Consider the following 57671-nt stretch of genomic DNA (forward strand, 5'->3'; position numbering starts at 1 on the left):
AGAGAGAACGAATTTAACTCAGCGTACTCGAGTAAAAAGACTGAATAGAAAAACTATCAGTTATTCAAAATCCGAAGAAATGCACGATAAGGTGATAGGAACTTTTATTGAGCGTGAGTACTATTTTTGATATTCAATCTAACTATTTAATACATGACCGTAATCTTGGTTACCAATGCGGTAACTGTTTTAATTGCTCAGGTTTATCTAGTACCCTTACTAACCAATACACCTCTTGATAAACGCATCACTTTTGGTGCAATTATCTTTACCGTTTCGCAGATTTTGTTCTGGTGTAATGATACTACCAGTGGTCTATGGTGGGGACTGGTTACAATAGTGTTCAGTATTGCAGAAGCCATCTTGTTACCTAATCTAAGTATCCTACTCGATCGCTTGGCACCAGAGCGCTATCGTGGTGCGTATTTGGGTGCTTCAACACTAGCAGTACTCGGTTTGTCATTAGGACCGTTTGTCGGTGGAGCGTTGTTAGAATGGAGGGGGAAAGGGGTTTTTATTGTGATGGCACTGCTTTGCTTGGGTATTGCCGTTTTGATGTTGATAAATAAATTTAAAATAAATTTACGACTGGATAAATAACATATGAAAAATAAAATCACCCTTATCACCGGTGGTGATCGCGGCATTGGTCGAGCTACAGCACTATATTTGGCAGACAAAGGTCATAAGCTCTGCATTGGTTATCATACACGCGAAACCTGTGCTCAAGAGGTTATTGATAGAATCCATCATATCGGTGGGAAAGCCATCGCTGTGCAGGTTGATATTGCGCAGGAAGAACAGGTCGTAGATTTATTCCAGCAAATAGATAAAAAGCTTGGCCCTGTTTCTGGATTAGTGAATAACGCAGGGATACTAATGCCTCAGGCTTCAATAGAGCAATTGAATGCCCAGCGCTTGGCTACTATATTCACTACGAACGTCAGCGGAAGCTTTATTTGCGCACGTGAAGCTGTTAAACGTATGGCGCTGCGTCATGGTGGTCAAGGTGGAGCCATTGTTAATGTCTCGTCCGCAGCATCTCGACTCGGTTCACCTCATGAATATATTGATTATGCTGCTTCAAAAGGCGCTATTGACACTTTCACTATTGGTTTATCGCTGGAAGTTGCCGCTCAAGGTATTCGTGTTAATGCCGTTCGGCCTGGCTTTATTTATACCGAAATGCATGCTGACGGTGGTGAGGCAACACGAGTTGACCGAGTAAAAGATAGTTTACCTATGAAACGTGGCGGCCAACCTGAAGAAGTAGCTCAAGCTATAGCATGGTTATTGTCTGATGAAGCTTCATATGTTACTGGAAACTTTATAGATCTAGCAGGAGGAAAATAGGCACGTACCGGAAAAGTGTACTCCGAGTCCATATATGATCAAGAAAAATTGACTAGTGGCATATCCCGCATTTGATGTCCTTTTACGTCCACTTGAATAACATAAAGTTTTATGGTTCATTAGCACACCATTTAAATGACCATCGAGCTTATCTTTTATGTGGACAGCTCCGGCAGTAAACTTAAACGCTCAGCAAAAACGTGCGCTGGAACATATCGTCAAGTCTCGCACCAGTCGCAGTGATCACCGTCAACGCGCACAGTTGATTCTGCTCTTTGCATCAGGTCTCTCTAGTACTACAGCCGTAGATATTGTGTAATAATGCGCCAGGTTCTCACATCAACATAGCGAAAGATTCGATGCAAACAACACCGTTGACCCTGTGGACACAAGAGCTGCATACATTACACGCCCGTTTAGCTCCCCTGTTCAAGCGCTCCGAACCCCGACAGCGCAGTCTGGCTTACGGGACTCCTCAGCAACGTCGAACGCAAGAACGGCTGGCAACGGGCTGAGTGGATGGGGGAAGCCACGCCTGACGAAAACGTTGGCTGGACAATCAAGACCGACTGAACGCCATCGAATCTGCGAAAGGAATGAAGCCAAGTGACCTGTTAAAAGCCCTTGAGGAGCTGTTCAGCGATTTGTACCGTAGCGGATGCAAACCCAAATTCAGTGCTGAGCAAATTGCCCAAATATTGACGGTGGCATGTGAAGACCCGCAGACCAGTCAGCAGCCGCGGAGTCACTGGACCATCTCGTCCTTACGGCAGGAGGTGATTAATCGGGGTATTATTGATGAGATATCAAGAAGCTGATTGCCCATTTTTTTAAAATCAAAGGGCATTGAAACCGTATAAAGTTGAAGCGTGGCTTCACACACGTAAAGACCAGCCCGATTATGAGCAACAAGTCGGGAAAATTTGTGAGCTTTACCGACAAGCGCCAGCACTGCATGTTCAACGTATTCATGTGAATCGGGTATCAGCTAAACCTTTCAAATGGCTCTATCGTGGAAATGGAAAATAGGGCCTTTAATTGAAGGATGATCCACTAGTTGTTAGAGTCTTCTTAGAGCCACACTGCATTCTAGAACTATTTTATCTACTCACAAATATAACGCGATGCTCGACTTTCGAGGTGAGTTGAAATGACATAGCCGCTCCTTTATAACTTTAAGTCGCCAAACTGAGAGAAATAAAGGAACAAGGGCTATGTCACAGCAAGATTTTATCATTTGGGTGTTTTGTTGGGTAGACGATAATTTAACAACGTTACAGCAAGGCATACGATTGAGGAGCCGGGGGATCCCACCTAAGTTGAGTGATGCGGAAGTCATCGCGATGGAAGTGATTGGTGAATTCTTAGGATTTTCAACAGATAAAGGCATTTGGACGTATTTTTGTGACCACTGGCGCGCATGGTTTCCGGGGTTAGGTTCACGCGCTAACTTTGCCAAACAAGCCTCTAATCTTTGGGTTGTCAAACAAAAACTGCAAGAAAAGCTGGCGAGATTATTGGGCGCGTTCGACAAGCCGGTCCATATTATCGACGGATTTCCGCTGTCCGTCTGTGGATTCAAAAGAGCAAAAGGCAGTGCCAACTTTAAAGGACAAGCCGATTATGGGTACTGCGCCGCCAAAAACGACACTGACTACGGCTTTAAAGGGCATCTGATGATAGATGAAACCGGCGTGGTAACGGGGTTTACGCTGACACCCGCCAATGTCAGTGAGCGTGAAGCAACCTGGGATGTAATCGGCCCGCTAAAAGGCTATTTGCTTGGCGATAAAGGGTATTTAGGTACTGAATTTAAACAAGAAATGAAAAAAGAAGGCATTGAAATGATCACCCCGGTGCGTGCCAATATGGATGACCCTGTCCCCAGAGAGACGAGAAAGCGCATTAATGCCAAACGGCGTTTAATTGAAACCGTCATTGGCCAACTCGCCGGACAATTTGCTATTGAGAAGTGCTGGGCGCGGGATTTGTGGCATTTGAGTAATCGAATAGCCAGAAAACTGCTTTCTCATACGTTGGGTATTTTGGCCAATTTTAAACAAGGTAAAAGTCAACGCGACTGGCTTCAACAAGCTAAAGTCATAGGATGTTAAAGTTGAGCATCGCGTAAATATAGATAATAAATACCTCGTAACTACTCCCACCCTGTCTTTCCTAAATAATTAAACGCCGGAGGGACTGATAGCACTCAGTGTTTTAGAACTGTGTAGTGCCATAGGTCAGTTAACGGAAGAGATGATAAAGGCCTATCTGGCGCATCATTTTGAACTCAACCCGAATGATAACTTCAGGCTGGATAATTGACGCATCGTTCAGCCGATGCGTATCCGGACTTTCAGTCCGTTAATCACTAACCCACCGACTTTAGTCGGTGGTTGTTGAGTAAACGACACCACCGATCACAGTGGAAAAGTGTTTACTCTGTGGGCGGCTATACTTACAAAGGTATTCCCGCTGCCGGAGAATCGGATTTAGTCGAATGTTCTAAATGCGAAGGTGTTTTTCCTGTTGTTGAGGGCAGTGAGAATTTAAAAAATAATGGAAAATCTATCGCCGTGGAAGGTATGCACACAGCATGTGGTGCAAAACTGATTGCCAGCCAGAAAGAATTTCTAGCTTAATTAAGATGATACTCATTTTGGGTATGTAGAATAACACGACACTGACGCGCTGCGCTTGTCTTCTCCTCACTTTTTATTTTCCTCACTGCAAAAACAGGTGAGGAATTAAGATTTTTTTATCCTTAAAAATCAATATGTTTTATGCTCCTCACTTTTTCCATATATATGCGAAAAAAGTGAGGAATTTGGTGAAGCACAAATTTCCTTTCCTCACCGCTCCTCACTTTTTAATCTTCATTTCTCTGGTTAATGATGGTAAGTTCCTGCCCGTTGCGGGTAATCATTCCGTCATGCTCTAATTTGGTTAACCAGCGGCTGAAATTCTTCACATTCACACCCATCGCTTTTAAATCATCACGGACAAGGGCAATGCTGCAATGCTCTTTTAAGGCGGTACGAGACCGGATGCACTGCCACAATACTGTATGATTATCGGTCTTATTGGAAACATGATCGATTTCTTCCTCTTCAACCGGATCACGCGGACTGTCAACCAGAACCAGTGATGTAATATCCTCACCGTCTTTATCGGTAAAAAGTTCAACTACGCGCATGTCATAAGCTTTGGTTTCCGGTTCTTCGGCATCTTTCATTTTGGTGCAGGTGATAACCAGCGCACCGCCCTTTTTCCCTTCCCGGTTGATCCGATATTCAACATCTAGCGCCGCACGAAAGGCACTGGAACCTCTTGCGCCTTTGCTTTCATCTTTGCCGGAATGGTGAACCACGAGAATGCTTGCGCCTGTTTTAGCTTTCAGCTCGTCACAACCCCGGATAAACGCGCCCATATCTTTTGAATCATTTTCATCAGCGCCGCCAAAACAGCGGGCGAGAGTATCCAGAATAATAAGGCGTACCGATTCGCCTGTTTCAGACTCAACTTGTTGGGCGGCAATCACCAGTTCATGCACTTCGGCAGACGAGGCCGGAAAGACTGGCGTATTGATCAGATACATATTTTTAACCGTCTGACCATTAACGATTTCCCATGCTTTGATGCGCCGGGGCACACCAATTCCGCCTTCGCCGACAACGTACAGCACAGAACCCTGAGCAACTTTTTTTCCTGCCCATGGCTTACCCGTGGCAATATGACAACCCCATGCGCCTGCCAGAAAACTTTTATATGACCCGCTAGCTCCGTAAATGCTGCATAAGGAGTGTGCTGGGATGATGCCTTTAACAACATAGTCCAACTGAACGTCAAATCCCTCTGAGCCAACGGATAGGGGTAATTTTGTCTTACGTTTTGGATAAAGCATTTCTACATTGTGATAATTGTGGTTTTCTGTTGCGTGACTGTTCATTGATTTCCCCACTTGATACAAACATTTACTGAATGTCTGCTTTGCTGCCTCAATACCATGATACTGACGATAATCGTCCCAATCGGCTTTAACAGCATCCGGTGGTAACGTGACCCAACCATTCACCGCAAGTGCAGCTTTTTCTGCTGAGATCTTGCCGACATTCACTTTGGGTTTACCGTTCTTATCCAGCTCGTCGGGGCGATGCCAGTCATTATCTGCGGCAATAATGATTTTGGTGTCCGGCCAGCGTTCCCGAATGGCTTTGGCAACAGAAGATAAATTGCCTGCATCCAGCGCCGCCAGAACGTTGCCTTTATAGAGTTGGTTAACCGTCAGAGCTGTGGCGTAACCTTCGGTAATAATTACCGTCTCCAGATGCTCTTCCAGCGCTGTCAAGGGAATAAACGCCCCTTTTTTCTGGCTACCGGGGAAGAATTTTTTCTCGCCATTGGGTTTAATGATCTGCGCACCGGTGACTTTTTTATCCAGTGCTGTCAGTACCAGCACTGTCGAATTATCAAACAGTAGCCGCTGATCAAGATGTTGCAGACCCTTTGCAGTTAGATAGGGCGATTGCCCGGCGACAGTTTGCGCCATCAGTGCCGCCACTCTTTCAGCAATCGGTAGTGTTGGATAATGGGTTTCTTTGGCTGGCTTGGGGGCTGGCAAAGGTAGCGCCAGTACATTAGCGACAACTTTTGCCGCCTCAGTAACAGAGATCCCTTTGATTCTTGCCACTAAATCCAGTCCATCACCATAGTTTGGGGCGTCACACTGACGGCAATGCCAGTTGCCATGATGGTGATCATCGATAAAGTGAAAACGGTCAGTACCACCGCAGATGGGACAAGCGCCATGTTTACCTTTTGCGGGAATATCAATACCACAGGCAGGTAGCAGATTTTGCCAGGAATACATAGCCGAGGTTTTGACGGTTTGGATCAGATCAAGCGGTTTTTGGCTGCCTGATGTTTTTTGAACTGTAAATTTGGGACGAGTTTGGGTATGCTGTGTATCAGCCATAATTTTTTACCTTACGAATGGTTATTGGTGAAACGCCTCGCAGTGTTGGTAGCACTTCGGGGCGTTGTATTTTTATGTTACGTGTCTTATGTCATCTTCTTTTCTGTATTATGCCGTTCGCGATTCAGCGATACGCTGGGCGATCCAGTCATCAATTTCTGCTTCAATAAAGGCCACTGAACGCGGACCAATCTTGACCTGTTTCGGGAATTCTCCATCGCTAATCAGCTTGTAGATCCACGCTTTGCTGTAACCCGTCCTGCGTTGTACTTCCGGCAAACGAATCAGGCTTGTTTTCAATGCAGCCACTGTCATGTCACTTCTCCTGTTACCCAGTCCCTGAAATATCATCGTGGACGTTGTTTGATGACAGGCGGATTATTTAAAAAGCAAGACTTAATGAACAGCGTTAATTGTTTTTCTCCCGATGAAAATTAACGGGTTGCAAATTGTACTAGCGGTTTTTCCTGTCACGCAGTGGTTTGGCGAAGTCATACGGTGTTATGGGTTTTTCCCGGTTCGCATCCAGATAATCCGCCCACCACTGCACCATCAGCCGCCGTTCGTCCAGATGTTTGGATGTATGAATATATGCCGCCCGGACGTTGTTTCGTTCGATATGGCTGAGCTGGCGTTCAATGGCGTCATCGCTCCACAGACCGGATTCACCCATTGCACCGCGTGCCATTGTACGGAAACCGTGCCCGCAGACATCGGTTTGGGTGTCGTAACCCATCGCCCGTAATGCCTTGTTAACCGTGTTTTCGCTCATGACTTTCGCGGAATTATGATCGCAGGGGAACATCACATCGCAATTGCCGCTTAGTTCGCGTAGCGTGTTGATAAGCCGGACAGCCTGACGGCTCAGTGGTACAAGGTGATCGGTTTTCATTTTCATGCCACGCTCAGAAAAGCGAACGCCTTTGATGGGTTGCCTTGTGGCGGGAATTTTCCATACCGCGTTTTCAAGGTCGATTTCCTGCCAGCGGGCGAATCTCAACTCACTGGAACGGACAAACGTCAGCAGCGCCAGCTCGACCGCGATCTTGGTCAGTAAGCGCCCGCGATAAGCAGACAATCGGTTCAGAAAATCAGGTAAACATTCATGAGGCAGGGCGGGATGGTGACGGGATTTTACGGTGGAAAGCGCCCCCGCCATATCACTGGCAGGACTGGATTCGAGGATATCATTCTGGACAGCATAACGCATGATAGCTGTAACACGTTGTTGCAATCGTTGGGCGATGTTGTGTTTACCCGCATCATCAATGGCTTTGATGGGAGCTAAAAGCTGGCTGGTTCTTAATGTGGTGATATCGAGCCTGCCAATCTGTGGGAAAATAGACTGCTCAAGGCTGCGCAGCACTGTTTGGCTATGTCTGTCACTCCAGCGTTTGTTGCTGGCATGCCATGCGCGGGCGATGTGTTCAAATGTATGTGTGATTTTCGATGGCGAGGCAGTGCCTTTTTTCTCGGCTTTGGGATCGATGCCCTGTGCCATCAGCTTTTTGGCTTCATCCCGTTTAGCGCGGGCATCGGCTAACGACACCGCCGGATAAACACCGAACGCCAGACGGTCTTCTTTCTTATCGGTCGGGCGGTAATACTTCATGCGCCAGTATTTCGAACCACGTGACGAGACTTCTAAATAGAGACCACCGCCATCGGCGAGTTTGTAGGTTTTTTCTTTGGGCTTTGCAGTTTCGATTTGCCGGGCGTTTAGTTTCATTATTAAGGGCATCCTTGTAATCGAACGGTAAGTGCCCCGAATTATGCCCTTCGCTGTATCTTGATTGCAACAGACGAAACTAGACATAGAAATAGGAAATAGTATTGATTTTGCAGGACTTGCTAAGAATTGTTTTACTGGGCTGGATTTCACTGGAAGTTGAAGTGGTGCCCGGACTCGGAATCGAACCAAGGACACGGGGATTTTCAATCCCCTGCTCTACCGACTGAGCTATCCGGGCTAACGGGGCGCATTAAACCGTATTAATATAAATCCGTCAACGAATTTCTGCATAATTTCATCTGTGTGCTTTCAAATTATCCAACAAGCTATAAATCCAAACAAAATGGAGAGACAATAGCCTCTCCATCCATGATTATTTGATATCAACTATCTGCGATAATTTTTTTGGGTATTGTTCACTTTCATCAAATAACGGCGTGATTCGGCTGATGGGTGTTTATTTGTCAGTGTTTCATAAACATTGCCAGGTTCCATTGTATTGATGATTTGAGCCGCTTTTTTCTTATCGCTGGAGAATACACGTAATACACTACCTGCACCGCCATTATAGGCAGTAATAACGGCGTATCGGCGTGAAGTGGCATTTTTGATTTCGCCTAAATAGATATTCTGCAATATTGATAGATAGGCTGTGCCGGCATCAATGTTGTTTTCAGGATCGAAAAGGTAATTGCGGCTGGGTTGACCAGACTTCCCTTGCATCTTGAAGACATCGCGTCCGGCCGTGTGTTGCATGACTTGCATAAGCCCCAATGCATCAGAACGACTGACGGCATAAGGGTTAAAGCTGGATTCATTTTGCATGATGGCAAGGATCAGGGATTCATCAACACCATATTTGATAGAGGCTTTACGAATGATAGGCAGATATTTATGCGCTCGTTTATCTAAATGGTTAGGCACTAATTTAATAGTGATTGACCAAATGACATGCAGGCCTGATTGACGCTTTTGTAATTTGTTCTCAATCAGATAATTGGCAAAATGGCGTGCGCGCCATTCCCAACGAATGGGCTCACCATTGTTATCCAGAACTTGTCCATAAAGGAATGGCTCTTTGCTGATCTGAATATTATTAGCGTCAGAATAAAGATCGACTGACCCCGGATCATCACCCATAAGTAAGGTCGTAATGATTGCTTTGCGTAAATGTTCGGTAGGTTCAATCGGAGAGATGGTTTCAATCGTGATGTTTCCCGCCTCAAAATTGATATGGCTGCGGGTTTTGTATTGATCTGTATATTTCACGTAATCTTTTGGACCCGCGATTAAAACTTCTTGCAAACCCCAAATATTTTCAATGTTGTGGGCGAATTGCCCCATCAAGATATCAAAGCCATTTGTATCTTTTATGTAAGCTTCATTGAATTCAACGTCTTTTTTGCTAGAACAGGAAATCAGGAGTGGAGTGAGAAGAATCAGAGCTAGCAGTCTTTTCATTTTACAATGCCGTTGAGTATGTCATCTGTATTTAAAGCTGAATAAGAAGGTACTTATCCCCCGTTTTTTAAGCCGCGGCTGTGTTTATTTACTCTAGGTACATAATTTTCTATGTACCTAGGACGCCGCACTGCAATTTAAAACTGGTCGGGATAAGCGTTATAAAATTATTTTTCCGGCGGAGTATAACCGTCAATTTGAATATCATGTCCTTCAAACAGGAACTTCTTCATCTCCTGTTCAAGTAGTTTACGGTCATCAGGATTCATGGTATTTAATTTTTTTTCATTAATCAGCATGGTTTGTTTGCTCATCCATTGTTGCCATGCTTCTTTAGATATTTCATTGAAAATACGCTTGCCCAGTTCTCCCGGATAGAACTGAAAATCTTGGCCTTCGGCTTCTTGTTGCAAAAAAGTACAAAAAATAGTTCTGCTCATAATCAATCCTCAAAATGATGGGAAAATTACCCCAATTGTTGCAAAAGATACTCAACGGGAGCTGCCAATCCTACAGTCGCTGGCTGGCGTAAGTTATACCAAAGTCCCTTGTTTTCATCCATGCAGGAATCAAAAGATAAAATATCTATTCTAATGGGGACGATATCTAAATGAAAATGACTGAATGTGTGGCGAAATGCTGTCAGTTGCTCAAGTGTGCTGTGAGAGATACCGGAGTCTTGCAGCCATTGCTCCAGAGACACTTGATCAGCAAATTGTGGAAAGGCAAACAGGCCACCCCAAATACCAGAAAGAGGTCTTTGTTCTAGCCAAACTTTATTACCATGTTGCATTAATAAGAAATAAGCTGTTTTTTCAGGGATGCTCTGTTTCGGTTTTTTCCCTGGATAGTTTGCCCAGCTATGATTGGCGTAAGCGATGCAGCCGGTATTGAGTGGGCAAATCTCACATTTCGGTTTACTGCGGGTGCAAACTATGGCACCCAAGTCCATCATCGCTTGATTAAAATATTCGACTCCATGCTTAGGTGTGACACGTGTGCTGATATCCCATAACTGGTTCTCAACCTCTTTTTTCCCCGGCCAACCATCAACGGCATAGCCGCGGGCTAAGACACGTTTCACATTACCATCAAGAATGGGAAAATGTTTGCCTTGAGACAGAGAGAGAATAGCACCCGCCGTTGAGCGTCCCACTCCGGGCAGGGCAACAACTTCATCGAATGTCGTTGGGAATCTGCCATGGTGTAACGTCACAATCTGTTGGGCGGCTTTATGTAAGTTACGGGCGCGTGCGTAATACCCCAGACCAGTCCATAAGTGGAGAACTTCATCTAATGGTGCTGCGGCCAAAGAGGCAACGTCGGGAAAACGTGAAATAAATTTTTGGAAATAGGGAATGACGGTCGCGACCTGTGTTTGTTGCAGCATCACCTCTGATAGCCAGACGTGATAGGACGTTTTTTCCAACTGCCACGGCAGAGTCTTGCGACCATAGCGGTGATACCATTCAAGTACCACCTGTGAAAATTGCTCAGCTTCCATCATTAGAATAATTGTCTTTATATCGGATTATTGTTTTGTGAATAGGATTGCAACATAGTGTACTCTCAGTGTAAACCCGAACTTTGTTTCGAAGAGCTACGCAAATTAGCATTAAAGTTGTGCTTATGGGCATTGATCTTGATAAACTCAGCCATCTTTGCATAATTGCGCTCTTTAGGTAACCCTGCGGTACATAAAGCCCCAGACGCCTGAGCCAATGCCTTTAAAATTGACAGAAAGTAGCATGATAAATAACGTAATTTCACCGGAATATGATGAAAATGGCAGGGCTTTGCGCCGTGTCCGCAGTTTTGTGCGTCGGCAAGGACGGTTAACGACTCGTCAGCAGCAAGCGCTTGATAATGTATGGCCGAAGATGGGCATCGACTACCAGTCAGAAATGTCCAATATGAGAGAATTATTTGGCCGTGAAGCCCCTGTTGTACTTGAGATTGGTTTTGGTATGGGGATGTCATTGGTGACGATGGCAAGCCAGAATCCAGAGAAAAACTTTTTTGGTATCGAAGTTCATGCGCCGGGGGTGGGGGCATGTCTGGCTTCTGCTGAAGACGAAAACCTGAGTAATTTGCGGGTGATGTGCCATGATGCCATTGAAGTGCTGAATAATATGATCCCAGAACAGAGTCTGGAGATGGTTCAGCTTTTCTTCCCTGACCCATGGCATAAAGCCCGTCATAACAAGCGCCGAATTGTGCAACCTGAATTTGCTCAATTGATTAGAAGCAAGCTGAAAACCGGCGGTGTTTTCCATATGGCTACCGACTGGCAACCATATGCTGAACATATGCTAAAGGTGATGAGCGGAGCTGAAGGGTATTGCAATGTATCGGAAAACGGCGATTATGTTCCGCGTCCTGATTCACGTCCGGTCACAAAATTCGAGATGCGCGGTCAGCGGTTAGGGCATGGCGTATGGGATCTAATGTTTGAGAGGGTAAAATAATGGCTAAAAACCGTAGTCGTCGTCTGCGTAAAAAAATGCATATTGATGAATTCCAGGAATTAGGGTTTTCAGTGAAGTGGAGTTTCCCGGCCAATACATCCGTTGATGTTGTTGACAGCACGGTTGATACCTTCATTGAAGAGTTGGTTGAGCCAAATGGCTTGGCTTTGGATGCCAGCGGTTATTTGCAGTGGGAAGGTTTGATCTGCCTGCAAAAAATTGGCAAATGCACCGAAGAACATCGTCAGTTAGTTGATAAGTGGCTGAAAGATAAAGGAATGGAAGATGTTGTCACATCAGAGTTGTTTGATGTGTGGTGGGATTGATTTGCTGTTGCATAAAAAATAGCGTGTTATACCAAAATAACGCTGTATGCAGGGGCTCCTTGAGAGCCCTTTTTTGTCTGGAGAAAAGTGGTGAAAGTAAGGTTCTCTAATTCATTATTGGCAGATATCTTAGAAGAAGTACGCCCTTTGATTGGCCAAGGGAAAGTGGCAGATTACATACCTGCTCTGGCAGAAGTTTCGGTAAATAATCTAGCAATGGCCATTTGTACGGTTGATGGACAAATTTTTCAAGCGGGAAATGCGGAGACTCGTTTCTCTATACAATCCATTTCCAAGGTGTTGAGTCTGACATTGGCGATGACTCGTTATCAAGAGAATGACATCTGGCAGCGAGTTGGCACGGAGCCTTCGGGGCAACCGTTTAATTCCTTGGTTCAGTTAGAGCTGGAAAAGGGAATACCGCGCAATCCTTTTATTAATGCGGGCGCGCTGATTATTTGCGATATGCTGCAATCACGCTTGAGTGCACCTAAGCATAGAATGCTGGAGTTTGTTCGTAGTCTCACTGGGAAAAAAGACATTTGTTATGATGAAATTGTTACCCGTTCAGAGATGGATCATTCAAGTCGTAATGCCGCAATTGCCTATCTGATGAAATCATTTGGCAATTTTGAGAATGATGTACTTACGGTTTTGCAAACTTATTTCCATTATTGCGCCTTGAAAATGAATTGTGTTGAATTAGCTAAGTGCTTTATTTATTTGGCAAATAAAGGACGAATGCCTGACTCTGATCAGAAAATATTAAGTCTTCGACAAACAAGGCAGATTAATGCGCTAATGCTCACTTGTGGGATGTATGATGGTTCTGGGGAGTTTGCGTTCAGGATCGGAATGCCAGGAAAGTCGGGTGTTGGTGGCGGCATTGTTTGTGTTGTTCCGGGGGAGTTTACCGTTGTGGTATGGTCTCCTGAATTGGATAAATCTGGTAACTCATTGGCGGGTTGTGCGGCATTGGAAAAATTAGCAAGGCGTATTGGGCGCTCTATTTTTTAATCTCAGCTTTTGCTGGTGGAAAGCCATCAAGCAAAGAAAATCAGGAGAACATATGTTACGCAGGATCATGATTCTTGCATCAATATTATTTTTAGCTCAAGGAGTTGTTGCTCAGGCACAAGCAGGGGCTGAATGTCAGATGATACTTAAAGATAATATTACGGTCACGTCAAAGTCTGTTCAAATCGTTGGAGCCAGTGGAAATCTAAAAATATTGCCTGATGGCTCTGTCACTCGTGATGGCAAGGTATTGTCATTGAACACAAAACAACGTGACAAAGCTCAGCAGTATCAAAAAACGATCCGTCAGGATTTGCCATGGGTTAAGAAAGAGGCGCTGAGCCAGTTGGCAATTGCACGCCAATCGCTGGATAAAGTCGTTGTTGATACGATGGGTAAGGAAAGTAATATACGTAACCGCTTATTTCACTTGGAATCTAGCCTTAATAAACAAATCGATAAAGTCATTGAAACCCGTACTAATGGTTTTACATTTAACTTTCAAGCAATCAAACAAGTGGAAGATGAAGGTCAAAAACTTGTTGAACAGAGCCTTGGTGGTATTTTGCAGGATAGCATTAACGAAATGAGCCGTAAAAATAGTGATCAAAATGGTGGCGGCAAACAGATGTTGATGTCTCTCCTCGGCGGATTGGGCGGAATGCAAAATGGTTTTGATGCAGAATTGAAAAAACAGGAAAAAGAGTTGAAGCACTTAAAAGAAGTTGTTTGTAGTAAAGTGAATAATTTGGAACAGCAGCGCATCAGTTTTATAAATTCCATTAAGTGAATCACAATATACCCGAGATTTATTAGGTCGATATTTATCAAAATAAGAATCAATATGAAATTGATTCTTATTTGATTGACATCTTCATGTTGTTACCTAGAATGCGAGTTACTTTTTACCAACATGCTTAATTCAGGTGTAACAATGAAAAAGATCTTGCCAATTGTTATTGCTTCACTGTTTTCTGTCGCCAGCCATTCTGCATTCAGCCAGCCAACCACAGTATTCACGCCAAATTTAATAACGTCTCAGACAGGTGATCACGTCACAATAAAACATCTGTCTGGCGAAACTCGAGTGAAAAAAGATCCGAATAAAGTCGTCTTATTCGATTTTGGTACTTATGATTCGATGGCTAAATTGGGGTTATCTGATCGTGTTATCGCATTACCAGTGGAAAATTTACCTGAATATGTGCGTAGCGGCCTACCCACAAATATGCATGATGCAGGTGGAATGAAATCACCTAATTTGGAAAAATTGGCTGAAATAAAACCGGATTTGATTGTGATAACCGGACGTCAAGGATCTTTTTATGATCGTTTATCACAGATTGCACCAACAATTGATTTAAGTACAGAGAATAAAAACTATCTATCGTCTGTTGATAGTAACTTAAAGTTACTGGGCGAGTTATTTAATAAGCAGGATGCCATTAAAGCGCAGATTACTGATTTGGAGAAAACTATTGCGGTAGCGCAGGAAAAAGCTAAATCTTCAAATAGTAAGGTAGTGGTTTTATTACACAACTCAGGTGAGTTATATTCAAATAATCAAGCCGTTGTTTATGATGTGATTAAAGCTCAACGTGCTGAATTACCTACGTCTGTAAATAAAGAAAAATCACGTGTTGTGACATCTGAAATGATTGCACAGGCAAATCCTGATGCAATTTTTATTATTGATCGCAGTAAAGCCATTGGTGCAGGTGAATTGACAAAAGCTCAGTTTGAAAATGAGCAAGTGCAATCAACCAATGCTTATAAAAATGGCAAAATTACCTATCTGCAACCAGATCTGTGGTATTTGTCTGGTGGTGGCTTGGATAGCCTGACACGCCAAATCAATGCAATTGTAGATGGATTGTAATCATATAGATTGATATTTAATCTTTACTGAATCTTCCCCCGGAAACTGAATATTAAAATCTATTTTCGGGGGAAGTCTATTTCTAATTAAAATATGCCTTGTTGATTACAAAAATAGTTCCAGTAATGAATTCAGGAATAGCTTCCCATGCTTGGTGATTTGCCAATGCGTATCGCTTTCAGTGATATAGCTTTTAGCCAGTGCTTCATTAATTTGTGGGCGAATAAAACTTTCTGGTAATCCGGTAAAATCACTGAAATCTTGCCTCGGCATGGATTCCAGCAACCGAAAGCGGTTCATAAAAAATTCAAATGGACGATCTTCATCATCCACCAGATTTTTCTTATCCAAATAGCGTCCCTGCATGTAGCCACGAGGATGTTTGGTTTTTACCGTGCGAAGGATACGGCCATCTTCAAATGAGATTTTCCCATGCGCTCCGCAGCCAATTCCTAAGTAATCACCAAAACGCCAGTAGTTAAGGTTATGCTGACACTGATAATCCGGTTTGGCATACGCAGAAGTTTCATATTGCTGGTAGCCCGCTTCCGTCAGTAATTGATGACCTTGGGAAAATATATCCCAGAGTGCGTCATCATCAGGTAAAACAGGCGGACGGGAGCCGAAACTGGTATTAGGTTCAATCGTCAATTGATACCAAGACAGATGTGGTGGCGATAATTCAATAGCCTGACGTAAATCATTCAATGCTTCATTGAGTGTCTGGTTGGGTAACCCATGCATTAAATCCAGATTAAAGCTACGTAATCCAAGCTCATCCGCCAATTTTGCCGCTCGCTTGGCTTCGTCCGGACCGTGGATGCGCCCCAAACGGATTAGTTTATCTGAACCAAAACTTTGTACTCCGATAGAAATCCTATTAATGCCGGCTTTTTGATACCCACTGAAACGGTCCGCCTCAACTGTTCCGGGGTTAGCTTCCATCGTAATTTCTGCTTGTGGCGAAAGCGGTAGTAAAGCACGAACCCCATCAAGTAAGCGTTGCATACCCTCAGCGCTTAACAGGCTGGGAGTTCCTCCACCGATAAAAATTGTAGATATTTCACGATCACCAATCATCGGCAAATCAGTGCGCAGATCCGTCAATAGGTGATCGACATACTCTTGGTGTGGCACATCGCCCTTTAATGCATGTGAATTGAAATCACAGTAAGGGCATTTTTGCACACACCAAGGAATATGAATATAGAGACTCAGAGGCGGCAACTTAAGCATTACGCATGGCTTCCAACAACATTTCCAGCGCTTTCCCTCTATGTGAAACTGAACGTTTTTGTTCGCGGCTCAGTTGTGCTGCTGTACAGCCAAATTCGGGTGAATAAAAGATGGGATCATAGCCAAAACCGCTTTCTCCAGCAGGTTCATGGGTGATAATACCTGACCAATGACCGTGAAAGACCAAAGGAGTGGGATCTTCAGCATGGCGCAAATAAACCAACACACAGTTGAATTGTGCCTGACGTTGCTCGTCAGGAATACCCTTCATGGCTTCCAGCAGCTTTTCCAGATTTTCCAGATCAGAGGCGCCATTGCCAGCATAACGGGCGGAATAAATACCCGGTGCACCACCCAGAGCATTAACGGATAATCCAGAATCATCGGCGATCGCAGGCAGCCCGGTTACTGCGGCTGCATGACGAGCTTTGATGATCGCATTTTCAATAAAGGTGAGGCCTGTTTCATCGGCAGAATCAACATCCAATTCGGTTTGGGCTACGATATCTAAACCAAAGTCGGCCAATAAATCCGCCAGTTCACGTACTTTGCCGGCATTTCCCGTGGCGAGAACAACTTTTTGCATTACTGTTTATCCAATTCTGTTTTCTAAATAATCGATGTATCTCATGAACCTGTGAACATTGAAAATAACCATCCTATCACGTCATTACGCAGCGCATTCAGGGCGTAGAGGACTATCATCACAATCATGGCAGAAAAATCAAGACCACCCATAGAAGGGATGATACGGCGGATAGGTGCCATTAACGGTTCAGTTAGTTGAATTAGAACATAATCCACCGGATTGCGTCCTTGACTTATCCAACTGAGTAACGCTCGTGCGATTACGAGCCAGAAAACCAATTTTCCAGCAGCCGTCAGAAGTTCGACCAATCCAAGTAGAAATATAAACGCAGAAGGCATCAGAACTTGGTCGGTGGCTAACCACAATGGCAGCATTATTTTGATGAAAACGAGTAAGTAGGCAAATACGACAGATGCTGTATCAATGGGACCAATGGCAGGGATAACCCGGCGTAATGGACGCACTATGGGTTGGGTAATTTTAACGATAAATTGTGCAAATGGATTATAAAAATCGCAACGTGTCCACTGCATCCAGACGCGAAGCAGTAAAATAGCAATATATAAATCCAGAACTGTAAAAAAAACGAAGTTTAAGAATTGCATGTAGCAGCCCTGAGTAAATTAAACCAATTGAGTTAAAATAATTTTTCCATTTCCTGCGCTCGTCGGATTGCTCCTTGCATAGCACGGGATACAATTTCAGGCAGATGGCCTTCATAAAAAATTCGCAGTGCTTCAGCCGTTGTACCGCCTTTAGATGTTACCTGCTCACGCAGAATAGCAAAAGGAAGATCTTTTTGGGTTTCAGCAAGCTTAGCTGACCCCATGGCTGTTTGCAGAACAAGTTCTCTGGCAGTTTCGCTATCAAATCCCAGACGTTCTGCTTCTTGTTGCATGGACTCCATGAAAAGGAAGAAGTAGGCAGGAGCACTACCTGCTACGGCAATAATATCGTTGATACCGTTTTCATTTTTCACCCAACAGACTTTGCCAACACTGCTCATCAGGGATGCAGCAAACTCGCGATCAGATTGTTCAACTTGTTCTGGTGCAAACAGGCCACTAATTCCTTGACCGATAAGTGAGGGTGTATTTGGCATGATGCGGATAAGATTGAGATTATCCTGCAAAAGAGTGTAAAAACGGGCGACGGGAATACCTGCAGCAATGGAAAGGACAAGTTTCTGATTGAAACCAACCTGTGAGCGAAGTGGATCACAAACTTCAGCCATCATTTGCGGTTTAACAGCCAGTACGATGACATCTGCTTCTTGTGCATAACGAATGTTATTACTTTGGCTGTTAATGCCATATTCTTTTGCCAGCACATCACGGCGAGTTGTACTTGGGGAGCAGACGGTGATGAGTTCGGCTGGATAGCCTTGCCTGATCAATCCGGCGATAATGGCATGAGCCATATTTCCTGCGCCAATAAAGGTAATTTTACGATTTTCCATTAAACAGTCTCGCATATTAATGAGTTAATTTTGGGGTTTCGAATTAGGTATCATACTTACGGGCACCGAATATTGCTGTTCCAATCCGTACTAATGTGGAGCCACATGTAATGGCAGCTTCCATATCATTCGTCATGCCCATTGATAATGTATCGACTTGCGAGTATTGGGTTTTCAGTTCGATAAGAGCCTGTTCCATCTGGCGAAAAACCGCTATTTGGCGTTCAAAATCGCTTTCTGGTGCAGGTATTGCCATCAACCCACGTAATACCAGATTAGGCATTGCATTAATCGTTGTTGCGAATTCTGTTAATTCTTCCAACAAAATACCTGATTTGCTCTCTTCACCACTGATATTAATTTGAATTAATACATTCAGTGGTGCGATTTGTTCAGGACGTTGTTCATTTAAACGTTGTGCGATTTTCAACCTATCTATGGTATGGCACCAATCAAAGTTTTCTGCGACCAGACGACTTTTATTGGACTGCAATGGACCAATAAAGTGCCACACTAAATCATCATGATTGATAAAGTGTTGAATTTTATCGACCCCTTCCTGAACGTAATTTTCACCAAATTCCCGCTGACCAGAGGCTATGGCTTTTGCGATGTCCTCCGCAGGTCTGGTTTTACTGACTGCAAGTAACGTAATTTCTTCTGAAGTACGTCCGCATTTTTGAGCAGCAACTGTAATGCGGTTCCTGACATCGTGAAGATTTTGTTCAATATTGTTCATAAGAGACTCAGGAGATTAAAAAATGAATATGGAAAAATTGGTGTCCCTTAGTGTAAAGCATAATGCTTCCGATCTGCATCTTTGTGTCGGTCAAGTTCCTGTTTTGCGCATTAATGGTGTGTTGTATGCGCAGATACAATTAGACGAAATTCAATCGGATACCATCTTAGCATGGAGCGAAGAAGTCTTATCTGATGCCCAGAAATATCAGTTACAGGAGTACGGTCATGTCGATTTTGTGGTGGAAATGGCAGATAAGCAGCGGCTAAGGGGAAATATGTTTTATCAGCAATCCCATTTATCATTGGTATTGCGACTGATTACGGATAAATGTCCGACTCTGGAACAGCTGCATGCGCCTGATATCATCCAGCAACTTATCTTGCAGGAAGTGAGTGGATTGATCTTAGTGACAGGTGCAACGGGAAGCGGTAAATCCACTACGCTGTCAGCCATGATAAATGCTTTTAATAGCCACGGTAGTAAACATATCATCACACTGGAAGACCCGATAGAATTCGTTCATCAAAGCCGTAATTGCCTGATACAACAAAGGCAAATTGGTGAGGATGTACCGAATTATCAAACGGCATTAAAAGGAGTATTGCGGCAAGATCCTGATGTGATTTTGTTAGGTGAGTTGCGCGACAAAGAGACGATTCGGCTGGCATTGACGGCGGCTGAAACGGGGCATCTTGTATTGTCAACGTTACATACCCGTGGTGCGATCCAAGCAATCGATCGCTTGGTTGATGTTTTCTCCGCAGAAGAAAAAGGCTGGATTTGCAGTCAATTGGCTGGAAGCTTAAAGGCTGTTATTTCTCAGCAACTGCTTCCAGCAAAAGAGGGTGGTAGGGTGGCTATTCATGAAGTTTTGATTGTTAATCAAGCAGTCAGCCATTTGATTAGAGAAGGCAAAAACCATCAAATAGTCACACTAATGCAAACAGGCGCCGCTTGCGGTATGCAAACTTACGAGCAAAGCCGACAACAGCGTAAGTCGTTGGGACTGCTGGCTGAATAGAGGAGCTGATTATGGCTGTTCAGTAACAATCGCTCCTTATGGTTATTAAGAAAGCATGTTATTGCGAATACTGCTGCTCAAACCAGCTTTCTAAAATGATGACAGCGGAAGCAGCATCGACTTTGCCTTTATTCAATGCCTTATAACCACCGTTATCAAATAAATGAGAGCGAGCTTCCACGGTGGTTAATCGTTCATCATGCAGTTCAACCTGAATACCAAACCGCCCATGTATTCGATTGGCAAATTTGCGGGCCTGTGCGGTGACAGGCTGCTCTGTGCCATCCATATTGAGTGGTAAACCCACAATAACTAAATCGGGTTGCCACTCTTTGAGTAGTTTCCCGATAAGTTCCCAATTGGGTGAGCCTTCATTGGCTTTAAAGGCAGATAGTGCTCTGGCTGTACCTGTAACTTCTTGCCCGATAGCTGCGCCGATACTACGGGTACCAAAGTCGAAGGCAATGATGGTGCGATTCTTCATCAGGCATGCCCCGCTTGTAATGCGAGATTGTAAATATTGATCCCTAGCAGGGAAGCGGCTTCATGCCAGCGATCCGCAACAGGGGTATTGAAAATAATGGAAGGTTCTGCACTGACGGTAAGCCAGCTATTTTCCATAATCTCTTTTTCCAGCTGACCTGTTTCCCAGCTTGAATATCCGAGTGTCATTAAAACATTTTTTGGTTGGCGCGGCGTACCTAGTGCTTCCAGCATATCTTTAGATGTTGTGATCATGGTCTGCTCAGAAATCTGAATGCTGGAGCTGAAACCTGATTGTGGTGTATGCAAAATGAATCCATGCTCTTCAGACAGGGGGCCTCCTGCCATCACAGGTTCGTTGAGATTAATAGTATGGTCTCTATCTTCAGGATCAATATCTAACTTTTGTAAAATACTTTGGATAGAAACTTGAGCTATCGGTTTATTAATAACTAATCCCATTGCCCCGTTTTGATCATGTTCGCAGATGTAAACTACAGAACGGTTGAAATAAGGATCAGAGAGCAAAGGCATGGCAATAAGAAAATGGTGCTGTAAGTTCATGTGTTTTCTGATAATTATTTTGGCAATCTAAGGGTGGATTGGCCCACGGTACGTGGGGTGAGCGTAGCCCTTTATACAAGGACTACACTTGATTTTCAATGAATTAAAGATTTTCAGGTTTTCTTTCTCTATATAGTGTTGTGCGTATAAAAATTAACCGCATAGAAAAATGGGGAAATAAAAAACCTCTCTAACAGCGAGAGGCTTTCGCAAAGCTTAAGTCCCATGGGGATATGGGTACTTATTATAAATGGTAAATCTTGTCAGGAAACGAAAGTTATTTGGCTATTGGGCTATCTGTTTGTCCAATCGTTTTTCGATCGCATCCATCAGCATGCCGGTAACGGAGACTTCCGGGAAAGCCGCTTCTATTTCACGTGCACAGGTTGGGCTGGTAACGTTAATTTCAGTTAAACGGTCACCAATGATATCGAGTCCAACAAAGATTAACCCTTTCTCTTTCAAGACGGGGGCTACTGCCCGGGCGATCGTCCAATCACTTTCTGACAAGGGGCGGGCTTCCCCGCGTCCACCCGCTGCAAGGTTGCCACGGGTTTCACCCTGAGCTGGGATGCGGGCAAGGCAATATGGTACAGGTTCACCATCGACTACCAGTACACGTTTATCCCCATCCTTAATCGCGGGCAGGAAATTTTGCGCCATACAATAACGGTGGCCGTGTTCAGTCAAGGTCTCGATAATGACGCCTACATTTGCGTCATCTTGCTTCAGGCGGAATATAGAAGCTCCTCCCATGCCATCCAGCGGCTTAAAGATAACATCGCCATGCTTTTGATGGAATTCGCGTAAATTTTTGGCATTACGGGTTACCAGTGTATCTGGTGTTAGTTCAGGGAACCAAGCTGTGAACAGTTTTTCGTTGCAGTCACGTAGGCTCTGGGGCTTGTTAACGATTAGCGTACCCTTGACTTCAGCCCTTTCCAGAATGTAGGTAGCATAAATGTACTCAGTATCGAAAGGCGGATCTTTGCGCATCAGAATGATTTGCAAGGTATCGAGTACTATCTCTTGTTCACTGCCAAATTGGTACCATTGCTGCGGATTTTCTTCTACCGTGAGCAAACGGGTACGAGCACGGGCTTCCCCCTGATGGAGATAGAGATCATCCATTTCCATGTAATGGATTTCCCACCCGCGTTTTTGTGCTTCGAGCAGCATGGCGAAACTAGTGTCTTTCTTGATTTTGATGGATGAAATTGGATCCATCACTATACCGAGCTTGATCATTTTTTCTCCTTAACCCAGATCACCGAAACGTACTTGCAGTGCGGTAATTGCGGTGAGTGCCGTCGTTTCTGTCCTCAGGATGCGAGGCCCCAATAGGATATCAGTAAATTGGTAGTTTGCTGTCATTTCTATTTCTTCAGCAGATAACCCTCCTTCAGGACCAATCAATAGGCGTACTTTTTCCACAGGAAGCGGTAGGGTATTGATACTTTGGCTAGCACGGGGATGCAGATTTAATTTTAGGCTATCATCATTTTCTGCGCACCATGCTTCAAGTGTCATGACTGGGCGGATTTCTGGAATACGGTTACGCCCGCATTGTTCACAGGCAGCAATGACGATTTTTTTCCATTGATATAATTTCTTCTCTAACCTTTCCGCATCTAGTTTTACACCACAGCGTTCGGAGAGTAATGGGGTGATAGTGCTGGCACCCAGTTCAACCGATTTTTGGATTGTGAATTCCATTTTTTCACCACGAGACATGACCTGTCCCAAATGCAGGTTCAGTGGTGATTCATGATCAGACAACTTGCCATCAAGGATACGTACTTTGACTGTTTTTTTATTGGCTTCAGTGATTTCTGCATCAAAAACCTGATTGCTGCCATCAAAGAGTTGTAATGATTGCCCATGATTCATTCTGAGTACGCGACCAACATGATTGGCAGCATCATCACTCAAGTAGATTTCAGTTTCTACTGAGAGCGGTTCGGGGTGATAGATGCGTGGAATTCGCATATTTCTTCTTTCCTTCTTTTTTCCGGATATCTCCGGTATGGCGCAAACAGCCATATGACAAAGTTGATTCGTTGCCATGATAAATGAGTGCTGTTTGCGTAATCAAGCTATCTCTCTGTTTAGGGCATACGAGATATGTCTCTGCGAGCTGCCTCGCATATTTATTTTGTAATTGTTATTTTTCCTGATTTTTTATTGCTAATGGAGGAAAGAAAAATTTAATATTACCCCTGTCCTGATTTAGGTTGGGAAATAGGGATAAAATACAATGACAAGGATGTCATTTAAAAATGAGAGTTGAATTTATTATGTGAATGCAAGAAGGATGGTTTATTATTCCAATTGATATAGACTATATAATAATTATGTTTTTCTGTAGTGGTTTGCTTTTATTATCTATTATCGATATTAAAACATATTGCTTGCCAGATATTATCACACTGCCTTTATTATGGATTGGAATTTTATTTAATCTTGATGGCAATTTAGTTTCGATAAAAAGTGCGATATACGGCGCCATATCAGGGTATCTATTTTTATGGTTTTTATATTGGTTATGTCTATTTACCTTAAAGAAGGAGGGAATAGGGTATGGTGATCTTAAATTAACTGCAGCTATCGGCGCATGGTTAGGTGTGGAGATGGTACCCATATTGATGTTGATAGCTTCATTATCTGGGTTATTTGGATTTATGATAATTGGGCTGAAAAGAAAATCTTACCCAGATTTTATCGCATTTGGGCCTTATCTATGTTTATCTGCGATAGTATTAGTAGGGTTTTGCCTGACTGCTCGTTAATCTATGATTGACTATTAGAAAAGACCCGGTCGAAACCAGGTCTTCAAAACTAGTCCTTCAAAATCAGTCCTTCAAAACCAGAAACTCAAGCTGAATACTGCCCGACGACGTTATAAATTCCAGGATTGGGCTTGGTAAGCTCTGCGGTACGTTTTGCAAATTCTGCTGACGCAGGGTCAGCCTGTGTTGCCTGAATGTCAGCGATACTCTTCCATTTCGCGATATTTACGACACGGCTACCATCTTTGCTCGCCAATAAGGTAACGGAAATGAAACCGGGTCTCTTACTAATAACTGACTCGGTTCCTTCTTGTAGCAATTTGATAATTTCAGCCTGTTTCTCTGGATTCACTTCAATTATATTGATAAATGTAACTTCAGACTTAGACATTATGCACCTTCCTTAATGGGAGTAGGCTCTGCTAGTTTTTGCAGACAGAGATTCGATAGCTTGTTCCAAACTCAGCTGAGTTTAATGTCATAGACGATTGGCCTATGCAATATGTCAGGATATTGTGAGGAAAATTTTTCGTTTTTGAACCTGATACCTGACATTTTTGCCTTGTCTCTCGTCATTAGAGTTTAGTTTCGCTTCTAAGAGAAACATGCGTTTGTTTAACACTCTAATGTTAGGAGAGAGGTAGAAAGAGCACTGAATCTAGTCTATTTCCCCGAAACCGAGTTGAGGAAAAAGAATGAGAAAGAAAAAGCAGATGAGAAATGGGCCTGATGATGATTCTACTCATGTAGATTCCGCGCGTTCTAAGCTTGAATCGTTGGCGTACAGGTTTTTAGGGATCATGCCTGATGCCGAGGATGCTGTGCAAGAAACCTATTTGCGATGGTACAAACTCCCTCAAACTGAACGTGAACAGATTGTATCTCCTATAGCTTGGCAACGAACGGCACTGACACGAATTTGTTTCGATAAACTTAAATCAGCTAAATCAAAACGTGAAATCTATATCGGCGAGTGGCTGCCTGAACCTATCTCGCAAAACGAAAATTGGATATCTGCGACTGAATCACCTGAATTTACTGATCCAGCTGATCATCTTATCCTTGCTCATTCGGTCTCTATGGCACTGATGATAGTTCTCGATAAGATGACTCCCGCTGAACGAGTCAGCTTTATTCTCCATGACGTTTTTCAATATTCGTTCGAGGAAATCAGTGAAATTGTAGGAAGGACGCCGCAAGCGTGCCGTCAATTAGCCTCATCCGGGCGAAAGCGGATTGATCGAGAAGAACACTTTATGTCCTCTTCAGAAGAACATGCACGTGTGAATACTGACTTCCGGGATGCATGGATTACTGGCAACATCAAGGAGCTGGTTGCTGTCTTGGATGAACGAGCATGTGCAATTACCGATGGCGGTGGTTTTGTGAATGCAGCAACTGAGCCGTTATTGGGCAAAGATGCAATTATCAACTTTTTTCTTGCTGTTTTCGAACGTCAAAGCGATCTTTGCATTGAGGCGGCACTCGTTAATGGTGAACCAGGACTTGTCGGTAAAGTGGCTGACCGTACTGTTGCAGTGATCTCCACTTCTGTTAGGGAAGGGCATATCAGCGATATTTGGGTCATGCGCAATCCAGAAAAACTAACTGTCTGGCATTAACAAATCGGCTTACATGAGGTCATTTTTCATACTTAAAATAAATTATTATTCAAGAAAGACAGTAATTATTGATGTTGGAATAAGGGAAGCCACTTTTACTAAAAAATCTTGATGCAAGGGCTAAAGGAGTTTGGCCCTTTAATATTTTGATAGCTATGTGAGTAGGATAACTTGGAATAAAGTTTAGATTAAAAATACAATGAAATTACAATCTGATTGGGTATTTTTTATTATTGTAGTGAAATAGACTCCATGAGATTCAAAATCTTTTGAATATAATAATATTCAGAAAATGGACGCTGCCATCTACAACGTCCGTTATAAGCTTTAACTTATTGAGGCCACTTCATTTCGCCTTTTAGTACTTTAGCACTCAACTCAAGGCTGGATTCATCAGCAAGATCTGGATAGTGTTTTTTCATAGCTGAAATTAACTCATCGGAATCTTTTGCTTTCGGTAACTCTTTTTCTAGTGTGGTCAGATAATTTTGTGTGAAAGTAACTGAATCCAATGTCATTGATGAATTACCCAGATAATGGCCTGGTACAACAGTCGCAGGTTTCAAGTTTTTAATGCGATCCAGAGTTTGTCCCCAGTGTTGGCGCGATTCTTTGGTTTGGGTATCTGCAATCCACACATGAATATTGTCAGAAACCGCGACACCACCAACAACGGCTTTCAGTTTAGGAACCCAGACAAAAGTGCGATCTGCGGCTGGGCCATTCAATCCTTCAACAATCAGTTTTTCACCATCAACAGTGAAGGAGTTTCCTTTCAATGGTTCAGGTACGATAATCTTTTTGGGAGCTTGATCGGCAAGCATTCCACCCCAATAGGCCAGTTTGCCATCTTTGGTTTCATTGATTGCTTTGATGGTTTCCGGTGATGCGATAACTTTGGCTTCTGGGAAAGCTTCGGTGATCGCATCCAGGCCAAAGTAAAAATCAGGATCGGAATGGCTGATGTAGATCGTTGTCAGTTTTTTTCCTGTCTGTTGGATCATTTTTATCAGTTCTTGTGCATCGCTTTTCTTAAACTGAGCGTCGATCAATACAACTTCATGCTCGCCACTAATGATTTCAGAAGAAACAGGGAATATGCCTTTTTCACCCGGATTGTAGATATCCAGCTTGAGGTCGGCTGCTTGTGCCAGTGATGCCATTCCTAAAGAAAGAGTTGCCGCCAGAGCGATATTTAATGTTTTTTTGCGGGCCATTATCGAATTCCTATATCAATATGCTTATTTGCTTGAATTGAACATATAATAAGTTGCATATTTCGATTTAAAAACCGCATTATTAGCAACTATTTGTTGCATGTATCGAGCTAATTAGCGCAGAGAGTAGGTCAGCCGAAATGGATAGAGTCACAGCAGCACAGGTGTTTGTTACGATTATTGAGCAGGGAAGTTTGATCGCAGCGGCAGAACGTTTAGATATGTCGAGGGCGATGGTATCGCGCTATTTGGCCGAGATGGAAAGGTGGGCGGGGGTTCGATTATTGCATCGTACAACACGTAAGATTAGCTTGACCTCAGCAGGGGAAAGCGCGTATCAACGTAGTCTTAAGTTGATGGAGTTAGCGGAAGAAATGCCTGTACAACAATCGTTGGAGGCGCAATCCTTAAGGGGATTGCTACGTGTAAGTTGTTCCCAATCATTGGGTATTAGTGCACTTTCAGTTGCTATTCCCGAATTTATGCGTATGTATCCACAGATTGCTGTCAATCTGCAAATGAATAATAAAGCCATCAATTTGATTGAGGAGCGGATTGATTTAGCGATTCGTATTACCAATAATCTGGAACCGAACCTGATTGCCCGGCCATTATCAACTTGTCATTCTGTTGTATGTGCTGCTCCTGCTTATTTAACCGGAAAATCTATCCCTCAAGATCCTGCGGAGTTGGCTTCACATAATTGTTTAACGTATAACTTTTTTGGCAAAAGTTTATGGTTGTTTGAAAAACAGCATGAGCAATATTCAGTGCCGGTCAGTGGGACGCTAAGTGCCAATGAATCTACAGTGCTAATGGAAGCAGCTTTACAAGGAGCCGGAATAGCAATGCAGCCTTATTACTCTGTGTCTTCCTATTTAGTCTCTGGGCAGTTAGTTGAGTTATTGCCCGATTATCAACCTAAGACAATGGGGATTTATGGTATTTATGCTAGCCGACAAAATATGCCTACGACGCTACGAGCGTTGTTGGATTTTTTGGTGGATTGGTTTGCTACATCCCCTCACTGGCAGAAGTTAATGTCGAAAAGCTGAGGCTAATTTCGAGGGAAACAGGGTCACTTGTTGTTTTAGGTGAGTAATGAAGACCTTAACCGGATCTGACGATGGTCGATGGATAGGTTTGATTAAACTAACAGTAAAGGGGATATTGATACTGAATGGTCTAATACAGACCCTTGAGTTTTTATCCAAATAATCCAGTGCCGTGAGTGGATTTACAATTGAAATACCAATACCTTCACTCACCATCGCACAAATAGAGGCTGCACTGTGAGTTTCTATCACCATGTTTCGGGTGATTTGATGTTCAGTAAATATCATATCAATGAGTTGCCTGTAACTGTCTGTTATTGAAAGGCTGATAAATCTTTGTCCATGAAAATCAGCTGGCGTCAGTTGTGGTTTTTGGCATAGAGGGTGATTGGTGGGTAAAACACAGACTTCATTTAATGTCATCAACGTTTCTCGTTCAGTGCCGGCGGGGGTCTTCAAGTGTTCAGTCAGGCCAATATCGTGGTGCTGTGCTGAGAGCCATTCTTCTAATAGAGGCGATTCCTGCGGAATGATAGAAAGCTTTGCCTCAGGATAGCATTGAGTGAAACTGTAACAAGCTTTTGGTAGTAAAGATTGTGAGAACATGGGCAGGCAGGCGATGGATAATTGTGCATGTTCAAATTGGCGGATATTGTCAGCCGCGTCAATTATTCTTTCCAATCCATAATAAGAGCGCTTTACTTCTTCAAATAACCGCAATCCTTGTGCTGTAGGAAACAAGCGCCCTTTAATTCGATCAAACAACTTAAATTTCAGCAATTGTTCAAGGCGTGCAAGTTCACGGCTGACCGTGGGTTGAGACGTTTTCAATAACATCGCTGCATCAGTCAGGTTTTTTGTGGTCATTACTGCATGAAAAATTTCAATATGTCGCCATGAATAGGGATGCATTTGTTCGTCTCTTTATAATATGTTTTTTATACGGATTTTTTTCACGATAGCTTTCACATTAGCTTTCACGATAGATAAACGCGATATCGTCAGGTTATTCAAATAATATGGTTAATAAAAGCACAAAACGATATCGTAAATGAATAAACTATAGCTAAATAGATATTTTTCTTCCTGCCTTATTGTTATCAATAATGAAGTATCTGCTGATTCTGTGAGGCTATTCAATGGCAACTTCAACTTTTACTGGCGATTTAGGGGCAAATTTTATCCTCGAAAATCTATTTCGTTTACCGACTCAGTATGGAACTCCGTTATGGATCTATGACGGTGATAACATCATCAAACAAATCAAAAAATTAAAACAATTTGATGTCATTCGGTTTGCCCAAAAAGCGTGTTCCAATACCCATATTCTGCGTTTGATGAAAGAACAGGGTGTGAAAGTAGATGCTGTGTCGTTGGGGGAGGTTGAGCGAGCACTTTATGCGGGTTTTAAATCTGGGCGTGATAAGTCAGAAATCGTATTTACTGCTGATGTGATTGATGAAGCAACACTGAGTCGAGTTATTGAATTGGATATTCCAGTCAATGCTGGCTCTATTGATATGCTGGAACAGATTGGTAAACGTCAGTTTGGTCATCCTGTCTGGTTGCGTATTAATCCCGGATTTGGGCACGGACATAGCCAAAAAACCAATACCGGTGGTGAAAATAGTAAACACGGGATTTGGTTTCAGGATCTTCCCTTGGCTATTGAGAAAATCCATCAACACGGACTGAAATTGGTGGGGCTGCATATGCACATTGGTTCAGGTGTGGATTATCAGCATTTAGCCAATGTATGTGATGCGATGGTAGAGCAAGTTGTATTGTGCGAAGTGGATATTCAGGCTATTTCAGCAGGCGGCGGGTTATCAGTCCCCTATAAAATGGGTGAGGAAGCCGTGGATACAGAGCATTATTACAACTTATGGCATCAGGCACGTCAGCGAATTGAGCAACATTTGGGGCACCATGTTGCATTGGAAATTGAGCCGGGTCGCTTTCTGGTTGCGGAGTCAGGTATTTTGATGGCGGAAGTGAGAGCCGTTAAGACAATGGGAAGCCGCCGTTATGTGCTGGTAGATGCTGGTTTTAATGATTTGATGCGTCCAGCGATGTATGGTAGTTATCACCATATTTCAGTATTGCCTGTGAATGAAAATATTAATGATGTGAATTTGCAAGAAACAATAGTCGCAGGGCCATTATGTGAATCGGGTGATGTGTTTACCCAGTTGGAAGGAGGGGAAGTTATCCCGCGAATGTTGCCTCCGGTTTGTGTCGGAGATTATCTGATTTTCCACGATACGGGGGCTTATGGTGCATCCATGTCTTCAAATTATAATAGCCGCCCTTTGATCCCCGAAATTTTGTTTACTGAGGGTGAGGCTCGTTTGATCCGGCGTCGCCAGACAATAGAAGAGTTGTTATCTCTGGAATCTATTTAAAAAAATACGGGGAATTTTATTCCCCGTATTTTGGCCTCTTCATATCGTTAGATCAGCATCAGGCAGCTTTAGTTTGACGCTGATTTTCAGACTTTTTTACTGACTTGGGTACAGAAAGTGCATCCGGCTCAAATTCATCGACATTGATGGAACGCAGTCTGCTGCTTTCCGCACGTTTCAGAATGTCAGCTTCTTCCTGAGTAATCTTGTTCTCGGTCAAGGCTTTTTCAGCTAATTTATCCAGACGAGTAAAGCTCAGGTGTTTGCCTGCTTCGCGGCTCAAGCGTGCATGGATTGGCTCTGCCGCGATGATATCGTGCAGGGCTTCTTCCAATAACCCGTGAGGGTTGTATTCACTAGGTGTCAGATACTGTCCACGTCCGATCCGGCTGCGGGTCGCTGAAGGTGTCTGTAGTATCTGAGCCAGTTTGTGATCCAACTTATCGGATGGGGCTGTATGTGAACGACCCAATGGGAAGACGATGACTCGCATTAAGCCCGAAACCAGACGGTTAGGGAAATTACGCAGTAAATCGTTCATAGCCTGTTCTGCCTGATTTAGGCTATCTTCCACTGCCCATTGAACCAATGGCAAATCTTCTTTCTGACGACCTTCATCTTCATAGCGTTTCAATGCTGCGGAAGCCAAGAAGATTTGACTCAGAATATCCCCCAGACGAGCTGAAATGCGTTCACGGCGTTTCAGGCTACCACCCAATACTCCCATTGAAACATCAGAGAGCAGAGCAAGGTTGGCACTTAATCGGTTGATCTGCTGATAGTAGCGGCGAGTTGCATCGTTCACTGGTGAGCTACTGGTTCTGCCTTTGGTGATACCAAGCCACAGGCTGCGCAGGGTGTTGCTGGCAACGTGGCCCAAGTGACCAAACAGCGCTTTATCAAAGGCTTTTACATCGTTGCTTTCTGCAGCTGCTATTTCAGCCAATACATAAGGGTGGCAGCGGATTGCACCTTGACCGAAGATGATCATGCTACGGGTTAGAATATTCGCACCTTCCACGGTAATGGCGATTGGGGCACCCTGATAGCCACGGGCAAGGAAGTTAGATGGCCCAAGACAGATACCTTTACCGCCAGCGATGTCCATTGCATCAATGATGGAACGTTGGCCTCTATGTGTACAGTGGTACTTCACGATGGCGGACAGGACAGCGGGTTTTTCGCCTTGCATGATGCCGCTGGTAATTATGGTCGCAGCCGCATCCATCAGATAAGAGTTCCCTGCGATACGTGCCAGTGGCTCTTCGATGCCTTCCATTTTTCCAATAGGCAGTTTGAATTGGCGGCGAATATAAGAATAAGCACCAATCGCCATCGCTGCACTTTTTAATCCCCCGGTCGCATTGGATGGCAGGGTAATGCCACGGCCGACAGACAGACATTCAACTAGCATACGCCAGCCTTGGCCTGCCATTTTCGGTCCACCGATGATGTAATCAATAGGAACGAAAATATCTTCTCCACGAGTTGGCCCATTCTGGAATGGGATATTCAGTGGGAAATGACGATGGCCAATTTCAACTCCCGGGGTATTGGTTGGAATCAGGGCACAGGTAATACCCAATGATTCTTTATCACCCAGCAGATGATCAGGATCGTACAATTTGAATGCTAATCCCAGAACGGTGGCAATAGGAGCAAGAGTAATGTAACGCTTATTCCAGTTCAGGCGCATACCGAGAACTTGTTTGCCTTGCCATTCGCCCATACAGACAACGCCAGTATCAGGGATAGCGCCAGCATCAGAACCCGCTTCTGGGCTAGTCAAAGCAAAGCAAGGAATTTCTTCACCACGGGCAAGGCCGGGAAGATAATGTTTTTTCTGTTCATCAGTACCATAGTGTTGCAATAATTCGCCCGGTCCCAAGGAGTTAGGTACACCGACAGTAATCGCCAGAATACCTGACACACCTGCTAGTTTTTGCAGTACCTGAGATTGCGCATAAGCGGAAAATTCCAGTCCACCGTATTCTTTCTTGATAATCATGGCAAAGAAGCGATGTTCTTTCAGGTAAGCCCAAAGTTCTGGCGGTAAGTCGGCCAATTCATGGCTGATTTGGAAATCATTTGCCATGCGGCAGGCTTCTTCTACTGGGCCATCAATAAATGCTTGTTCTTCAGCGGATAACTGTGGTTTTGGGTAGTTGTGCAATTTTTGCCAGTCAGGTTTACCACGGAACAAATCGCCTTCCCACCAAGTGGTTCCTGCATCAATGGCTTCTTTTTCTGTTGTGGACATGCTTGGCATGACCTTACGGAACGCTTTTAAGCCGGGAGCAGAGAATAAAGAAATACGGGTTGGTGTAAAGACAAGGGGGAATAGGACAATAGCAAGTGGTAACAGCAACCAGTAGCTCCATAGGCCAATGATGCCCATGACTAATGTATAGGCAACAAGCAGTAAGCTACTGATAGTCAGGCTGACTTTGCGGTAACAAAGCCCGCCAATCAAGACTAAAAACAAAATAATGCTGAGAGCGGTCATAGTAAAACTCCTGTTAATCTCAGGTGAGTTGTCAGAGGTCTGACCTGTTGTAGTGTTCTTCATTTTTAGATGAGGAAAATGTATTTATCAATATATTTACATCCTAATTACAATCTAGCTCACAAACTCGTCGTAGTTTTTCATTCGATAATTTCATTCAGAGACACTGATATCTTCTTTCAAGGGGGGGAATCCGTTACACTGAACAGCAGATATTGTTAATCCCGAAGACCTTTCAGGAGTATGAGTCCCATGTATCAAAATTTGATCCGCAATGAATTATCCGAAGCTGCAGATACGCTGGCTAAATTTCTCAATGATGATGCAAATATTGAGGCCATTCAAAAATCCGCTGTTTTGCTGGCGGATTCATTCAAGTCAGGAGGCAAAGTGCTTTCCTGTGGCAATGGTGGTTCGCATTGTGATGCTATGCACTTTGCAGAAGAATTGACCGGACGCTATCGTGAAAATCGTCCGGGGTATCCGGGCATTGCGATTTCCGATCCCAGCCATCTATCCTGCGTGAGCAATGATTTTGGGTACGATTATGTATTTTCCCGTTACGTTGATGCTGTTGGTCAGAAAGGCGATGTGCTATTGGGTATTTCGACTTCGGGTAATTCTGGCAACATCATCAAGGCGATTGAAGCTGCTCGTGCTAAAGGGATGAAAGTCATTACGCTAACTGGCAAAGATGGTGGCAAAATGGCGGGAACAGCAGATGTTGAAATTCGAGTACCACACTTTGGTTATGCGGATCGCATTCAGGAAATTCACATCAAAGTCATTCATATCTTGATTCAATTGATTGAAAAAGAAATGGTAAAAGCCTGATTGTAGTTTGTTAGGAGTAGGTATTAGAGGTAGGCAATGTGTGAACTACTTGGCATGAGTGCCAATGTGCCAACAGATATTGTTTTTAGTCTGAATGGCTTATTTCAGCGTGGGGGACATACTGGCCCCCACAAGGATGGTTGGGGAATTACTTTTTATGAAGGATTGGGATACAGAACGTTTAAAGATCACCAATCCAGTTGTCACTCACCTGTGGCTCAATTTCTACAAGGCCTTCCGATCAAATCAGAAGTGATCATTGCCCATATTCGTCAGGCAAACCGAGGTAATGTTTCTCTGGTAAATACCCATCCATTTACCCGCGAGTTATGGGGAAAATATTGGACTTATGCTCATAATGGACAGTTGAAAGGGTATAGTAACCTGAAAACCGGTTATTACCGTCCGGTGGGGGAAACTGACAGTGAATGGGCATTTTGCTGGATACTACATCAATTATCCCTAAAGTATCCTAAACGTCCTTCCAATTGGTCTGCAGTGTTCAAATTCATTGCATCTCTGGCTGATGAGTTGAGAAAAATGGGTGTTTTCAATATGCTGTTGTCAGATGGGAAATTTGTAATGGCCTATTGTTCGACTCAATTGAATTGGATCACTCGTCGGGCACCTTTCGGCAGAGCTAAATTACTTGATCAAGATATTGAAATCGATTTTCAGCAACACACCCACCCAGGTGATGTAGTGTCAGTAATTGCCACACAGCCTTTAACCGGTAATGAAACTTGGCATCGCATTGAACCGGGCAATTATGTGTTATTTGATCTTGGTGAGAAAATAGTTTGATTTAGTGCTCGGATAGTATGCCAAAAGGATGAAGGGTTTTCAGATTTTGTATTAATTACATATTGCCCGCCTATTACGCTGACAGTCGCAGGAATACCATGCTCGGTGAAATACTCATAGGCGGGCTGTAATTGTTTCCAAAACAGATAATTATCGTTATTTTTATGCCGCTTCATATTTTGTGGTGTCATCCTAAAGGGATAAATATTGATCTTGATTTCATGCTGCCCATGATAAAGCGCACTTTCAGCGTATCGGTATATTTCATCCATATAGTGATTGGTCATGGCATAACAGCCAATGGATTTACATTCACCATGAATCATTAAATTCTTGCCAGAATAACCGTTGGATTTATCAAATTCATTGGGAAAGCCGAGATTAATGGCTCGATAATAGTGGCTATTAGGTTTTAACTGATTGAGTTTAACGTGATAAAACCCTTCGGGGCTTTTGAAATCACCCGCCAATGTTTTGGGGCCAAGTCCACCAGAGTAATTACAGATAGGGTAACTTTGGGTTAATTGATAACGACCCGCGTTATCTTTTGTATAAAGTTCGAGAAGTTTTTCTTCTTTGAATATTTGAATGAAAATCTCGGTGCCAACTTGCTGCAATGGTGAAGTCTTGATTGGTGATTTAAGCCATGATAAAGCGTCTTTTGTCATGAAAGGTTGTGCTATGACGGAAAGCGGCACATGGAATAGCAGTAGGCTGAATGAAAGATAAAAAACTATTTTTTTCATAACATAACCGCGTTAAAGGATAAATATTGGTGAAAGATAGGATCTTGGTTTGCAATGTCTTGATGAAATATTGCGTATAAAGATAGCAGTGATGTCAGACCTCTGAGAAGTGATTTTGGTTAAAAATTACTCTGTTGTAGAGAAAGATGAGGATTAAGTTCGTCTTTCCCGAATAGTGAACGGTTCAGCAGAGAAATTATTTTTATTTGCTTGAGCTAAGTCACTTGATTAATCAGACAGTCTGTAGGGGAGATGTTAGAATTACCGCCGGCGAAACTTAAGAGAAAATTGTAACGATTATCGGAGTGAATAACTTGAGACATATGTCGCTCAAGGTGTTTTTTATTACTGAAGTCGCTATATTACCCAAGGGAATACCACAGGGTAATCTGTAGCATATGATTTAACTGATAAACTTGTGCAAATCTTATGATTAAAATTAAAAAAGGACTCAACCTCCCGATAGCAGGAGCGCCTGCCCAAGTTATAGAAGATGGTCCGACGATTCGCCATGTCGCTTTACTGGGCGAAGAATATGTTGGAATGCGTCCTTCTATGCTGGTTAAGGAAAGTGAGCATGTTAAAAAAGGGCAAATTCTTTTTGAAGATAAGAAGAATCCAGGGGTTGTTTTCACTAGTCCCGCAAGCGGGAAAGTTGTAACAATAGGGCGTGGTGAGCGCCGTGTTCTGCAATCTGTTGTGATTGAAATAAGTGGTGACGAGCAAGTGATGTTTGATCGCTATGATCGTACAGAACTTGCCGAGCTGACCCGTGAACAGGTAGAAAAAAATCTGCTCGCATCAGGGTTATGGACGTCATTGCGTACACGCCCTTTCAGTCGTTCTCCTGTCCCGGGTTCCACACCAAAGGCAATCTTTGTTACAGCAATGGATACCCAGCCACTGGCTGCAGATCCATTAGTTGTTATTGCGACACAAGAAGAGGCTTTTGTTGATGGCCTGAATATTCTGTCAAAACTGACAGACGGGAAAATTCACGTCTGCCATGGCGCTGGAAAGATTCCAATGGCAGGCAGTAACTCGCAAATTACTTACAATCAGTTTGTTGGTCCACACCCGGCTGGTCTGGTTGGCACCCACATCCATTTTATTGAGCCTGTCAGTGCCAAAAAAATCGCATGGCATTTAGGGTACCAAGATGTGATTGCTATCGGTAAATTATTCACTACTGGTGAACTTTATACTGATCGTGTTGTGTCTTTAGCGGGGCCGCAGGTTAAATCTCCACGTTTGGTTCGCACCCAAGTGGGCGCTGATTTGCTGGAATTGACACAAAATCAGCTAAAAGAGGGTGAAAACCGCATTGTTTCTGGTTCTGTGCTGTGTGGTACAAAATCAGATGGCGTTCGCCATTATCTTGGCCGTTTCCATATGTTGGTTTCAGTTCTTGCTGAAGGCCGTGAAAAAGAGCTGTTCGGTTGGATTGCGCCAGGGACAAATAAATTTTCCATTACCCGCACCACGATTGGTCACTTCCTGAAAAAGAAACGTTTTGCCTTCTCAACTACGACGAATGGCGGAGAGCGCTCTATGGTGCCAATTGGCAACTACGAGCGTGTGATGCCATTGGATATTATGGCAACGCACCTGCTGCGTGATTTGCTTGCAGGCGATACTGACAGTTCTCAGGCACTCGGTTGTCTGGAGCTGGATGAGGAAGATTTGGCACTGTGTACCTATGTTTGCCCCGGCAAATATGAGTACGGTCCGGTACTGCGTGACGTGCTGACTAAGATTGAGCTGGAAGGGTAATTCATGGGCCTGAAAAATTTATTTGAGAAAGTAGAGCACCACTTTGAGGCCGGTGGCAAACTGGAAAAGTATTATCCTCTCTATGAGGCAGTTTCCACCGTATTCTACACTCCGGGGACCGTAACACAGGGGCGTGCTCACGTCCGTGATGCCATCGATCTCAAGCGTATGATGATTCTGGTATGGATGTCTGTATTTCCTACCATGTTCTGGGGAATGTATAACGTCGGTAATCAGGCGATCCCTGCACTGACTCACTTATACAGCGGAGATGCATTACAGCAGGTTCTGGCATCTGATTGGCATTATGTGCTTGCCCAATACCTTGGCGCCTCATTGACACCAGATGCAGGGTGGGTCAGTAAAATGTTGTTGGGTGCAACTTACTTCCTGCCAATTTATGTGGTTGTTTTTGTTGTGGGTGGCTTCTGGGAAGTTCTCTTTGCCATTATCCGTAAGCATGAAATTAACGAAGGTTTCTTTGTCAGTTCCATTCTATTTGCCCTGATTGTTCCGCCAACACTGCCATTGTGGCAGGCCGCTTTGGGGATAACATTCGGGGTTGTGGTTGCGAAGGAAATCTTCGGTGGTACTGGTCGTAACTTCCTGAACCCTGCATTGGCTGGCCGTGCTTTCTTGTTCTTCGCTTATCCTGCTCAGATTTCAGGTGATTTAGTTTGGACTGCTGCGGATGGTTTCTCCGGTGCAACTCCATTGTCTCAGTGGGCAACTTCGGGTGAACACGGTTTAATCAATACCATTACCAACCAACCGGTTACATGGATGGATGCGTTCCTCGGTAACATTCCTGGTTCAATTGGTGAAGTTTCTACCCTGATGATTTTCATCGGTGGTGCCATCATTCTGTTTGCTCGTATTGCTTCATGGCGCATTGTTGCGGGTGTGATGCTTGGTATGATCGCAACTTCTTGCCTGTTCAACGCCATTGGTTCAAGCACTAACCCAATGTTCGCTATGCCGTGGGAATGGCATATGGTTCTGGGTGGCTTCGCTTTCGGCATGATCTTTATGGCTACTGACCCTGTGTCCGCTGCATTTACGGATAAAGGGAAATGGGCATACGGCATCTTGATTGGTGTCATGTGTGTCCTGATCCGAGTCGTAAACCCAGCATACCCGGAAGGGATGATGTTGGCGATCTTGTTCGCTAACCTGTTCGCACCACTGTTTGATTATCTGGTTGTGCAGGCCAATATTAAGCGGAGAAAAGCCCGTGGCTAATGAGAAACCAAAAAATAATGATAGCATCGGCAGAACGTTTCTTGTTGTTTTTGTGTTGTGCCTTGTATGTTCGATTGTGGTTGCAGGGGCAGCCGTAGGTTTGAAAGCGCGGCAGCAGGAACAGAAACTGCTGGATAAACAGCGTAATATTCTGGATGTAGCAGGTTTACTGAAACCAAACATGACTACAGCAGAAATGAAAGAAGCCTACACTAGCCGCATTCAGCCTGAATTGCTTGATTTAAAAACGGCAACGCTTGAAATAAGTGCGGGTAAATTTGATCTGAATAATGCTCTGCGTAGCGACGAAACCAGCATGGCTTTGCCGGCAGAACAAGATCTGGCGAAAATCCGTCGCCGGGCCAATATGGCAGAAATTTATCTGGTTAAGGATGAACAAGGTAAAACGACCGAACTGGTTCTGCCAGTATACGGCTCTGGTCTGTGGTCAATGATGTATGCTTTCGTTGCCATTGATGTTGATGGCGTAACCTCTCGTGGCATTACTTACTATTCTCAAGGCGAAACGCCGGGTTTGGGTGGTGAAGTTGATAACCCACAATGGCGCAAACAGTGGGTAGGTAAAAAACTCTATAACCCGCAAGGTGAGCCAGCCATTAAGGTTGTTCGTGGTGGTGCTGGTGATAACCCTTACGGTGTAGATGGTCTATCCGGTGCAACCCTGACTTCCAATGGTGTTCAGCATATGTTTGATTTCTGGCTGGGTGATAACGGTTTTGGCCCGTTCCTGAAAAAAGTACGCGAGGGAGCCTTGAAAGATGGCTGATAGCAAAGAGATAAAACGCGTCCTGCTTGGGCCGCTGTTTGATAATAACCCAATTGCATTGCAAGTTCTGGGAGTGTGTTCGGCACTGGCCGTCACGACTAAACTGGAAACTGCGCTGGTTATGACGGTTGCTGTGACATTGGTAACAGCGTTTTCTAGCTTTTTCATTTCATTGATTCGTAACTACATTCCTGGCAGTGTACGAATCATTGTGCAAATGGCGATCATTGCATCGCTGGTTATTGTGGTCGATCAGATTTTGCAGGCCTTTGCCTACGAAATTTCTAAACAGTTATCCGTATTTGTCGGCCTTATCATCACCAACTGTATAGTGATGGGGCGTGCGGAAGCCTACGCCATGAAATCTCCACCGGTTGAGAGCTTTATGGATGGTATCGGTAACGGCTTGGGCTATGGTGTCATTCTGTTGCTGGTTGGTTTCTTGCGTGAGCTGTTTGGCTCAGGAAAATTGTTCGGTATTACTGTACTGGAATCTGTCAAAAATGGTGGCTGGTATCAGCCAAATGGCTTGTTCCTGCTTGCACCGAGCGCATTCTTCATCATTGGTATGCTGATTTGGGGTCTGCGGATTCTGAAACCTGCGCAGGTAGAGAAGGAGTAACAAACAAAATGGAACATTATATTAGTTTGTTTGTCCGCGCAGTCTTTATCGAGAATATGGCGTTATCTTTCTTTCTCGGTATGTGTACGTTTCTGGCGGTATCAAAAAATGTGAAGACGGCGTTTGGTTTGGGGGTTGCCGTAACAGTTGTATTGGGCATATCTGTTCCTGCTAATAACCTTGTCTACAATCTGGTACTGCGTGATGGTGCTTTGATGGATGGGGTTGATCTGAGCTTCCTGAACTTCATTACCTTTATCGGTGTGATTGCTGCACTGGTGCAGATTTTGGAAATGATCCTCGACCGTTATGTGCCTGCACTTTACAACGCTCTGGGAATTTTCCTGCCGTTGATTACGGTGAACTGTGCGATTTTCGGCGGTGTTTCTTTCATGGCGCAACGTGACTATAACTTCAGCGAATCCATCGTATACGGTTTCGGTTCAGGTATGGGCTGGATGCTGGCGATTGTCCTGATGGCAGCGATCCGTGAAAAGATGAAATATGCAGATGTTCCGGCAGGTCTGAAAGGATTGGGGATCACCTTTGTCACCACTGGGTTGATGGCATTGGGCTTTATGTCCTTCTCCGGTGTGCAGCTCTAAAGGCGAGAAGAATTCATGGATATAATCATTCTAGGCGTAGTAATGTTTACCCTGATTGTGTTGGTACTGACGGCAATGATTTTGTTCGCAAAATCCAAGTTGGTGAACACCGGGGATATTAAAATTGAAGTTAATGGCGATGAGGATAAAAGCTTTAACGCTCCTGCTGGTGACAAATTGTTGAACATGCTTTCCAATCAGGGGATTTTTGTTTCCTCTGCTTGTGGTGGTGGTGGTTCATGTGGTCAGTGCCGTGTGAAAATCAGTGAAGGCGGTGGTGATATCCTGCCAACTGAGCTTTCCCACATCAATAAGCGTGAAGCTAAAGAAGGCTGCCGTCTGGCATGTCAGGTTAACGTTAAGCAAGACCTGAAAATTGAGTTGCCGGAAGAGATCTTCGGCGTTAAAAAATGGGAATGCGAAGTTATTTCCAATGATAACAAAGCAACTTTCATCAAAGAATTGAAATTGAAAATTCCTGACGGGGAAGTGGTGCCATTTCGTGCAGGTGGTTACATTCAGATTGAATGTCCTCCACACGTTGCCCGTTATTCGGATTATGATGTGCCAGATGAATACCGTGAAGATTGGGATAAATTCAATCTGTTCCGTTATGTCTCTGAGGTCAAAGAGCCGACTGTTCGTGCATACTCAATGGCGAACTATCCTGAAGAGCACGGTATCATCATGCTGAATGTGCGTATTGCTACGCCGCCGCCAAGAAACCCAGATGTTACTCCGGGTATCATGTCCTCTTATATCTGGTCATTGAAGTCAGGAGATAAAGTGACTATCTCTGGCCCATTCGGTGAATTCTTCGCGAAAAAAACCGAAGCGGAAATGGTCTTCATCGGTGGTGGTGCAGGTATGGCGCCAATGCGTTCTCATATCTTTGATCAGCTCAATCGCCTGAACTCCAAGCGTAAGATCAGCTTCTGGTATGGTGCTCGTTCCAAACGTGAAATGTTCTATACCGAAGATTTCGACCAATTAGCCGCAGAAAATGAAAATTTCAATTGGAATGTCGCTTTGTCCGACGCTCTGCCGGAAGATAATTGGGATGGTTATACAGGCTTTATTCATAATGTCCTGTATGAAAACTACCTGAAAGATCATCCAGCACCAGAAGATTGTGAATTCTACATGTGTGGGCCTCCGGTCATGAATGCTGCGGTCATTAAGATGTTGAAAGACCTTGGCGTGGAAGATGAAAACATCATGCTGGATGACTTCGGTGGCTGATGATATACCCAATAAATTTCGAGCTGCGACTTGAAATATGAGGGAATCGTAACACATTGATTTAACGACAAGCGCCCACAAATCGTGGGCGCTTACAATTCAGAAAGAGTAAGTTATGCTGAGTAAAAAAATTATCAACTGGAGCACATTGTTGTTTTCGGTTGTGCTGCTGGCTGCGTGTGGTGGCCCTGAACAGCAAAATCTGAATGGGCAGACGATGGGGACTTATTACTCCGTTAAATATGTTGCTGACTCGTCTGCATCTTCTCCAGAAAATCTGCAAAAAGAAATTGATCGACGGCTGGAAGAAGTGAACGACCAGATGTCTACTTATCGACCAAATTCTGAATTGAGTCGTTTTAATCAAAGTCGTGAAGTGAATAAACCTTTTCCGGTATCCGCTGCTACGGCGAAAGTTGTAAAAGAAGCTATTCGAATCAATCAGCTGACAGAAGGTGCACTGGATGTCACTGTTGGCCCTTTGGTGAATTTATGGGGATTTGGGCCTGAAGGGCGTGTGACTAAGGCACCGACAGATGAAGAGCTGGCGATACGTCGGGCATGGACAGGGATTGGCAACTTATCTGTTGCAGGCAATAATCTGGTTAAATCTATCCCTGAACTTTATGTTGACCTTTCTTCTATAGCCAAAGGTTATGGCGTGGATGTTGTGACTGAGTACCTGGAATCTCAGAATATTAAAAACTACATGGTTGATATTGGCGGTGAAGTCCGCACATTAGGTCAAAATGGCAAAGGAAGTCCGTGGCGAATAGCAATTGAAAAACCATCAGATAGTGGTATGACACAGAGTGCTCAGGAGATCATTGAACCGGGTAATATGTCCATAGCAACATCAGGTGATTACCGTAATTATTTTGAACAAAATGGTGTGCGTTATTCCCATACCATTGATCCTAAAACAAGCAGACCGATCATGCATAATTTAGTTTCAATTACTGTGATTGCTTCAACCTGCATGAGTGCTGATGGTTTTTCTACAGGTTTGGATGTATTGGGGCCGGAGAAGGGAATGGAATTGGCTGAAAAGCTGAATATTCCAGTCTTTATGATTGTCAAAACCAAAGAAGGTTTTGAAGAACGCTCCAGTACTGCTTTTAAGGCATACTTACAGAAAAAATGAGAGAGGGGAAAGGTTATGGAAATCTTTATCGCCGCTTTTATCTTTTTCCTGCTGGCTTTTGCGGGAATGGCACTAGGGTATATCTTTAAGCGCAAGAGTATTCAGGGAAGCTGTGGTGGTTTAGGAAGCATAGGCGTAGAGAAAGTTTGTGATTGCCCGGAGCCTTGCGATGCCCGCAAAAAACGGATAGCGAGAGAAGCAATCCGACAAGCACAGTTAGAAAAGAACCGTATTCTTTGATGCGTTTTTGTCGTTCAAGCTTGTACGGCTAAAAAAGTGACCCGCTGCCAGATAAACAGCGGGTTTTTGTTGTCTGTGGCGAAGAGATCAGATCCGGTTGCTCAAAGTATATTGAAAGGGTGACACTTTCTGTGAGCCTGATGTAAGTAATTTTTCACCGAACTGGTTGAAATATCCAAATCTTTCGCGATCTCTTTGTAACGCTTGCCTTGAATTTGTGTGAGCAAAAATGTCTGTCGGACTTTTACGGGAAGCTCATCAAGTGTTTTATCTATCCTTTCTAACTGTTCTAGCAACACCAGCCGATATTCTGAAGAGTTTGATGAAATTTGCGGTATTGCACTGACATAGTCTAGATAGCTGTCTTCTATTTTTTTTCTGCGCCAGTAATTAGCGAGAGTTCTACGGGCTATCGTGATTAAAAAGGCTCTTGGCTGGCGGATACTTTCAATATCTGAAGACTGCATCAATTTGATAAAAATATCATGAGTGAGATCTTCGGCGTAGTTTGGGAAAGCACTATTTTGTCTGATCCAATTGCATAGCCAATGATGGTGATTGGAATAGAGTTTCTGGGTGATTTCACTGTGCCCGAATGTGCTTTTTTGCACCGCCATAACGATATTACTCAATGGGATAGGAAAATATGATAATAATTATTATTTGTATTTAATCGAGGAAGTCAACGTGGCATTGTAGATTTAACCCCCTTAACTTTTAAGGGGGTTAAGCAGTGAGTGGTTAAATATCAGTTAGAACTGCTGAGAAATACTGAACTTGTAATTACGGCCGATTCCTGAAACCGCTTCTCCTAAGTACGGATAATAATCGCGGTTGAATAGGTTATCGATGGTGATCCGTGCTTCAAAGCCTTTCATATAAGGAGGACGCCAGCTTGCAAATAAGCTGTGCAAGGCGTAACCGCTACTTTTAGGGAATGACCAGGAAATAGCCATTGGATCATCATCCCTTGGTGAACGGTCTTGTTTACGGACAAAATCGCCTTTCCAGCCCATTGCCATCTGCCATTGTGGAATCTTGAATCCCAACATGGCATGTGCAGACGTTGGTGGTATTTCTGCTATCCAGGTTTTACGACCCAGCCACGGATCGCGCATGGAAGCATCACGCTGGCCGCGCATTGTGGAGAAAGAGAATTTCCCGAATAGCGTTCTGCTATCATAAAAAGTCTCAATTTCCAGCCCTTCAATGGTATAACCGGACAGATTGCGATAATTTGCCAGAGGTTTTTCACATGAGCTGCTCGAACCACTTTCAATCTGATCTTTACAATAAATTCCACGTCTTTTAAAGATTTCATCTGTACCGCGGTTACGGAATAGGGTGGTACGGATTTGCAAGCTATCATCTTCAAGCATCAGATTATCGAAATTGAGAATGGTGCCAAGACGAATTCCTGTCATCCTTTCAACATCAAGATTACGACTGGAACCAGGAAGATTACCTATTGACTGTACTTCATATTGCTCATCTACTACTGGAGCACGCCATGTACGGCTGATATCTGCAAATAGTGACAGATTTTTGTTGGCTTGCCATATCATACCCAGATGAGGTGTCCATCCAGTGTACGTTACCCTGTTATAGTCATGATTTATTTCAGGCGATTTGTTGTTATATATCGAGGCATTATTTTCTTTGCCCACATTTTTTATATGGTCATAACGGACGCCAGGTGTGATGGTAATACTACCTAATTTTAGTGAATCCTGAATATAGAAACTGTAAGTTTGTTGATCTCCAGCTGGCATATAACCAGGTTGATAATAGCCGTAATTAAATGCTGGGTCGTCCTTTTTATTCTTATCTAACATCAAAATATGACGTTGGTTTTTATGCCAACGGGCACCCATCAATAATTCGTGTTCTACTGTGCCAATTAAAAACACACTTTTATTATTTATATCAGCTAGTTGATCAACATATTTAATCCAACTTCTTTGCCCCATAATTCCTGCAGATGCGAAGTTAACACCTTCTATTTCAGGGCGACGATCATTTTGTTTAGTATTTGAATAGGCATAAGTCATCGTCAGATTTAGCCATGGATTATCTTCTGGAGCTATATTCCATTTGGCAGAATAGTTTTGATCGATTTGATCACGAAAAACTAATTTTGTTTTCCATGCCTTGTCCAGACCATATTTTTTTATTTCACTGGCGGAAGGGGTATTCATTTGATCCCGTTTAGCCGCCCAAGGCTGCCAGCCACCTGATTCAGAGCGCATGGCAGATAAACTGATAGTATGTGTGTCACTGGGATAGATATTGGTTTTCAATAAATAGGATGTTTGGTTGTTTTGAGAGTACTCAAAACGGGTGCCATCAGGGCGTTTGATATTATGTCCGTCACGTTTGCTCACATAGAGTAATCCATCAACCAAACCGTTGGGATCTCTGCCATATATTGCGCCACTATTGATCCACTGTCTGTCATTGGTGTGGTAGCTTTGCTTGACTAATCCTCCCCAATTCTCATCAGGTCGTAGCAAATCATTGGCATCTTTTGTCACAATTTTGACGGAGCCACCAAACCCACCATTACCATTCAGCAAATTGTGTGGCCCTTTATCAACGGTTACACGTTTGATTAATTCCGGTTCAATAAAGATAGAACCCTGACGATATTTATCGAACCCTTTTGGCGAATCGTCCAGTGTGATTTTGATATCTTCTGAGTCTCCCATGCCCCAGATATTCAATGTTTGTCCGCCGGGACGCGGGGAACCAGACATCGAAACACCAGGAAGTTGATCAAGCAATTGAGCTACGTTATCTGCCTGAGTCCGATCGATATCTGCTTTTTTGAGTACAGAAGCGCCTGCACCGGTGCTTTTGTGTAAACTCTCCACTACGGAAAGTGTAGGGAGTTTTATTACTTCATTTTTCTTTTCAGATTGTTGTTCAGTTGGCTTTTCGATAGCGTAAACAGAGCTTGAAAACGCAGTACCTACCACTAATGTCCCTGAAAATGCACCCCTTAAAATTTTTTGAACCAGAGTTACGATTGGGCGTTTTTCTAATTTTTGACTATTATTTGCCATAAATTCCCTAAAATATGATCAAGTGAAATATTTTCATTGTTATAAGTCACTTGAGAAAGTAAAACGGGCAAATAAAAATGAGAATTATTTTTGTTTTTAGGTCGTGGTTTGTCGAATAGTATAAGTTTTATTCGTTGCTATTGATTGAAATAGATATGTCTATTTCGTTACGCCTTCTCAGCTGCTGACGATGTCGGTAATGAGGGCGAAGTGCTTATGGGATGTTGTGGCACAGAGTGGCCAGAACACTCATTGGCGAGTTTGTTTCCATAAGTGCAATTTCCTTAAGTGCAAAGGGGTTAGTCAATGAAGAAACAGATCCTTAGTTCTTTGATATTGGCAGGTATCGTGGCACTGATTGCTGGTTGTGATGATGCTTCTAAAAAAGCGGAAGAGACTACTCAGCAAATGGAGAATAGTGCGGCACAGATGAAAACTGATGCTGAACAAAAATCCGCAGATATATTGGATAATGCAAAAGATAGTGCAAAAGAAAAATCACAGGAGATAAAGGAAAACGCCCAACGTGAAAGCCATAGTGTGATTGATAAGTCCAAGGAAGAACAAAAACAAATCAGCCATTCTGCCAATGATATAACCGATCAATTGAAGTCCAAAGTAGCAGATATACAGAATGAAGCTACTAGGACAGCGAATGATATGGCAGATAAGGTGAAATCGAAAGTGGAAGAAATACAATCTGAAGCCAGTAAAAAAACAGATGATTTAATAAATAGTCTTAAAAGTGACAGCGACAAAGGTAATAATGAAAAAAATGAGGAAAAGTAATCAGTGCCTCAATAGCCTGTTAGCGTGAAAATAAATTAATATCAGAGGGGTGATCTGAAAATGATCCCCCCTTTTTTTAATTTTATGGGACAAGCTTGACTCACTTATCTATTTAAAAGTAGGTTAAAGGTGACTCTATAAATCACACGCAGGACATAATAATGAAAATAAAACACAGCATAGGAAGACAGAACCCCGAATTAATTCAGCAAGCATTTGCTATCCGTAAACAGGTATTTACGGATGAACAAGGTTTTGCTGAGGAAATTGATATTGATGAATATGATGATATTGCCTTGCATGTTGTGTTATTTGATGACGAAAGGCCAATTGGCGTATTACGGGCAATCCTGAAAGACAATGGTATGCTTAAAGTTGGGCGTGTTGCAGTATTGAAAAGTCATCGAGGTCGGGGAATTGGCCGTCAAGTCATGGGGTTTATTGCAGATTATGGACGTCAAAATAGCATTGCGACGATTGGGCTATCTTCGCAATGCCATGCCCGGCCATTTTATGAAAGTCTTGGTTATCAAGCGTATGGTGAAATTTATTTGGAAGATGGTGAGGAACATATCTTTATGACATTAGATTTATCGTGATCATTTTGCCTGATGAAATAGATATACCTTTGAAAGATATACCTAATAGGTTTCAAGATGCAGCGAAATGGCAAGGGAAAAAATTCCCAGCAACATAGATAATTATGTGACTGGGATAAGAGTATAAGCCGATGAAGCTATAACATGAAATCTATTAAGAGCCTACTGAGATAGGCTCTCAGTCTATTTTGTTTTTTAAAGTGTCTATTTATTGATTATTTTGTGCCAATTGGCGAGCCTACGCATCATTGGCAACATAATATTTCGCCTGACTGCGTGGCAATGGTGTGATCCCTCGAATTTTATCAGCAATTTTTTCGGCCATCATAATCGTTGTGGCATTTAAATTACCGGTAATGATTTCAGGCATAATGGAGGCATCAATAACTCGTAAATTTTCAACGCCATGTACCCGTCCTTGACCATCCACAACTGCCATTTCATCTGTTCCCATTTTGCAACTGCATGATGGATGAAATGCAGTTTCGGCATGTTCACGAATAAAGGTATCTAGCTGCCCGTCAGTTTGGATTTCAGCGCCGGGGCTGATTTCATATCCACAATACGGAGCCAGAGCTGGTTGAGCCATAATCTCCCGTGTTATGCGAATAGCATCGCGAAACTCCTGCCAATCTTGTGCCGCTGACATATAGTTGAAGAGAATACTGGGATGCTGACGCGGATCACGGGATTTGATTTTTACCCGGCCCCGGCTTGGGGAACGCATGGAACCAACGTGGGCCTGAAAACCATGTTGATTGACAGCATTGCTGCCGTTATAATTAATGGCAACGGGCAGAAAATGAAATTGAATATTTGGCCAAGCAAATTTTTCACTGGTTCGAATAAACCCACCCGCTTCAAATTGATTACTGGCACCAATACCTGTGCCTTTTAATAACCATTCAGCACCAATTGTTGGTTGGTTATACCATTTTAAAGCCGGATAGAGAGAGATAGGCTTGAGGCATTCATATTGCAAATACATTTCAAGGTGATCTTGTAGATTTTGCCCGACTCCCGGCAATACGTGTACCACAGGGATCGCAAGCTCATTTAGTATTTCTTCAGGGCCAATGCCGGAACGCTGCAAAATTTGTGGGGACGCAATCGCTCCGGCACAGAGTAAAATTTCTTTGCGTGCTTTTGCTTGCGTTAACGTTGAGCTATTACCTTGATAAAAACTAACACCAACGGCTTTCTTTCCTGCAAATTTGAGGGTATCGGTTAAGGCATGGGTCATAATGGTCAGATTGGCGCGTGATCGCGCTTGATCCAGATAACCGCGAGCTGTGCTGGCCCGACGCCCTTTTGGGGTTACGGTGCGATCCATAGGGCCAAAACCTTCTTGCTGATAGCCATTCAGATCAGCGGTACGTGGATAACCTGCCTGTATACCTGCTTCGACCATTGCGTGAAAGAGTTCATTATTCCCAGACTTTGGCGTTGTGACACTGACTGGCCCATTACCGCCATGATAGTCATTTTCCCCAATATCCCGTGATTCTGCTTTGCGAAAGTAGGGAAGGCAATCAAGATAAGACCAATCTTCTAGGCCTGGCTGTGCTGCCCAATTATTGAAATCCATTGCATTGCCACGGATATAGCACATCCCGTTAATCAATGAAGATCCACCGAGTCCTTTGCCGCGACCACATTCCATGCGTCGGTTATTCATATGGGGTTCTGGATCGGTTTCATATGCCCAATTATAACGGGTACCCTGCAAGGGATATGCCAGCGCTGCTGGCATTTGGGTACGAAAGTCGAATCGGTAATCTGGCCCACCCGCTTCCAGTAGCAGGACAGTAACATCGGGGTCTTCCGTCAAACGGGTTGCAAGTACGTTACCCGCTGAACCAGCACCGATAATAATGTAATCAAATAGCATTGTTATCTCTTCTGTTTCAGTCATGGATTAAAATTAAAATAGAGATTCAAAATTGCCAAGTTCAACCTGTATTGATTTGGTTTGTGTGTAATTTTGCAGTGTAACCAGCCCGTTTTCACGACCGACACCAGAATGTTTGTAACCACCGACAGGCATGACGGATGGAGATTCTCCCCATGTGTTGATCCAGCAGATCCCCGCTTCCAGTTGGTGGATCACTCGATGGGCGCGGGAAAGATCTTTTGTTACCAATCCTGCACCTAAACCGTAATCCGTATTATTGGCTCGGGCGATGACTTCATCTTCTGTTTCATAGGTCAGGATAGACATCACAGGGCCAAAGATTTCTTCCCGTGCAATCAGCATATCATCGGTACAATCACTGAATACCGTCGGTGCGACAAATGCGCCTTTTGCCAGTTCGCCTTCTCGCAGACGTTCACCACCACAAAGCAAACGGGCATGGGTGTTTTTGCCGCTTTCGATATAGTGCAAAACAGACTCCATATGTGGGAAACTCACCAAAGGGCCAAAGTTAGTATTGGGATCGAAAGGTGAACCAATGCGGATACGTTTAACACGTTCAAGGATTTTGGCTTCAAATTGTGCAAGCAGTGCCTTGGGAACAAAAACGCGGGTACCGTTAGTACAAACCTGACCTGAGCTGAAAAAGTTTGCCATCATGGCAATATCGGCTGCTCGATCCAGATCAGCATCATCAAAGATGATCAGCGGGGATTTGCCACCCAATTCCATCGTCACTTCTTTTAGCGTTGATCCAGAAGCATTTGCCATGACTTTCTTACCTGTGACAACGCCACCGGTGAAAGACATTTTGGCAATTTTCGGATGGATTGCCAGATAATGCCCTACTGTATGACCTGCACCTGTCAGAACATTAAATACACCATCCGGTACGCCTGCTTCGGTATAGATTTCGGCTAATTTCAGTGCAGTGAGGGAAGTGACTTCACTGGGTTTGAAAATCATGGCATTACCGGCAGCCAGTGCTGGTGCTGATTTCCACAGCGCAATTTGGATGGGGTAATTCCATGCCCCGATCCCTGCTACGACGCCCAGTGGCTCACGGCGTGTATACACGAAAGAAGATTCACGTAGTGGAATTTGCTGGCCTTCAAGGGCTGGGATCAAACCTGCATAATATTCCAGCACATCGGCCCCCGTGACAATATCAACCTGCTGGGTTTCAGAAAGGGGTTTGCCGGTATCCAGTGTTTCTAACTCGGCCAATTCATCATTGCGTTCACGCAAAATATTCACTGCTTTGTGTAAGACCCGTGAACGTTCCACCGCAGTCATTGCCGCCCAGATTTTCTGCCCCTTGTGAGCACTTTCGACTGCCAGATCAACATCTTGTTCTGTTGCGGATTGAAATTGGGCGATAACCTCACCATTGGCTGGATTGATTGCATCAAAAATGGCGTTATCGGAATCAGTGCTATCTGGATTGGTGCTATCAACATATGCACCGTGGATATAAAGTTTTTGTAGTCCAAAATGGGTCATAGATTCTCCTTAAGAAACTATCCTATTGAGTATATTCCAATGGTCTGAGTTTCTGTTCAATGTAATCGATGGTGATCTTGAACGCCCCATCTATGTCAAAAGGCTTGCTGGAGAGTGCACTTCTCAGCCAAATGCCGTCAATTAATGCTGCAAGGCCTTGGGCAGCCAGTCTTGCTTCTGTTTTGGGCAAGACGCGTTTAAATTCGACACAGATATTGGAATACAGACGGCGTTCATTGACTTGTTGTAGCCGATACAGATTGGGTTGGTGAATACTGCTGGCCCAAAATGCCAACCACGTTTTCATTGCCGCACTGCTGATTTGGCTGGGATCAAAATTTCCTTCAACAATGGCTTTCAATCTTTGAGCGGGGGGCGCGTTGTCAAGCAGACGTAATCGACGTGCTACTGCCATCCCCAGTTGATGCAATAAATGACGCATGGTAGCTTCAAGTAGCCCATTTTTATCTTTGAAGTAGTGGCTGATAATTCCGTTGGAAACACCCGCTTTTCGGGCAATTTGCGCAATAGTTGCTTCCTGCATCCCAACTTCATTGACGACAGTTAACGTAGCATCAATGAGCTGCTGTTTTCTTATCGACTGTATTCCTATTTTTGGCATGATTTTATGCTCAGAAAATTACATCATTCGGTGGTTATTAAACTTTTTTTTGATTGAATGTTCAATCAAAATTAAATATATTTTATTACAATATTTTCACAATTCGCAATCGGAATTATTTAATAAAATTTAAATTTCACTTTTAATTCAAATAATTAAATATATTTTTCTTTTTGTTTCCTCTTTTCATTAATTTCAGGAACTGCCTATATGAATACACCAGACAGTCCAAAAAACACTCAAAAGGATACGTTAAACACAGTTGTTTTTTTCACCTCTGCTGGGATGATTATTGTGTTTTCGTTATTCACTATTTTTTTCACTGATGCAACAAGTAATTGGATAAAAAACACTCTAAACTGGGTGTCTAAAACTTTTGGCTGGTACTATTTACTTGCCGCTACACTTTACATTGTATTTGTCATTTTTGTTGCCGCGTCCCGGTTTGGTTCCATTAAGTTAGGCCCGGAGCAATCCAAGCCGGAATTTAGCCTGCTTAGTTGGGCTGCAATGTTGTTCGCGGCTGGAATCGGTATTGATTTGATGTTTTTCTCGGTAGTTGAACCTGTGACGCAATATATGCGGCCACCTATAGGTCAAGGAGAAACAATTGAAGCAGCTCGTCAGGCGATGGTGTGGACACTGTTCCACTATGGCCTGACGGGCTGGTCTATGTATGCCTTGATGGGGATTGCTCTGGGATATTTTAGTTATCGTTATAATTTACCTTTGACTATTCGTTCAGCCCTTTATCCTATTTTTGGTAACCGAATAAACGGCCCAATAGGCCACTCTGTGGATATTGCGGCTGTTATAGGAACGATTTTTGGGATTGCCACCACGCTGGGAATCGGAGTGGTACAGTTGAATTATGGACTAAAAGTGCTGTTTGGTTTGCCACAAGGATTGGGTGTTCAGGGGGGCTTGATATTGTTGTCAGTGGTGATAGCAATTATCTCTGTGACTTCTGGTGTGAACAAAGGTATCCGGTTTTTATCCGAATTGAATGTGTTGCTGGCCCTTGGTCTGGTTTTGTTTATTTTGTTTGTGGGAGATACGGAATTCCTGCTTAATGGATTAGTGCAGAATGTCGGGGATTATATCAGTCGTTTTATGGGGATGACGCTCAATAGTTTTGCATTTGAACGACCGACTGAATGGATGAATAATTGGACACTCTTTTTCTGGGCATGGTGGGTTGCTTGGTCGCCATTTGTTGGCTTGTTCTTAGCGCGTATTTCTCGTGGCAGGACTATTCGCCAGTTTGTTATGGGGACTTTGATTATTCCATTTGTTTTTACCCTGTTGTGGTTATCTATTTTTGGTAACAGTGTGTTGTATGAAATCCTTCACGGCAATCGTCAATTGGCTGAAACCGTGCTCCAACATCCAGAGCAAGGTTTTTATAGGTTATTGGCACTTTATCCTGCATTTAAGTTCAGTGCTTCTGTCGCCACGATTACAGGATTACTGTTTTATGTAACGTCGGCAGATTCTGGCTCGCTGGTTTTAGGAAATTTCACTTCCAACCTCAGTGATATCAATAATGACGCACCTAACTGGCTGCGTGTCTTTTGGTCTGTGGTGATAGGGGTATTAACATTAGGCATATTAATGACCGATGGGATTTCTGCTTTGCAAAATACTACGGTTATCATGGGGCTACCTTTTAGCTTTGTAATGTTTTTTGTGATGGCGGGGCTGTATAAGTCTTTGAGGGTGGAAGATTTCCGCAAAGCCAGTTCGTTGCAAAATACTTCTCCCACCCTTGTCTATGACAACGGTTCGTTGAATTGGAAACAGCGCTTGAGTCGTATGATGCACTTCCCCGGCACGAAAAATACTCAACGGATGCTGGATATGGTATGCCGCCCCGCTATGCTGGAAGTCGCTAAGGAACTGGTAGTACGTGGTGCGAAAGTCCAGTTTAACGTTTTGCCACCGAAAGAAGATCGACGCCTGAATCCACTTGAGCTGATTGTTGATTTAGGAGATGAACAAAATTTTATCTATCAGATTTGGCCACAACGTTATTCCGTGCCCGGATTTACCTATCGTGCGAGATCGGGCAAGTCTCATTATTATCGACTGGAAACGTTTTTGATGGAGGGAACACAGGGGAATGATTTGATGGACTACACCAAAGAGCAAATCATCAGCGATATCCTTGACCACTATGAAAAACATCTCAACTTTATTCATTTGAACCGCGAAGCGCCGGGGCAGACATTGATTTTTCCAAGCGGAGGATAAAAGTAAAATATAATAACTAACCCATTTTATAATTAGGGTGTGTTGACGTTTTTTAGGGGATACTTTTCAAGTTGCAGATTGGTTAGCTGCAACTTGAAAGATGAAAAGAATATCATTTAAAATTAAGTTATAATCTTATTAACCATTATTTAGAATAATAAGCATCCGGGTAAATTTTACCGTAATAACCATTCAGTTCAGATTCTGACATTTTTGATATTTCAACATATCTGGGCGAAAATAGAACAAAGAAAGATATGAGTCCCATTAAGGCGGAAAATATCAATAATAAAACTCTTATGTCATAATTTTCTACAATATATGTTGTAGATAGCATACCTAGCGGTATTGATATGATGCAGATAGCAAGAAATTTTGATTCCATTGTATTACGATGATTTTCTGGTGTTGCAAGGCATCTAATTGAAGTTGTGTTTATATTATAAATAACCAAACCTATTCCACTAATTAGCATATAACTACATAATCCAATTAGTGAAGTTGCCGTGGATATACCCGTTATGCATACAGCAATTGTGAAGGCTGCAATAAAGGCACTGTGAGCTTTGCAGAAAATTTTATTCATATGTTTAATGATAATAGTGCTGCCAATCATCATACCTACACCAAATGTTGCTTCGGCAATTCCTACTTGTAAGGCACTTAGCTTAAACTCATTGATAATAATCAACGGGGTGATATAGGTTACTAATGGAACTACAGTGAAGTTAAAAAAGGAAGAAACAATAACTAAGCTTGTTTCTGTAGGGTTTTTAGTAATGATCTTAATACTTCCTATATTACTTTTATGTTGTTGTAATGGTATTTCTTTTTGTTGATTTTTTATAAAGTAAAAACCAATGATGGATGAAATAGACATTAAAGAAATAAAGATTAAAGCTCCGTCGATGTTTAAATAATGGATAACAATACCGGATATGGCAGGGCCAAGTATGATATTAATTGAATTCACCATTCCTCTATATTTAAATGCTGACTCCAATTTATTTTTGTCACTTATTTCAGGAAGAATGCTTGTGCCAATTGGCTGAATAAGTATGGATGAAATAGAAGCAAATATATATATAATCCCTAATGGAATGTATAAGTTATTATCGATGAAGTTAGAGATAACAAAAAGTAAGGCGGAAGGAGTTATACAAAGTAATATTATATTTTTTTTATTGAATCTATCTCCAGCGTTACTCATGAAGACTAAAAATAAGACTTGTAAAGCCCACGATGAAAAAATAAACCATCCAAGCTGAAAATCGAGATTAAGCACTTCAATCATCCACCATGAAAACAGCATGCCAAATGCTCTGGTAGATGAGGTGAATAAAATATCAGATACTTGATATAGGTAAAATGAAATATTATTTTTCATTACTATCCTTATTTTTATTAATAACTTTTTTTATTAAAAAACTTGGCTAATGGTACATACGAAATATATTTGTGTCACATATATATTCAAAGTAAATGATAAATGAATTAAGTTATTATGAATTAGATGAAATATTTAAAATAAAAATAATAACTTATAGGTATTTTGTATCGATAGATTTAAGTGTCGTGCATACTGACAACTGCAGCTTATATGACGACGTGCTGATTGACGTCAGCAAATTAACTATTATTGGTGGGCGTACATAGAGCGATATCCATTCAAGGAAATCAACTCATTGAAATTCCGCTTAAAAGATTAGCTAGAGTTTCATAGTCTATTAATGTATATTTATACAGTATTTCGTCGTGGGGAGATTAGATGCGCAAGATTATTCATATTGATATGGACTGCTTTTTTGCCGCCATTGAAATGCGGGATAATCCATCACTCCGCGATGTTCCTATTGCGGTGGGAGGAAGTGTAGACCGACGAGGCGTAATTAGTACGGCAAATTATTCTGCACGTCGTTTTGGAGTACATAGCGCGATGTCTACTGCAATGGCATTAAAACTTTGTCCCCAATTAAAAGTGATCCCTGGTCGAATGGCTCTTTATAAAGAAGTGTCTCAACATATACGTCAGATTTTTTCTCGTTACACCGATCTTATTGAACCTCTTTCGCTGGATGAGGCTTATTTGGATGTGACGAATTGTCATTATTGTCACGGCTCAGCCACACTGATTGCCCAAGAAATCCGTCAGGTGATTTTTGATGAATTACAATTGACGGCTTCTGCAGGTATTGCTTCGGTTAGATTTTTGTCCAAGATTGCATCTGATATCAATAAACCTAATGGTCAATATGTTATCTCCCCTGAGTATGTCGAAACCTTTGTGAAGTCGCTGCCATTGCACAAAATTCCCGGAGTTGGGAAAGTCACTGCAAAACGTTTATCGGACATGGGGCTGGAAACCTGCTCTGATGTTCAACGTTACGATAAACTGGCGTTAATAAAAAATTTAGGCAAATTTGGCCTGTCGCTTTGGGAACGTTGCCACGGCATTGATGAACGGCAAATTACGCCAGATCGTCTGCGTAAATCTGTTGGTGTGGAAAAAACCTTGGCGCAGGATATTCATGAATGGTGTGAGTGTGTTGAACTTATTGAAAACCTTTATCCTGAACTGGAAAAGCGTTTAAAAAAGGTAAAACCTGATCTTCGTATTGCCCGCCAAGGTATCAAACTAAAATTTGATGATTTTCAATTGACGACACAAGAACACGTACACCCGTTGTTAGATAAATCTGATCTGATTCAGGTTGCAAAACAGGCGTGGGAAACTCGTAGGGAAGGGCGAGGAGTGAGATTAGTTGGATTGCATGTCACCTTACAAAGCCCCCAATTGGAACGGCAATTATTGCTGGAATGGTAGTGCTGATAATGCCAGATGATCGTACGGGAAGGGAACCCCCTGCGAATTTGGGCAGGGGGAGAAGCATTATTCTTTTTCCGGAATGGATTTCAGAATAGCCGTTAACAATTGCCAATATTGACCAACACTCTTAATGTGAACTTTTTCGTCAGGAGAATGAGCGCCACGAATGGTCGGGCCGATGGAAACCATGTCCATGTCAGGATAGGGTTTTTTGAACAATCCACATTCCAGACCTGCGTGGATTACCATAATGTTTGGTATTTTATCAAAGAGTTGCTGATAAGTTTCACGAACTAAATGCATGACTGGAGAGTCGGCATCAGGCTGCCAGCCCGGATAATTGCCACTTGCTACTGTTTCTGCACCAGACAGTTTTGCTAAAGAATTCAGTATATCCACAACATAAGCTTTACCACTTTCGATCAGTGAACGGATCAGGCAAATAACTTCGACTTTATCCTCGTCCATTGTCACAACGCCTACGTTTAGCGAAGTTTCTACCACACCTTTAGCGACGTCACTCATACGGATAACACCATTAGGCATGGTATTAAGCATGGACAAGAAACGAGTTTGGCTATCCGTTGTTAGCGTTTGTGATGATGTTTCGGTTTCATCCAATAAGAGAGTAAGGTTGGTTTCAACGACAGCGTATTCGGTTTTCAATGTTTCCAGATAGCTATCTTTCAACTGATGCAATTTCTCAAGTTTATCAGCAGGGATCGCTATCACGGTGGAGCCTTCACGAGGAATGGCATTGCGTAGCGTTCCACCTTGAAGATGAATCAATTTTAGGTTCAGTTCATTTGCATATGCTGAGAGGAAACGAGCCAGTAATTTGTTGGCATTGCCCAGCCCCAAGTGGATATCACCGCCAGAATGCCCTCCCTTTAAGCCTTTAATTGTCAGTTGCAGGGTTTTGTAGCCAGCAGGAAGAGTTTCACGGGATAATGGCAGGGTTGTAGTAAAATCAATGCCGCCAGCACAGCCCATGTAAATTTCACCTTCTTCTTCTGAATCGGTATTGATCAGAATATCAGCTTGCAACCAGCCAGATTTCAGGCCAAATGCGCCATCCATACCGGCTTCTTCAGTCATGGTCAGTAAAACTTCCAATGGGCCGTGTTTGACAGATTCGTCGGCCAATACCGCCAAAGCGG

The 57671-nt window shown here is 43.1% G+C and carries 59 protein-coding genes, 1 tRNA gene and 2 pseudogenes (1 of these 62 running past the window's edge); 34 read left to right on the top strand and 28 right to left on the bottom strand.

Annotated elements, in window-relative coordinates; translation table 11 throughout:
- The 10 genes and pseudogenes from Xhom_RS07485 to Xhom_RS07520 form a co-directional block, all read left to right on the top strand.
- A partial coding sequence (locus Xhom_RS07485; protein ID WP_244590775.1) for an IS1 family transposase occupies positions 1-130 on the top strand: 130 nt, incomplete at its 5' end.
- Positions 131-153: 23 nt separating this feature from the next.
- Positions 154-600 (top strand): MFS transporter, encoded by a 447-nt coding sequence (locus Xhom_RS07490; protein WP_071933871.1) that lies wholly within the window; start codon positions 154-156, stop codon positions 598-600.
- Between the two features lie 3 nt (positions 601-603).
- Positions 604-1353 (top strand): SDR family oxidoreductase, encoded by a 750-nt coding sequence (locus Xhom_RS07495; RefSeq protein ID WP_069316679.1) that lies wholly within the window; start codon positions 604-606, stop codon positions 1351-1353.
- 157 nt (positions 1354-1510) lie between these two features.
- A complete protein-coding gene (locus Xhom_RS30115; RefSeq protein ID WP_157104622.1) occupies positions 1511-1672 on the top strand; it encodes a hypothetical protein in 162 nt (53 codons plus the stop codon).
- A 40-nt stretch (positions 1673-1712) separates the two neighbouring features.
- Positions 1713-1890 (top strand): annotated as a pseudogene (locus Xhom_RS30120) (IS701 family transposase); the annotation flags it as partial.
- Positions 1891-1949: 59 nt separating this feature from the next.
- Complete coding sequence (locus tag Xhom_RS07500; protein ID WP_069316678.1) at positions 1950-2171, top strand: helix-turn-helix domain-containing protein; 222 nt, start codon at positions 1950-1952, stop codon at positions 2169-2171.
- 28 nt (positions 2172-2199) lie between these two features.
- Entirely contained in the window at positions 2200-2382 is a 183-nt protein-coding gene (locus tag Xhom_RS07505) for a hypothetical protein (protein WP_069316677.1), read from the top strand.
- 185 nt (positions 2383-2567) lie between these two features.
- Positions 2568-3467 carry an IS982 family transposase gene (locus tag Xhom_RS07510; protein ID WP_069316676.1) on the top strand — a complete coding sequence of 300 codons (900 nt, stop codon included), beginning with the start codon at positions 2568-2570 and terminating at the stop codon, positions 3465-3467.
- A gap of 112 nt (positions 3468-3579) precedes the next feature.
- Positions 3580-3678, top strand: a pseudogene (locus tag Xhom_RS07515) (IS200/IS605 family transposase); the annotation flags it as partial.
- A 74-nt stretch (positions 3679-3752) separates the two neighbouring features.
- A complete protein-coding gene (locus tag Xhom_RS07520; protein WP_335673755.1) occupies positions 3753-3995 on the top strand; it encodes a PAAR domain-containing protein in 243 nt (80 codons plus the stop codon).
- A 227-nt stretch (positions 3996-4222) separates the two neighbouring features.
- Here Xhom_RS07520 and Xhom_RS07525 read toward each other — a convergent pair whose 3' ends face one another.
- The 7 genes from Xhom_RS07525 to mutY all read right to left on the bottom strand — a co-directional run bounded on the left by Xhom_RS07525 (position 4223) and on the right by mutY (position 11025).
- Positions 4223-6328, bottom strand: coding sequence for an AAA family ATPase (locus Xhom_RS07525; protein ID WP_084023123.1), 2106 nt, complete (start codon positions 6326-6328; stop codon positions 4223-4225).
- A gap of 108 nt (positions 6329-6436) precedes the next feature.
- Positions 6437-6643, bottom strand: a complete 207-nt coding sequence (locus Xhom_RS07530; protein ID WP_069316675.1) for a helix-turn-helix transcriptional regulator — start codon at positions 6641-6643, stop codon at positions 6437-6439.
- A gap of 139 nt (positions 6644-6782) precedes the next feature.
- Positions 6783-8057 carry a tyrosine-type recombinase/integrase gene (locus Xhom_RS07535; RefSeq protein WP_069316674.1) on the bottom strand — a complete coding sequence of 425 codons (1275 nt, stop codon included), beginning with the start codon at positions 8055-8057 and terminating at the stop codon, positions 6783-6785.
- Between the two features lie 165 nt (positions 8058-8222).
- Positions 8223-8298: transfer RNA gene (locus Xhom_RS07540), tRNA-Phe, on the bottom strand.
- Between the two features lie 149 nt (positions 8299-8447).
- Positions 8448-9521: a membrane-bound lytic murein transglycosylase MltC gene (gene mltC, locus Xhom_RS07545; RefSeq protein ID WP_069316673.1), complete on the bottom strand. Its 1074-nt coding sequence runs from the start codon at positions 9519-9521 to the stop codon at positions 8448-8450.
- Between the two features lie 167 nt (positions 9522-9688).
- Positions 9689-9961: an oxidative damage protection protein gene (locus tag Xhom_RS07550; protein WP_069316672.1), complete on the bottom strand. Its 273-nt coding sequence runs from the start codon at positions 9959-9961 to the stop codon at positions 9689-9691.
- Between the two features lie 26 nt (positions 9962-9987).
- Positions 9988-11025: an A/G-specific adenine glycosylase gene (gene mutY, locus Xhom_RS07555; protein ID WP_198148780.1), complete on the bottom strand. Its 1038-nt coding sequence runs from the start codon at positions 11023-11025 to the stop codon at positions 9988-9990.
- A 244-nt stretch (positions 11026-11269) separates the two neighbouring features.
- Between mutY and trmB the strand changes: the two genes are divergently transcribed.
- From trmB to Xhom_RS07580, 5 genes are all read left to right on the top strand, one after another.
- Positions 11270-11989, top strand: coding sequence for a tRNA (guanosine(46)-N7)-methyltransferase TrmB (gene trmB, locus Xhom_RS07560; protein WP_069316670.1), 720 nt, complete (start codon positions 11270-11272; stop codon positions 11987-11989).
- Positions 11989-12315, top strand: coding sequence for a YggL family protein (locus Xhom_RS07565; RefSeq protein WP_069316669.1), 327 nt, complete (start codon positions 11989-11991; stop codon positions 12313-12315). Before trmB ends, Xhom_RS07565 begins: the two co-directional genes overlap by 1 nt.
- A gap of 90 nt (positions 12316-12405) precedes the next feature.
- Positions 12406-13332 (top strand): glutaminase B, encoded by a 927-nt coding sequence (glsB, locus tag Xhom_RS07570; RefSeq protein WP_069316668.1) that lies wholly within the window; start codon positions 12406-12408, stop codon positions 13330-13332.
- Between the two features lie 52 nt (positions 13333-13384).
- Positions 13385-14122 (top strand): DUF2884 family protein, encoded by a 738-nt coding sequence (locus Xhom_RS07575; RefSeq protein ID WP_069316667.1) that lies wholly within the window; start codon positions 13385-13387, stop codon positions 14120-14122.
- Positions 14123-14266: 144 nt separating this feature from the next.
- A complete protein-coding gene (locus tag Xhom_RS07580; protein ID WP_069316666.1) occupies positions 14267-15211 on the top strand; it encodes a siderophore ABC transporter substrate-binding protein in 945 nt (314 codons plus the stop codon).
- 105 nt (positions 15212-15316) lie between these two features.
- Here Xhom_RS07580 and hemW read toward each other — a convergent pair whose 3' ends face one another.
- From hemW to Xhom_RS07605, 5 genes are read right to left on the bottom strand one after another with little or no spacing between them, the layout of a single operon-like run.
- Positions 15317-16447, bottom strand: coding sequence for a radical SAM family heme chaperone HemW (gene hemW, locus Xhom_RS07585; RefSeq protein WP_069316665.1), 1131 nt, complete (start codon positions 16445-16447; stop codon positions 15317-15319).
- Entirely contained in the window at positions 16440-17033 is a 594-nt protein-coding gene (locus tag Xhom_RS07590) for an XTP/dITP diphosphatase (RefSeq protein WP_069316664.1), read from the bottom strand. The genes hemW and Xhom_RS07590 overlap by 8 nt, the downstream gene beginning before the upstream one ends.
- 41 nt (positions 17034-17074) lie before the next feature.
- A complete protein-coding gene (locus Xhom_RS07595) occupies positions 17075-17641 on the bottom strand; it encodes a YggT family protein (RefSeq protein ID WP_069316663.1) in 567 nt (188 codons plus the stop codon).
- 32 nt (positions 17642-17673) lie between these two features.
- Positions 17674-18495, bottom strand: coding sequence for a pyrroline-5-carboxylate reductase (proC, locus tag Xhom_RS07600; protein WP_069316662.1), 822 nt, complete (start codon positions 18493-18495; stop codon positions 17674-17676).
- Positions 18496-18538: 43 nt separating this feature from the next.
- Positions 18539-19234, bottom strand: coding sequence for a YggS family pyridoxal phosphate-dependent enzyme (locus tag Xhom_RS07605; RefSeq protein ID WP_069316661.1), 696 nt, complete (start codon positions 19232-19234; stop codon positions 18539-18541).
- Between the two features lie 22 nt (positions 19235-19256).
- Here Xhom_RS07605 and Xhom_RS07610 point away from each other — a divergent pair, with 22 nt between their 5' ends.
- Positions 19257-20258 (top strand): type IV pilus twitching motility protein PilT, encoded by a 1002-nt coding sequence (locus Xhom_RS07610; RefSeq protein ID WP_069316660.1) that lies wholly within the window; start codon positions 19257-19259, stop codon positions 20256-20258.
- A gap of 58 nt (positions 20259-20316) precedes the next feature.
- Here Xhom_RS07610 and ruvX read toward each other — a convergent pair whose 3' ends face one another.
- The 4 genes from ruvX to rsmE all read right to left on the bottom strand — a co-directional run bounded on the left by ruvX (position 20317) and on the right by rsmE (position 23294).
- Positions 20317-20742: a Holliday junction resolvase RuvX gene (gene ruvX / locus Xhom_RS07615; protein ID WP_069316659.1), complete on the bottom strand. Its 426-nt coding sequence runs from the start codon at positions 20740-20742 to the stop codon at positions 20317-20319.
- Positions 20742-21305, bottom strand: a complete 564-nt coding sequence (locus Xhom_RS07620; protein WP_069316658.1) for a YqgE/AlgH family protein — start codon at positions 21303-21305, stop codon at positions 20742-20744. Before Xhom_RS07620 ends, ruvX begins: the two co-directional genes overlap by 1 nt.
- Positions 21306-21590: 285 nt before the next feature.
- Positions 21591-22553 (bottom strand): glutathione synthase, encoded by a 963-nt coding sequence (gene gshB / locus Xhom_RS07625; RefSeq protein WP_069316657.1) that lies wholly within the window; start codon positions 22551-22553, stop codon positions 21591-21593.
- Positions 22554-22562: 9 nt separating this feature from the next.
- On the bottom strand, positions 22563-23294 hold the full coding sequence (gene rsmE, locus Xhom_RS07630; RefSeq protein WP_069316656.1) for a 16S rRNA (uracil(1498)-N(3))-methyltransferase: 732 nt from the start codon (positions 23292-23294) through the stop codon (positions 22563-22565).
- A gap of 314 nt (positions 23295-23608) precedes the next feature.
- Between rsmE and Xhom_RS07635 the strand changes: the two genes are divergently transcribed.
- Positions 23609-24094, top strand: a complete 486-nt coding sequence (locus Xhom_RS07635) for a prepilin peptidase (protein ID WP_069316655.1) — start codon at positions 23609-23611, stop codon at positions 24092-24094.
- A gap of 85 nt (positions 24095-24179) precedes the next feature.
- Here Xhom_RS07635 and Xhom_RS07640 read toward each other — a convergent pair whose 3' ends face one another.
- A complete protein-coding gene (locus Xhom_RS07640) occupies positions 24180-24485 on the bottom strand; it encodes an antibiotic biosynthesis monooxygenase family protein (protein ID WP_069316654.1) in 306 nt (101 codons plus the stop codon).
- Between the two features lie 304 nt (positions 24486-24789).
- Between Xhom_RS07640 and sigJ the strand changes: the two genes are divergently transcribed.
- Positions 24790-25716 (top strand): RNA polymerase sigma factor SigJ, encoded by a 927-nt coding sequence (gene sigJ / locus Xhom_RS07645; protein WP_099139704.1) that lies wholly within the window; start codon positions 24790-24792, stop codon positions 25714-25716.
- A gap of 332 nt (positions 25717-26048) precedes the next feature.
- Here the strand turns inward: sigJ and Xhom_RS07650 are convergent, their stop codons facing one another.
- Positions 26049-26933, bottom strand: coding sequence for an MBL fold metallo-hydrolase (locus Xhom_RS07650; protein ID WP_069316653.1), 885 nt, complete (start codon positions 26931-26933; stop codon positions 26049-26051).
- 140 nt (positions 26934-27073) lie between these two features.
- On the opposite strand from Xhom_RS07650, the gene Xhom_RS07655 reads away from it, so the two are divergent.
- Positions 27074-27988, top strand: coding sequence for a LysR family transcriptional regulator (locus Xhom_RS07655; protein ID WP_069316652.1), 915 nt, complete (start codon positions 27074-27076; stop codon positions 27986-27988).
- On the opposite strand, the gene Xhom_RS07660 is transcribed toward Xhom_RS07655, so the two are convergent.
- A complete protein-coding gene (locus Xhom_RS07660) occupies positions 27971-28900 on the bottom strand; it encodes a LysR family transcriptional regulator (RefSeq protein WP_069316651.1) in 930 nt (309 codons plus the stop codon). The two genes, Xhom_RS07655 and Xhom_RS07660, sit on opposite strands and share 18 nt — an antisense overlap.
- Positions 28901-29127: 227 nt before the next feature.
- On the opposite strand from Xhom_RS07660, the gene lysA reads away from it, so the two are divergent.
- A complete protein-coding gene (gene lysA, locus Xhom_RS07665; RefSeq protein ID WP_069316650.1) occupies positions 29128-30393 on the top strand; it encodes a diaminopimelate decarboxylase in 1266 nt (421 codons plus the stop codon).
- A gap of 58 nt (positions 30394-30451) precedes the next feature.
- Here lysA and fadE read toward each other — a convergent pair whose 3' ends face one another.
- Complete coding sequence (fadE, locus tag Xhom_RS07670) at positions 30452-32899, bottom strand: acyl-CoA dehydrogenase FadE (RefSeq protein WP_069316649.1); 2448 nt, start codon at positions 32897-32899, stop codon at positions 30452-30454.
- A 252-nt stretch (positions 32900-33151) separates the two neighbouring features.
- Here fadE and lpcA point away from each other — a divergent pair, with 252 nt between their 5' ends.
- Together lpcA and Xhom_RS07680 are read left to right on the top strand one after the other, a co-directional pair.
- Entirely contained in the window at positions 33152-33733 is a 582-nt protein-coding gene (gene lpcA / locus Xhom_RS07675) for a D-sedoheptulose 7-phosphate isomerase (RefSeq protein WP_069316648.1), read from the top strand.
- A gap of 36 nt (positions 33734-33769) precedes the next feature.
- Positions 33770-34537: a class II glutamine amidotransferase gene (locus tag Xhom_RS07680; protein ID WP_069316647.1), complete on the top strand. Its 768-nt coding sequence runs from the start codon at positions 33770-33772 to the stop codon at positions 34535-34537.
- On the opposite strand, the gene Xhom_RS07685 is transcribed toward Xhom_RS07680, so the two are convergent.
- On the bottom strand, positions 34501-35283 hold the full coding sequence (locus Xhom_RS07685; RefSeq protein WP_069316646.1) for a L,D-transpeptidase family protein: 783 nt from the start codon (positions 35281-35283) through the stop codon (positions 34501-34503). The two genes, Xhom_RS07680 and Xhom_RS07685, sit on opposite strands and share 37 nt — an antisense overlap.
- 429 nt (positions 35284-35712) lie before the next feature.
- Between Xhom_RS07685 and Xhom_RS07690 the strand changes: the two genes are divergently transcribed.
- From Xhom_RS07690 to nqrM, 8 genes are all read left to right on the top strand, one after another.
- Positions 35713-37056: a Na(+)-translocating NADH-quinone reductase subunit A gene (locus Xhom_RS07690; protein WP_069316645.1), complete on the top strand. Its 1344-nt coding sequence runs from the start codon at positions 35713-35715 to the stop codon at positions 37054-37056.
- A 3-nt stretch (positions 37057-37059) separates the two neighbouring features.
- On the top strand, positions 37060-38298 hold the full coding sequence (locus Xhom_RS07695; RefSeq protein WP_069316644.1) for an NADH:ubiquinone reductase (Na(+)-transporting) subunit B: 1239 nt from the start codon (positions 37060-37062) through the stop codon (positions 38296-38298).
- Positions 38291-39085 (top strand): Na(+)-translocating NADH-quinone reductase subunit C, encoded by a 795-nt coding sequence (locus tag Xhom_RS07700; protein WP_069316643.1) that lies wholly within the window; start codon positions 38291-38293, stop codon positions 39083-39085. The genes Xhom_RS07695 and Xhom_RS07700 overlap by 8 nt, the downstream gene beginning before the upstream one ends.
- Entirely contained in the window at positions 39078-39707 is a 630-nt protein-coding gene (locus tag Xhom_RS07705; protein ID WP_069316642.1) for an NADH:ubiquinone reductase (Na(+)-transporting) subunit D, read from the top strand. The genes Xhom_RS07700 and Xhom_RS07705 overlap by 8 nt, the downstream gene beginning before the upstream one ends.
- Positions 39708-39715: 8 nt before the next feature.
- The gene (gene nqrE, locus Xhom_RS07710; protein ID WP_038235359.1) at positions 39716-40312 is read left to right on the top strand and encodes an NADH:ubiquinone reductase (Na(+)-transporting) subunit E; all 597 of its coding nucleotides are present in this window, start codon (positions 39716-39718) and stop codon (positions 40310-40312) included.
- Between the two features lie 15 nt (positions 40313-40327).
- On the top strand, positions 40328-41554 hold the full coding sequence (gene nqrF / locus Xhom_RS07715) for an NADH:ubiquinone reductase (Na(+)-transporting) subunit F (protein ID WP_069316641.1): 1227 nt from the start codon (positions 40328-40330) through the stop codon (positions 41552-41554).
- Positions 41555-41669: 115 nt separating this feature from the next.
- Positions 41670-42698: an FAD:protein FMN transferase gene (locus Xhom_RS07720; protein ID WP_069316640.1), complete on the top strand. Its 1029-nt coding sequence runs from the start codon at positions 41670-41672 to the stop codon at positions 42696-42698.
- Between the two features lie 15 nt (positions 42699-42713).
- Complete coding sequence (gene nqrM, locus Xhom_RS07725) at positions 42714-42938, top strand: (Na+)-NQR maturation NqrM (protein WP_069316639.1); 225 nt, start codon at positions 42714-42716, stop codon at positions 42936-42938.
- Between the two features lie 101 nt (positions 42939-43039).
- On the opposite strand, the gene Xhom_RS07730 is transcribed toward nqrM, so the two are convergent.
- Both Xhom_RS07730 and Xhom_RS07735 read right to left on the bottom strand, forming a co-directional pair.
- A complete protein-coding gene (locus Xhom_RS07730) occupies positions 43040-43555 on the bottom strand; it encodes a sigma-70 family RNA polymerase sigma factor (RefSeq protein WP_069316638.1) in 516 nt (171 codons plus the stop codon).
- 135 nt (positions 43556-43690) lie between these two features.
- Positions 43691-46003, bottom strand: coding sequence for a TonB-dependent hemoglobin/transferrin/lactoferrin family receptor (locus Xhom_RS07735; protein WP_084023121.1), 2313 nt, complete (start codon positions 46001-46003; stop codon positions 43691-43693).
- A 306-nt stretch (positions 46004-46309) separates the two neighbouring features.
- On the opposite strand from Xhom_RS07735, the gene Xhom_RS07740 reads away from it, so the two are divergent.
- Together Xhom_RS07740 and Xhom_RS07745 are read left to right on the top strand one after the other, a co-directional pair.
- A complete protein-coding gene (locus Xhom_RS07740; RefSeq protein WP_069316637.1) occupies positions 46310-46792 on the top strand; it encodes a hypothetical protein in 483 nt (160 codons plus the stop codon).
- Between the two features lie 161 nt (positions 46793-46953).
- Positions 46954-47391, top strand: coding sequence for a GNAT family N-acetyltransferase (locus Xhom_RS07745; RefSeq protein ID WP_069316636.1), 438 nt, complete (start codon positions 46954-46956; stop codon positions 47389-47391).
- A 238-nt stretch (positions 47392-47629) separates the two neighbouring features.
- On the opposite strand, the gene betA is transcribed toward Xhom_RS07745, so the two are convergent.
- From betA to betI, 3 genes are read right to left on the bottom strand one after another with little or no spacing between them, the layout of a single operon-like run.
- Positions 47630-49282 (bottom strand): choline dehydrogenase, encoded by a 1653-nt coding sequence (gene betA, locus Xhom_RS07750; RefSeq protein WP_069316635.1) that lies wholly within the window; start codon positions 49280-49282, stop codon positions 47630-47632.
- 33 nt (positions 49283-49315) lie between these two features.
- Positions 49316-50809 (bottom strand): betaine-aldehyde dehydrogenase, encoded by a 1494-nt coding sequence (gene betB, locus Xhom_RS07755; protein WP_069316634.1) that lies wholly within the window; start codon positions 50807-50809, stop codon positions 49316-49318.
- Between the two features lie 22 nt (positions 50810-50831).
- A complete protein-coding gene (gene betI, locus Xhom_RS07760) occupies positions 50832-51431 on the bottom strand; it encodes a transcriptional regulator BetI (protein ID WP_069316633.1) in 600 nt (199 codons plus the stop codon).
- Between the two features lie 210 nt (positions 51432-51641).
- On the opposite strand from betI, the gene Xhom_RS07765 reads away from it, so the two are divergent.
- Complete coding sequence (locus Xhom_RS07765) at positions 51642-53684, top strand: choline transporter (protein ID WP_069316632.1); 2043 nt, start codon at positions 51642-51644, stop codon at positions 53682-53684.
- A 145-nt stretch (positions 53685-53829) separates the two neighbouring features.
- On the opposite strand, the gene Xhom_RS07770 is transcribed toward Xhom_RS07765, so the two are convergent.
- Positions 53830-55071 (bottom strand): MFS transporter, encoded by a 1242-nt coding sequence (locus tag Xhom_RS07770; RefSeq protein ID WP_069316631.1) that lies wholly within the window; start codon positions 55069-55071, stop codon positions 53830-53832.
- 381 nt (positions 55072-55452) lie between these two features.
- On the opposite strand from Xhom_RS07770, the gene dinB reads away from it, so the two are divergent.
- Positions 55453-56508: a DNA polymerase IV gene (dinB, locus tag Xhom_RS07775; RefSeq protein ID WP_069316630.1), complete on the top strand. Its 1056-nt coding sequence runs from the start codon at positions 55453-55455 to the stop codon at positions 56506-56508.
- A 66-nt stretch (positions 56509-56574) separates the two neighbouring features.
- On the opposite strand, the gene pepD is transcribed toward dinB, so the two are convergent.
- A protein-coding gene (gene pepD, locus Xhom_RS07780; protein ID WP_069316629.1) for a beta-Ala-His dipeptidase crosses the window boundary here: on the bottom strand, positions 56575-57671 show its 3' portion. Its footprint extends 364 nt past the window's final position; only the last 1097 of its 1461 coding nucleotides appear in the window; the start codon falls outside the window, past its right edge; it ends in the stop codon at positions 56575-56577.

The sequence above is a fragment of the Xenorhabdus hominickii genome (assembly GCF_002632725.1).
GTDB lineage: Bacteria > Pseudomonadota > Gammaproteobacteria > Enterobacterales > Enterobacteriaceae > Xenorhabdus > Xenorhabdus hominickii.

Coding starts and splice junctions, on each gene's coding strand:
- nqrM (WP_069316639.1), top strand. CDS start 42,714: ATGGAAATCTTTATCGCCGCTTTTATCTTTTTCCTGCTGGCTTTTGCG.
- Xhom_RS07550 (WP_069316672.1), bottom strand. CDS start 9,961: ATGAGCAGAACTATTTTTTGTACTTTTTTGCAACAAGAAGCCGAAGGC.
- mutY (WP_198148780.1), bottom strand. CDS start 11,025: ATGGAAGCTGAGCAATTTTCACAGGTGGTACTTGAATGGTATCACCGC.
- hemW (WP_069316665.1), bottom strand. CDS start 16,447: ATGCTTAAGTTGCCGCCTCTGAGTCTCTATATTCATATTCCTTGGTGT.
- Xhom_RS07595 (WP_069316663.1), bottom strand. CDS start 17,641: ATGCAATTCTTAAACTTCGTTTTTTTTACAGTTCTGGATTTATATATT.
- Xhom_RS07530 (WP_069316675.1), bottom strand. CDS start 6,643: ATGACAGTGGCTGCATTGAAAACAAGCCTGATTCGTTTGCCGGAAGTA.
- Xhom_RS07695 (WP_069316644.1), top strand. CDS start 37,060: ATGGGCCTGAAAAATTTATTTGAGAAAGTAGAGCACCACTTTGAGGCC.
- Xhom_RS30115 (WP_157104622.1), top strand. CDS start 1,511: ATGTGGACAGCTCCGGCAGTAAACTTAAACGCTCAGCAAAAACGTGCG.
- Xhom_RS07510 (WP_069316676.1), top strand. CDS start 2,568: ATGTCACAGCAAGATTTTATCATTTGGGTGTTTTGTTGGGTAGACGAT.
- lpcA (WP_069316648.1), top strand. CDS start 33,152: ATGTATCAAAATTTGATCCGCAATGAATTATCCGAAGCTGCAGATACG.
- Xhom_RS07535 (WP_069316674.1), bottom strand. CDS start 8,057: ATGAAACTAAACGCCCGGCAAATCGAAACTGCAAAGCCCAAAGAAAAA.
- betI (WP_069316633.1), bottom strand. CDS start 51,431: ATGCCAAAAATAGGAATACAGTCGATAAGAAAACAGCAGCTCATTGAT.
- betB (WP_069316634.1), bottom strand. CDS start 50,809: ATGACCCATTTTGGACTACAAAAACTTTATATCCACGGTGCATATGTT.
- lysA (WP_069316650.1), top strand. CDS start 29,128: ATGGCAACTTCAACTTTTACTGGCGATTTAGGGGCAAATTTTATCCTC.
- Xhom_RS07635 (WP_069316655.1), top strand. CDS start 23,609: ATGCAAGAAGGATGGTTTATTATTCCAATTGATATAGACTATATAATA.
- Xhom_RS07620 (WP_069316658.1), bottom strand. CDS start 21,305: ATGAACTTACAGCACCATTTTCTTATTGCCATGCCTTTGCTCTCTGAT.
- Xhom_RS07765 (WP_069316632.1), top strand. CDS start 51,642: ATGAATACACCAGACAGTCCAAAAAACACTCAAAAGGATACGTTAAAC.
- Xhom_RS07690 (WP_069316645.1), top strand. CDS start 35,713: ATGATTAAAATTAAAAAAGGACTCAACCTCCCGATAGCAGGAGCGCCT.
- Xhom_RS07565 (WP_069316669.1), top strand. CDS start 11,989: ATGGCTAAAAACCGTAGTCGTCGTCTGCGTAAAAAAATGCATATTGAT.
- Xhom_RS07495 (WP_069316679.1), top strand. CDS start 604: ATGAAAAATAAAATCACCCTTATCACCGGTGGTGATCGCGGCATTGGT.
- ruvX (WP_069316659.1), bottom strand. CDS start 20,742: ATGAAGAATCGCACCATCATTGCCTTCGACTTTGGTACCCGTAGTATC.
- nqrE (WP_038235359.1), top strand. CDS start 39,716: ATGGAACATTATATTAGTTTGTTTGTCCGCGCAGTCTTTATCGAGAAT.
- Xhom_RS07745 (WP_069316636.1), top strand. CDS start 46,954: ATGAAAATAAAACACAGCATAGGAAGACAGAACCCCGAATTAATTCAG.
- Xhom_RS07525 (WP_084023123.1), bottom strand. CDS start 6,328: ATGGCTGATACACAGCATACCCAAACTCGTCCCAAATTTACAGTTCAA.
- trmB (WP_069316670.1), top strand. CDS start 11,270: ATGATAAATAACGTAATTTCACCGGAATATGATGAAAATGGCAGGGCT.
- mltC (WP_069316673.1), bottom strand. CDS start 9,521: ATGAAAAGACTGCTAGCTCTGATTCTTCTCACTCCACTCCTGATTTCC.
- sigJ (WP_099139704.1), top strand. CDS start 24,790: ATGAGAAAGAAAAAGCAGATGAGAAATGGGCCTGATGATGATTCTACT.
- Xhom_RS07580 (WP_069316666.1), top strand. CDS start 14,267: ATGAAAAAGATCTTGCCAATTGTTATTGCTTCACTGTTTTCTGTCGCC.
- Xhom_RS07655 (WP_069316652.1), top strand. CDS start 27,074: ATGGATAGAGTCACAGCAGCACAGGTGTTTGTTACGATTATTGAGCAG.
- fadE (WP_069316649.1), bottom strand. CDS start 32,899: ATGACCGCTCTCAGCATTATTTTGTTTTTAGTCTTGATTGGCGGGCTT.
- Xhom_RS07590 (WP_069316664.1), bottom strand. CDS start 17,033: ATGCAAAAAGTTGTTCTCGCCACGGGAAATGCCGGCAAAGTACGTGAA.
- Xhom_RS07640 (WP_069316654.1), bottom strand. CDS start 24,485: ATGTCTAAGTCTGAAGTTACATTTATCAATATAATTGAAGTGAATCCA.
- Xhom_RS07680 (WP_069316647.1), top strand. CDS start 33,770: ATGTGTGAACTACTTGGCATGAGTGCCAATGTGCCAACAGATATTGTT.
- Xhom_RS07685 (WP_069316646.1), bottom strand. CDS start 35,283: ATGAAAAAAATAGTTTTTTATCTTTCATTCAGCCTACTGCTATTCCAT.
- betA (WP_069316635.1), bottom strand. CDS start 49,282: ATGCTATTTGATTACATTATTATCGGTGCTGGTTCAGCGGGTAACGTA.
- Xhom_RS07500 (WP_069316678.1), top strand. CDS start 1,950: ATGAAGCCAAGTGACCTGTTAAAAGCCCTTGAGGAGCTGTTCAGCGAT.
- Xhom_RS07660 (WP_069316651.1), bottom strand. CDS start 28,900: ATGCATCCCTATTCATGGCGACATATTGAAATTTTTCATGCAGTAATG.
- Xhom_RS07730 (WP_069316638.1), bottom strand. CDS start 43,555: ATGGCGGTGCAAAAAAGCACATTCGGGCACAGTGAAATCACCCAGAAA.
- Xhom_RS07740 (WP_069316637.1), top strand. CDS start 46,310: ATGAAGAAACAGATCCTTAGTTCTTTGATATTGGCAGGTATCGTGGCA.
- rsmE (WP_069316656.1), bottom strand. CDS start 23,294: ATGCGAATTCCACGCATCTATCACCCCGAACCGCTCTCAGTAGAAACT.
- Xhom_RS07650 (WP_069316653.1), bottom strand. CDS start 26,933: ATGGCCCGCAAAAAAACATTAAATATCGCTCTGGCGGCAACTCTTTCT.
- gshB (WP_069316657.1), bottom strand. CDS start 22,553: ATGATCAAGCTCGGTATAGTGATGGATCCAATTTCATCCATCAAAATC.
- proC (WP_069316662.1), bottom strand. CDS start 18,495: ATGGAAAATCGTAAAATTACCTTTATTGGCGCAGGAAATATGGCTCAT.
- Xhom_RS07720 (WP_069316640.1), top strand. CDS start 41,670: ATGCTGAGTAAAAAAATTATCAACTGGAGCACATTGTTGTTTTCGGTT.
- nqrF (WP_069316641.1), top strand. CDS start 40,328: ATGGATATAATCATTCTAGGCGTAGTAATGTTTACCCTGATTGTGTTG.
- dinB (WP_069316630.1), top strand. CDS start 55,453: ATGCGCAAGATTATTCATATTGATATGGACTGCTTTTTTGCCGCCATT.
- Xhom_RS07705 (WP_069316642.1), top strand. CDS start 39,078: ATGGCTGATAGCAAAGAGATAAAACGCGTCCTGCTTGGGCCGCTGTTT.
- Xhom_RS07605 (WP_069316661.1), bottom strand. CDS start 19,234: ATGAACAATATTGAACAAAATCTTCACGATGTCAGGAACCGCATTACA.
- Xhom_RS07735 (WP_084023121.1), bottom strand. CDS start 46,003: ATGGCAAATAATAGTCAAAAATTAGAAAAACGCCCAATCGTAACTCTG.
- Xhom_RS07770 (WP_069316631.1), bottom strand. CDS start 55,071: ATGAAAAATAATATTTCATTTTACCTATATCAAGTATCTGATATTTTA.
- Xhom_RS07490 (WP_071933871.1), top strand. CDS start 154: ATGACCGTAATCTTGGTTACCAATGCGGTAACTGTTTTAATTGCTCAG.
- Xhom_RS07610 (WP_069316660.1), top strand. CDS start 19,257: ATGAATATGGAAAAATTGGTGTCCCTTAGTGTAAAGCATAATGCTTCC.
- Xhom_RS07575 (WP_069316667.1), top strand. CDS start 13,385: ATGTTACGCAGGATCATGATTCTTGCATCAATATTATTTTTAGCTCAA.